A 49,089-nucleotide genomic window follows, 5' to 3' on the forward strand; every position below is an offset into this window, starting at 1 on the left:
CAGAATCCTCTAATACTAAAATCCCTTTCACCTCTGGAGCACCTGGAATTGCTAGTTCCCGTGCAGAGCAAAGCATACCAAACGAATCTTCTCCACGTAAATTGCCCTCTTTAATTAATAATCCTGAAGGCATAACTGCACCAACTTTTGCTACTACTACTTTTTGGCCAGCTTCAACATTTGGTGCACCACATACGATTTGTAATGTCTCGTCACCTACATTTACTTTACACACACTTAATTTATCAGCATTTGGGTGTTTTTCTTTCGCTTCTACATAACCTACAACGAATTTAGGGGAGAAATCTACATCCAAAGAAATTTCTGCACCATTAGTCGTTAAGGCTGCCTCTATTTTTTGAACTAATTCAGGAGTAACTTCCACATTGCCTGCTACATCCAATTCTAAATATTTGCTAGCATTAAAAAGATTGAATGCTTTTATTTCTCCAGTTGATTCTTCTTTTAATATGGCTACGTCACCAGCACGTTCAACCTCTGTTTTTACAATGGATTCTGTTGCTAACTGAACTAATAGGACATCTCCTACATGTGCTTTGTTGTATGCTACTTTCATTTTTCGTCTTGCTCCTTTTTCACTTTGTTTTTTGCTAAAATAAATATTGGTTCTAAATGACCGTTTTCATATACAAATGACAAGCTCGTAATCGGAACCGCGCCAACTGTAAAGAAATGCATTGTCATCTGCGCTAATACATCATACCCTACTTCATTTCGAATATCACCAATAATTAATACATCCTGGTGTGGTACAGATACTGTCATTTCTCCTTCAATTTGACTTTCCATTTCCTTTAAAAAGCTTTCGTTTAATATACGGCTCGCATCATACCCATCATTCTGATTTAAAAAATAATAGATATTGCCTGAAACTTCATCACGTTTAACAGAAGTCGGTAATTTTTTTACAGAAAAACGGGCAGCTTCGCGGATCTGCTCCTCTGTAACACTTAATTTTGGCAACATCGATTCATCAATTAAACGATAAGTTGTCCCTAAATCAAGCGCATAATAAATACGAGTTTCTGCAGTGTGGCTCGTCATTACAAAGGCATGACCATCATTTGATTTTTTTGGGAAGGATGTGGAACGAATTATTGGATATACAGAAGCCAATCCTCCAAATCCTTGTTCCTCTTCTCGTTCCATTGCTAAAAAAGTTTGTTCAATTGTATAAACAACTTCCTCAATTGCCTGATGTTTCTTCGTTTTGTACTTCGTCACAATTTCTGGTAAAAAAATATCCATCCCTTTACCGATTTTTTTGTGATCCAGACGCAATTTATCATGCTTCTCATCGAATGTGAATGTAAAGTTAGCCTCACCCAATTTAGTTTTCAGTTCAGCCACTAATTGTTTCGAATCCATTCAACCACTCCTTTATCTAATCAAAAACGGCCCACAAATGTGAACCGTTTCATCTACTTCACTATTGTAGCAAAAAAGCAATACGAATACTTTGCTCAATGCTTCAGTTATTCAATAACGTTGACCGTCTTTACAATTTCCATCATTTCTTGAATTTTGATATCCAACTTTTTGTCTTCGGAAATCGTAGATAATTTAACGCCGCCTAAATTTGCAATGAGTTCATATTTCTCTTCAGATTGCTCTACAACTCCCGCAAAGCCAAATAGACCCTCTGATTGAAATGTTTTTTCCTGTACAATTTCACCTGTGCTCTCACTCTTGAAAATATCATAATGCAACTGACTATCACTTGTTTCATTTTCGTTTACAAATAAAATATAAGAATCTTTACCATTTAGAATTGTATAATTTAAATCATCAATTCCTTTTTCAATACTATATCCTGCCGGTAAGTACAGCTCTATATGTCCAATCGATTTATTCACTTCTTTTGGTTCACTACCAAACACCGTTTCGGCATTCTCCATTCCAGCTAAAGCTTGTTCCTCAGCTGATTGTGAACACGCAGTTAATACAGCAACTATTGCGATAAGTATAGCTGCCTGTATCCATTTACGACTCATAGTTTCCCCTCACTTTCATACTTTCTAACGTATCATAATAATTTTCCAACTTGCAAAGCAACGAAAATGATTTACATTTCTTCTTTCTGTTCTTTGCTCATTTTGAATAATACTTGTCCAACCAATAGCTTTACGATATGTTCAAACATTGCTTTACGATCGATTAAATTATGTGTAAAGATGCCTACTGCACCTTGATGTTGACGAATATTTTCGATATTAGTATAGACGTCCATGACAGGTCCAAGTTCCATCCCTACCCGAAGCTCCCGTGCGATTTCTTCAGGCAATGCAAATTGTGCACCAGAGCTGGCAATGACCGTTCCGTCCTTTAAATTTACAGCTCCCCAGTTACAGCAATACATTGTCCCTTCTATCTCATCAACCCCGCCTTCAAGACCAAATGTTATATCGGCATTTGTTTTCATCATTGCATTGCGTGCGCGATTAATGGCACCTTGCCTCGTTTCTTCGTTTGAAAAAGGTTGAACTGATACATCAGAAGGTACATCTATACTTTCCACTGTAGCTTCTGGGAAGAACTGTTTGACAATTGCTTCGACAGCGCCGACTTTCGCTTTATTTTTCGTTCCGACTGCTACTTTCATCTTTTCATCTCCAAGTTGATCAATTTAGGAAAAAGTTCTTAAAACCCGTTTCCTTATGTAGATTGCCTATCCCGTTTATTTTCACAAAAAAACAAGGATGCAATTATTTCACATCCTTGTATTATAATATATTCTTCTATTTTTTTATACGTTTGCACGTATTGAATCAATTGTGGAACGGTCTGCCGATTGAACTAACTTAACAAGCAACTCTTTTGCCGCTGCATAATCATCCACATGAATAATGGAAGCAGATGTATGAATATAGCGGGAACAAATTCCAATTACAGCAGAAGGGATACCATCATTTTGCGTATGCACTCGACCTGCATCCGTACCACCTGGAGATACGAAATATTGGTAAGGAATTTTATTTGTTTCGGCTGTATCCAATACAAACTCGCGCATCCCGCGGTGAGTCACCATTGAACGGTCAAAAATGCGTAATAACGGACCGTTACCCAATTGTCCGAACTCATTTTTATCACCGGATGTATCATTTGCTGGCGATGCATCTAATGCAAAGAAAAAGTCCGGCTTAATCATATTTGCAGAAACTGCCGCTCCGCGTAAACCTACTTCTTCCATGACATTTGCACCCGAATAGATATGGCTGTTCACTTCTGTTCCATGAAGCTCCTTTAAAAGCTCGATTGCCAATCCACAGCCGTAACGATTATCCCAAGCTTTTGCCATAATTTTTTTGGGGTTTGCCATCGGTGTAAATGGACATACAGGAATAATTGATTGACCTGGACGTACACCTAATTTTATCGCATCTTCTTTTGAATCTGCTCCGATATCAATCAACATATTTTTAATATCCATTGGTTTTGAACGCTCCGCATCTGTTAATAAATGTGGAGGAATTGATGCAATGACCCCTGGAATTTCACGTTCTTTAGTATAGACTGTCACACGTTGTGCCAACATTACCTGGTTCCACCAGCCACCAAGAGTTTGGAAGCGAATCATTCCATTGTCAGTGATGGAAGTAACCATGAACGCTACTTCATCCATATGCCCCGCTACTAAAATTTTCGGTGCATTTTCGTCCTTTGCTTGACGTACGCCAAAAATGCCCCCTAAATTGTCCTGAATAATTTCATCGGAATACTTTTCTAATTCTGAACGCATAAAATTACGAACAGCACGTTCATTACCTGGTGCTCCAGGAAGTTCTGTTAACGTTTTAAATAGGGCCAGTGTGTCTTGATTCATTATGTAACACCTCTATAAGTAGATTTGCACTTATTATAACACAAAATTAATTGAGTATTTCGACTTTCGAACCTTCTATTTTTTTTACACTATTTTCAGAGTGTGTTAAAGTAAATATAGTGAATATTTTGAGGAGGTTTTTGGGATGAACTTAAAAGATTTTACAATAGGTCTTGTAACAGGGGTGGCAGCAGCTGTCATCGTAAAGGAAATGAGCAATCGCGTTGCGCCATATGCAAATCCTGATCATATTTTAACAAACATTAAAGATGAATTTAAAAAGCAGGCACCGATTGATGGTTCTTGGATTTATATGAAAACTGAAAACTTCAGTAATGGCTTTACAGAAACACCTGTATATCGTGGTGGTATTTCCCGTACGATGAATGGGGAGTTAGAGAATTACGAATTTGCAGCAGATGCCCGTTCTGGTGCAATTGTAGATATTAAACAAGTTTAGAAATATAAATGCGATGACGAAATATGTCATCGTATTTTTTTTGAACAAAAAGTAAATTTTATTAGTCAAGTTGACAAATATACTTGTCAACTTGACTTTTTTACTTTACACTTCATTTAAGAGGTGAGGAAATGAAAACTCGGCTAAAGGAGTTACGGGCAAGGTATCAGTTAAACCAAACCGAATTGGCAAAGCGGGCAAAAGTATCGAGACAGACAATCAGCTTAATAGAACGAGAAGAACTCGTCCCTTCGCTATTAATTGCCGTCAGAATATCAAAAATTTTAAATGAGCCTATTGATGAGATTTTTATTTTTGAGGAGGATGAGTTGGAATGAAAAAAACGTTAATACAGCTTTTAGGTGGAGCGGCTATAGGTGCACCTATTGGATTTTTCACCGTAAGCGGTAATTTTGCACTACCGATATATGAAATCGCTACTGAAATGACCCTTGTGTTTTTAGGCATTGCATTTCTTTTATTAGTTGGAAGCTTGCTGAAATTAGCTCAGTTAAAACAAAAATCTGCACAGCAATTTTCAGGAGATGAAGAAGATTTACATGAACAATATTTATATACATTGTATAGCGATGTTTCTTTAGCAAGTAATATTGCTCTAATTTTAAGTATTGTAGCAATGTGTATTGGAGTAATTACCGAACAATCTATTGTCATTTTAATATTATCAATTTTCGTTGTTTTACTTTCAATTTTATCAACTATCTTAGTAGGAACATCTTTGAAATATGCGTATCCTAATCGGGAATTTCCTTCCTTTAATGATAATCAATATTCAAAAAAACTATTAGAAATGTCAGATGAAGGTGAACGCCATGTTATGCTTCAAGGATTTTATTCTGCCTTCAATACGGCTAATATTTTATTGCTCGCATCATTATTATTATTGATGTTCTATTCAATCGCTTCGGGAGAATCCCAGCTATTCGCGATTCTAATTATTTCTCTTATATTAATAATCGTGAACACACAATATATGTTAAAAGTACGTAATCGATAAAAAAAGCGCCTGCATGAATTGAAAAAATCATGCTGGCGCTTTTTTACTTACTTAATTAAAGCCTCTTTCGAACGTTCCAAGCTGTCCGTTATTACTTTTCCTGTTGTATCCCATTGAATCATACGGTAATACGCATCATGGTAGAAAATAAACCGGTAGTTATTTTCGAGTGCTTCTTTCAGTAATTTTTCCTTTGCATATACGCTTGTCATCGGGTAATCATCATACGCCAATACCCAAAGTGGATTTTGGTGAGCATGCGTTGGCATAATATCCGCCATATGTAGCGCCACTTCACCATTTTGCTCCAGGCGAATAATCGCATGTCCTTCACTATGGCCACCCGTATGAATCATTTTTAAACCTGGTGCTACTTCAAATTCGCCTTCAAATGTAGAAACTAAATGTTCTACTGGCTCCCAATTTTCTTTCCAGTACGTATTTTTCGAGCGAATATTCGGGTTACGCATTTCATCCCACTCGATTTGTGTTGTGTAAATTACAGCATTCGGGAAGACAGGAACTAGCTTGTCACCTTCCCATTTTGTTAAGCCACCTGCATGATCGAAATGTAGATGCGTCATTAATATTGCATCAATATCACTCGGCTGTAATCCAGCTTCAGCTAAGCTTTTTTCAATTGTTGATTCTTCTGAAACACCGAAATTACGAAGTTGCTTTTCATTTAATTTTCCAGCACCAACACCAGAATCTACTAAATAATTTTTCCCCTCATATTGAATTAAGATTGGTTCACATGCTAATTCAATTTGGTTCAGTTCATTTACTGGATATTTACGAGACCACAGTGCTTTTGGCACTACCCCAAACATAGCCCCGCCATCCAGTGCTGTAACACCCCCATGTAACCATGTTAGTGTCATGTTGTGAAATTCAAATCGATCCATTTCTCCATCCCCCTAAATCATAAATTATTTAGTTTTGAATTGACATTCTAGTCGATAAATTGGTTGACCGAGCTTCGAGAATCTCTCCTCGTACTCTGTCATAATATTATCTTCCGGCATATTCGCATGTAAATCTAACGATACATATTTTAATGCCATGCCGTACTCATTCATACTTACTAGCGAATATTCAAAAAGACCACGGTTATCCGTTTTGAAGTGGATTTCCCCGTTATCGACTAAAACATTTTCATAAATTTTCAAGAAGCCGCCATGTGTTAATCGTCGTTTCGCATGGCGAACTTTAGGCCATGGATCCGAAAAGTTTAAATATACACGACTAACATCACCTTTGCCAAAGAACTCTTCTAACTTCTCGCCATTTACTTTCAATAATCGTAAATTTGCAGGCTTATTTGCTGCTACGATTTTTTCCAAGGCACATACTATAACACTATCAAATAATTCAATTCCAATATAGTTAATATCAGGGTTTTGAAGAGCCATCCCTAATACAAATTGTCCTTTGCCTGTACCCACTTCAATATGAATTGGGTTGTCATTACCAAATACTTCATTCCATTTCCCTTTATAATGCTCAGGGTTTGGGATAATCACATCCGGATGTTCCTGAATATAATCTGCTGCCCATGGTTTATGCTTTAATCTCACTTACTTATCCTCATTTCTGTTGTTTGCATGTCTCATATTATAGCTTATATAATCTATTTTTGCTTTTATTTTGCTAAACTCCATGCTTTTTGATGAACCGATATTTCAATAGTATTCATATGTTGCTGTAATTTTTGTTTTTCCCCATCTGCATGTGCCATAATAGGTTCCTCAAAAAACAACTGTATGCTGTGCATTGAAAACTGGTGTACTTCTCTCATGCCTGTATGTTTAGCAAAAAATACACTCCCGAAAACAAATAATAATTTCCACTTCGATAAATTGGATACAACTGTAACTTCCAATGTTCCGTCACAAGTGTTGGAAGCGGGAGATAACTTCATCCCACCCCCAAAATACGGCTGGTTGCTGACGGTTGTGAACCACACATTTTCAAATCGTTGTTCTTTCCCGTCCAGAAGGATCGTTAAATGAAACGGCTTATATGTAAATAAGGCAGAAATTACATAATACGGATAACTGAGCTTCCCTAGCTTCCATCTATTCAGAGATTTTTTCAGTTTGGATTCGTTTGCCTTCATTGCAACAAATGCATCAAAACCGACACCAAAATTATTAATAAAATATTTTGATGTACCATTAAATAGTGCACTTCCATAATCATGTAGGGAACGAGTTGGGTATTTAATAAACTGTTCGAGCTGTTTGCCTGTTTTAAATGTTTCGAAGCCACGGGCAAAATCATTACCAGAACCCGCTGCAATTACGCCAATATATACATGTTCAAAATGTACGACACCGTTCAAAACTTCATGAACTGTTCCGTCTCCCCCTACCGCTATTAAACAGACCGGATTTTGTTTTGTAGCGCGCTCGGTAATTTCTTTTACGATCAATAACGTATGGCCTGCATATTGTGTCCAATGGGTAGTATACGGCAAAGTTAAATCCTGTTTAAATTGCTCCCAACGCTTTATCCCTCGTCCATTACCGGCATTAGAATTAATAATAAAATGTAATTCCATTTGTTAATCTTCCTTATTGCCATCTGTATTCCAAATATCACGGTTAAACGAAGTCGTTTGAACCGTATTCAAAATAGCCTGTGCGCCGCGTATTTGCATATGCTTCATTGGTGAAACAGAGTGCTTCAAGGAATTCATCCAATCCGGAAATTTTCGTTTATCAACAAATGAAATGCCATACATCGTCCCTGGATAATCAATATAGCCATTTCTTGTCAGTAACACTTTACGAATCGGTAGTTCAATATTGTTCTGAGCAAAGATTTGTTCGATTATTTTTTCCATACGGTTTAATTGAATTAGAGGACTTAAAAGCTTTTTCTCATTTTTCCCGACCTTTTTAGTCCAGAAACGCTCGCTATTTGCAATAAATACAGCCTGCTCCTCTTGTTCTAATAATGTAATACATAAGCATTCTGTTGGCGTTAAAATAATAATGTCCAATTCAATTGGTGCTTTTTTCACCCTTAATATTGGGAAGTAAAATATTAAATAATTATCTGGTAATGTTTGTAGCATTGAACGCAGCAATGTATCCCGCATAAATTTTGGATCTACATACGATTTTTGACGTAATGTCGAGCTTGCCCATTTCATTTGAAAGTGGAAGAACTGATCTATAAACATTTTCTTTAACTCTTCAAGAGTTTGTGGTGTATAGACGATATTCGGTTCAAATAATAACGTTGTTTCCTCTTCTAGAACTTCGTCATTTTCTACTGCCCAATCATTTGAAATCGTTATTTTTTCAATATCTTCTTGTTCTTCATTTTCTTCACTGAGTTTATCTTTTTTAAATGGGAAGATTTTTTGGAACAGTGAAGTTTTCTTCTCCTCCTGAACATTTTCTTCCTCTATGTGTTCCCAACGCTCAATCATTTCACCCGTTTGCCATTGATACTTTACCCGATCCCACTGATTTTGCTTTAAGCGTATAAATTGTGTTGGATAACGAGCTAAATCAATTTCATAACGTGAAATATAATCCTGAAGTTTTACTAACTGAGCCATTTTATCTTCTCCCTAAGTTCATTGCTAATCTTTAATACTTATATTTTACAGGTTATTGTGCAAAAAAAATAGCGCATTGCCAATAAGCAACGCGCTAAATTATTTAATTCTTTACTTGGAGTATAAGGTTATGCATTAATCCCTTTAGGAATTTTGGTTTCGAATTGAGCCTGTAATTTACGCGTCCATTCACCTGGAGTACCATTACTAATAACCGTACCATCTATTTCAATAATCGGCGTTATTTCTGATGTTGTTGATGATACGATTACTTCGTCCATTGCAAGTAGCTGCTCTTTCGTCATCGCCTGTTCGTTTACAGGTAAACCAATTTCTGCAGCACATTTAAGGATCACCTGACGTGTAATCCCATTTAAAATTAAATTGTTAGCTGGGTGTGTATAAAGGACACCGTCTTTAATTCCGTAAATGTTAGAAGAAGAGCCTTCTGTAACAGTTTCTTCGCGATGTAATATCGCTTCATAGCAGCCTTTTTCATATGCTTCCTGCTTTGCCAACACTGCACCAAGAAGATTTAATGATTTAATATCACAGCGCAGCCAGCGAATATCTTCAACAAATGTCGCTTTTACACCTTTTTCAAAGTTATCTAATGGGCGTGGATTTTCTTTCGCGTTTCCTGTTAATACCGGCTTCACGTCATCACCAGGGAAAATATGATTACGTGGACCTGCACCACGTGTAATTTGGAAGTAAACATGACCCGTATCAATATTGTTCGCTTCTACAAGCTGATGCAATAATTGGTGTAATTTATCCTTCGTATATGGAATAGTAATACGGATTTTTTCCGCACTGTCATAAAAACGATTAATGTGCTCAGTCGCTGTAAACAGTTCTCCATTATATACTTTCACAACTTCATAAACTCCATCACCAAATTGGTAACCGCGATCTTCCTTATCCACTAACACTTCTTCATTTTTTACAATTTGATCATTCCATAAACTAAAGCTCATCTCAAATACCACCTTTATTATTAGTTAGTTGCCAATTTTACAATCGCTTCTGCATAAATAGCAGTTGCTTTTATTAATTTTTCAATATCTACAAATTCATCTGCCTGGTGTGCAACATCTGGCTCACCAGGGAATAGCATCCCGAATGCCACCCCTTTTTTCATAACGCGTGCATAGGTGCCTCCACCAGTTGAAAGTGGCTTCGAGTAATCATCACTGTATTTACGATACACTTGCAACAATGTTTGGATTAATTCATCTTCCTCGCTAACATAATGTGGGTTTGAGTTACTCACAACATCTAATGTAAACACTTCACCCTGTAACAATAATTGTGCTCTTGTTATTTTCTCTTCAAAAGGGTAAGAAACTGAATAACGCATGCTCACTTCAATTGATGCCCCGTGCTTATCAAATTTTACAATTCCAGGATTGAATGTAGTTGGACCTGACATTGCATCTTCAAAGTTTAAATCCAATGCAGTTCCAAAATGATCCTTATCAAAAACACGAACGATAAAATCGACAAATGACTTACTTTGTTCTGTCGTCAGAACATTTTGTAAAAATTTCGCTAAATAAACCGCTGCATTACGCCCTTTTTCCGGTTCCATCGCATGGGCTGATTTCCCTTTAACAACAATTATAATCCCATTATCTGTTTCTGTTAAAGTACCTTCAACCTGATTTTCTTTTAAATATTTCTGAAAATTCTCACTTGTGCTGTTTTCGGCATATTTTAAAGTAGCGGTTGCTTCGTCTGGTACCATATTTGTTCTTTTTCCTGCATAGAATGTTAGTAGTTGTTCATCGCTTGATGGTTTTTCTTTACTTGTAAACGTTAAATGGGCAATACCCTTTTCAGCATTGATTAGCGGGAAATCTGCATCCGGAGCAAAACCAATTGTCGGCATTTCTTCTTTTTCGAAATAACGTGTCACACATTGGAATCCGCTTTCTTCATCGGTGCCGATAATCATGCGAACACGTTTATTTAAAGGGATTTTGGCATCATGTATAAGTTTCATCGCCATCCAAGCAGCCATTGTCGGACCTTTATCGTCGATTGCTCCGCGACCAAATAATTTCCCGTCTGCTACTTGCCCAGTGAAAGGGGGATATGTCCAACTTGCAACATCACCGGCAGGTACAACATCGACATGACAAAGCACACCGATAAGCTCTTCACCTTGTCCCATTTCAATATGACCTGCCATATTGTCAATGTTTTTTGTAGTCATTCCTTGCTCTATACCTTTTTGCAGCATAAAATCCAATGCCGCTTTAGGTCCAGCACCAAAAGGTATTATATCAGAAAAATTATTTTCATCTTTTACACTTTCAATTTGAATTAACTGTTGTAATTCTTGAATGAGCTCTTGTTTTCTTGCTTTTGCCATCTGTAACCAATCCATTAACTGCACCTCATTTTTATAATATTGTTATTGTACTCTTTCTAAACAAAATTACAATAATCATTCATTATTTTTACAAAGAACTATATTTCTATTAATATTAAAAATATGAATTTTCTGTAAAAATATCAAAAATTGCAACTCAATTCTGGAATTTTATTTGATTTTCCGCTATAATGTGTGTGTCGGAACTTCTATTCTGACCAAACTTTCAGAAAAGGGGATGTCTAAGGCAAACAACTAAAGCCTAAGTGCACTCCGCACACATTTTGTCGTCCGCTAGTCTTATGCCATGAGAATTTAAGATCGAAGGAGTGGTTTTTAGAAATGAAACCAACTACTGATAGAATGCTTAATCGTATTAAAGACGTGTATATGTTTATCCTCAATAAAGGAGAAGTGACTACACAGGATTTAGTCGAAGAGTTTAACATCACTCCTCGCACCATTCAAAGAGATTTGAATGTGTTAGCCTTCAATGACTTGGTAATGAGTCCAAGTCGGGGTAAATGGACAACGACGAAGAAAAAAGTAAAAATGACATCTTAGAATTCTTGAAAGCGGCTGATTCTTTATTTTGTGAGAAAGGACTTATTTTGTCCCAACATAACGTAAGGTGTCGATCAGTTACACAATGAAATATTAGGAACGTTTATTCTTAGTAAACGTTTATCAGTTCTTGATTGAGAGAACTAAAAAGCGAATGCCTTTTCGTCGGGGCATTCGCTTTTACTTTTTATTTATTTGCTGTTAACAGATTAAGTTCCTGTTCTGTCAGCTCACGATATTCACCTAGTGCCAGTTGCTCATCCAGTTGCAATGGTCCCATCGATAAACGTTTTAAGTACGTAACTGTTTTACCAACCGCCTCAAACATACGTTTTACTTGATGGAATTTCCCTTCCTGAATCATGAGTTCAATTTCCGATTGCTCACCTGAGTGTAGTATTTTTAACTCCCCTGGCTTTGTATGATACCCATCGTCCAATGTAACTCCTTGTGCAAAAGCTTTAATATCCTCTTCCGTTACAACTCCGTCAATTTTCGCATAATACCATTTGGGTACATGCTTTTTTGGAGATAATAAGTTATGCGCTAAGTTCCCGTCATTCGTAATAAGCAGAAACCCTTCCGTATCTTTATCCAGACGCCCTACAGGAAAAGGCTCGAAATGCTGGAAATCCGGATCCAACAGATCAATAACTGTTTGATCATATCGGTCTTCTGTTGCAGAAATAATACCAGGCGGTTTATTCATCATTAAGTATATAAACTCTACATATTCTACACGTTCTCCTAACACCGAAACATCCTGCTTTTCAGGATTTACATGCATCGCCGAATCCTTCACGGTAATGCCGTCTACGGTTACAGCTTTTTGCTTTAACAGTTGCTTTACTTCTTTTCGTGAGCCGTAGCCCATATTTGCCAATAATTTATCTAAACGCATAAAGTCCTCCATGTAAAAAGGGGACGCCTTTATTAGAGACGTCCACATTTTTATTTTACTAATCTTAATTTACGTGCGATTTTTGTTAGCTTATCACCTAATAAAAGCTGTGCTAACCCTAATTTATAGGATATTGTACCATAAACAATGACACCAACAGCCGCACAAACAATTGCATAAAGCAATGCTAATAGTTTTGATGTTGCAGGTGCAATTGATGATAATGCCGCATGAGTTAATGAAACAGCTAATGCCATTAAAATAGTTAAAATAATAATTAATAATATTCGGCGTACTACAACTTTCGCATTGTAGTTTGTCACTTTGTTTATAACAAAAATATTAATAACTATCGTAACACCATAACCAAGCGCTGTAGCTAAAATCGCCCCATCAACAGACATCAAGTGAATAAGTGGCGTATTTAATACCGTCTTTACGAGTAAGCCCACTAATAAACTGAAAATAACCCATTTTTGATAATTGACCCCTTGCAGTATCGCGGCTGTTACAGTGAATAGTGCAAATAAAATGGCCACAGGTGCATAATGACTTAACACTTGTGTTCCCATCTCACTGTAGGAATAGAAGAAATGATATAAATCTTCCGCTAAAATTGAGATTCCGATCGCGGCCGGTACTGTAATAAACAGTAGCACTTGATATGTTTTATCCATAGCAGAATGTACTTGCCGCAAATTGCCTTCTGTATAAAACTTCGTGACCGTTGGAATAATTGCCATTGAAAACCCTGTCGCCAATACGACTGGAATCATAACAATTTTTTGTGTTAACAAATTCAGCATCGTAAAGTAGGCTTCGCTGATGTCTCCTGCTATTCCACTGGCGTTCATTGCACGGATGAATGTGAGCAGGTCCACAAGTTGGAATAAAGAGCTCCCTAAACCAACGAATACAACAGGAATCGAATATTTGAAAATCTCTTTATACATATCTGAATAAGGAAGTCTTCGCTCTTTCGGTGCAACAACTTGAACCGCCTTAATATCAGGGCGAAGTTTTTTCCAAAAATAAAACAGCGTCACAAGCCCGCCAAGCGCACCAATAAATGCAGCAAATACGGAGAAATTGATTGCTGTTATTTCATCGCCACCCATAACATTGACAACGATAAAAGCACCGCCTAGTAAAAAGACGATACGCACAATTTGCTCAACTAATTGTGAAACAGATGTCGGCAAATAATGCCCATAACCTTGCAAATAACCCCGTACTAAACTCATGAATGGTACAACAATTAATGCATAACTTACCCATTGAATAACATTCGCAACTTGCTCAACACTAAACGTTTGATCTTCACTATCAATCACTATATTGGCAAGCGGTGTTGCAAGTAAATTCATTAAAATAAATGCTATGATCCCTGTTAATGTCATCAGGAGAGCTCCTGTTTTAACTAAACGACGACCAGCATCAAAATCACCTAATGCATTATATTTCGAAACAAATTTTGATACTGCAATTGGTAAACCCGCAATAGCAATACTTAACATAATGTTATAAGGAATGTAGGCGTAGTTGTACAAGACAATGTTTTCTTCACCTACAATGGCATAAAACGGGAAAATATAAATTAATCCTAAAAGCTTTGATAGAAACAAACCGATAGTTAATATGGCTGTTCCTTTCATTAATGAAGACATGAAATGACCTACCGTTCTATATAAAAATTCTCTTAATATACCTTTATTTAATCGTTATATTCATTTGCGAAGTCCAATTTTATTCTCGAAAGACAAAGACGGATTGTGCTTCGCTATAGTTCCCGAACATTTCCTTTTACAAGTTTACATGTGAAAGTCCATTTACTCAAATAGTTTCTTCAATTCATGTATAATAAGTAGAAGTAAAATCGTTTAAGAAAATTTGTATAAAAGAGAGTGAGAAATAATATATGTATGATGTGATTGTAATTGGTGGCGGACCATCTGGATTAATGGCAGCTATAGCCGCAGCCGAAAAAAATAGAAAAGTACTCCTACTTGAAAAAGGTTCGAAACTTGGGAAAAAACTCGCAATTTCAGGAGGAGGACGCTGTAACGTAACAAATCGTTTATCAGCAGAAGAAATTATTAAACATATTCCTGGCAATGGTCGCTTTTTATACAGTCCTTTTACAGTTTATAATAATGAAGACATAATTGCATTTTTTGAAGGGCTTGGCGTCCCTTTAAAAGAAGAAGATCACGGTCGCATGTTCCCGGTTTCCGATCGTGCACAGGATGTTGTCGATGCACTCGTAAATGAAATGAAGCGTCTAAAAGTGGAAGTGCGCCTGCATACAGCGGTTAATAAACTTTTAATGGATGAGGAAAAAATTTATGGTGTTCGTTTGGAAAGTGGCGATGAAATCCGCGCAAATGCTGTAGTTGTAGCTGTTGGAGGGAAAGCAGTTCCACAAACGGGATCAACCGGTGATGGCTATCCTTGGGCAGAACGTGCGGGTCATACTGTTACGACTTTATACCCGACAGAAGTACCGGTTACATCAAAGGAGCCATTTATCCAATCCCGTGATTTACAAGGATTAGCATTACGAAATGCTGCTGTTTCAGTGCTTAATAAAAAAGGGAAAGTTCTCGTTACCCATCAAATGGATATGTTATTTACACACTTTGGATTAAGTGGTCCAGCAATATTACGTTGCAGTCAGTTTATTGTAAAGGAGCAGCTGAAAACAGGTAGCGCTCCTGTGCAAGTACGTATTCAGTCATTAACAGATTATAATGAAGAAACCTGTTTCCAAATGTTAAATAAGACGATTAAAGACGAACCGAAAAAAGCTGTCAAAAATTTATGGAAGTCACTAGTACCCGAACGTTGGCTATTATTTTTAATGGAGCGAGCTGACATTGACGCTACGTTAACAGGCATTGAATTATCACAAGAGAAAATTCGCAATCTCGCACGTGAACTTGTTGCATTTACGATGAATGTTCATGGCACCCAGCCAATCGAAAAGGCATTCGTCACAGGCGGCGGGATTTCTGTAAAGGAAATTGAACCTAAAACGATGGCTTCCAAGAAAAAGCCGGGGTTATTTTTCTGTGGGGAAATTTTAGATATTCATGGCTATACAGGCGGCTATAATATTACCTCAGCACTTGTAACTGGAAGAATAGCAGGAATGAGTGCTGGTGAAATCAAACATTTATAATTTTTATCACAAAAATACTAGTACTCCTAATAATTCCCTAGTATCATAAAAGGTATGTACACTCAGGAGGATATGATGCGATGCATAATTCCGAAACAAAACAAACAATGCTCTTTTTAGCATCAGACGAGCTTATGCAAACTCATTTGACTTGCAAAAAAATTAGCGACAGTAATAAAGATGAATTTACTTTTTCTATAAAGGCTTTTTGCTATATCGAAAATAATGAATCCTATGCCAAAAACGTACCGTTAAAATTGACTCTCGGTTTAAATAAAAAAGGCCTAGGGATGTCACTGGCTATCGATTTAGCAAATATCCCAAATGTTTTTCCAATGCAATTAAAAAAAATAATCGAACACATTCAAAAAAGCCCGACGCTCTTACAAAGTGTATGTCAACACCTTGATAAAATTGCTGTTTCATCATCAATTGAAGAAGCTGTCCAAGCTAAACTTGCCAAACATTTTCTAATCGAAAATGCACCGCAAGGAATTACGAGCTATACAACGAATCGGCAAGCGAACCAACTCTATTGGCTTATGGACAAGAACCAAATAATTTCCAGTATAAGTCCTTTTAAAATAGATGGTGAAGGTGGACATATAGCATTTACAGTTCAGATTGGCTTTAAGCATGAATTTATCATGCAATGTTATGAAGTGGAATGCATGATGCATTTATTTAATGAAGAGGACAAACTAGGCTATTATTTCGAACTGTATTTGGATCAGGAAAACTATCATCATCAGCTTTTGTATGATGCATTGCCTGATCAATTTATGGACAACAAAGTGTTTTTAAATCAAGTATTGGAAGAAATGAAAAAACGAAATGAAGAACAATATAACGATTACTTACAGGACTTAATCGAAAAGTTTACAGCCAGCATCTAAAAAGAGTCAATCCGGAAAGTCGGATTGACTCTTTTTTTATACATATAAGTAAACGGCTAAAAACATTGCCACACTGCCCCCCATGACAAATAAATGCCAAATTGCATGGTTATATGGAATACGGTTATTTTTGTAGAAATACGTACCGATTGTATAGGATAAACCACCGATTAATAAAGTAGTAAAACCAGCTATTCCTATATGCGCAAATAAAGGCTTCGCAACAAAAATGACGATCCAGCCCATTCCGATATAAACAAACAGCGACAATACTTTAAATCGGTGAACGAAAAACTGTTTTAGTACTATACCAACTGTCGCCAAAATCCATTGAATGGCAAAAATTGTCCATCCTAATTTACCACCAATTGCAACTAATGCAATGGGTGTGTATGTCCCGGCAATTAGTAAGAAAATCGAACTGTGATCAAGCTTTTTTAGAAATGTTTTATGTGACGGCCATGAATGATACATTGTTGATGCAAAATATAGGCAGAACATTGATATTCCAAAAATAACATAGCTAATTAACTCGATAGTCGAGCCTTGATTTTGTGCTTTATTAATAAGCATCAATGTAGCAGGGATTGTCATAACAGCTGCTATTCCATGTGTAAGACCATTCCAAAATTCTTCCTTCGTACTATACTTACTTTGTTCAAACATGATTTGTGTCATAAAGCCACCTCTTCCTTCTTTCCAGTATAAAAAATAACAAGTACCTGTTATAGAGGTAGTTGTCATTAGTTCCATATGATAGTTATCATAATAAATAAAAGTTTTTATAAAGGGCTATCCATAAAAGATATACCCACTTCAATACAAATAAAAAACTCACTGGAACTAATTTTCCTAGTGAGTTGATTTTTTAAGCTTGAATGTATCGAGCAATTTTTTCAGTTAGACGAGTTGTCACTTTAGGTAACAATACTTTTATAGCTGGATTTAATACTGCACCAGAAAGTCCGCCTGCTGTAACTTCTACCTTACATGTCATATATGTACCACCATCTCTAGGCTCCGCTGTAAATTCACCGCCGCCTTTAAAATTATCTGAAAGACCTTTAATTTCAAATTTAATTTGAGATGGCTCGTTCATTTCTATAATTTTTATTTCCAGCTCTACTTTTTTCGTTAACCCTTTAAAATTCCCTTCGAATGTCCAGTGAGAAGTTTGTGAATCCACTTCCTTATGCTCTTTATAAGCAGGTACCAACACTGCCCATTTCTCAATTTTACTAACGAAAGCCCATACTGTTTCTTGGCTCACTGGAATTTGTACGGAATGCTCGGCTTGTGCCATATTGCTACACTTCTTTCTTCATAAATCGTTAAATGATGTCATTTACTATTCTAGTATTACATAGAAAATGTTTTGGCAACATAGTTATTTTTGCCCTTCATGCAACAATAGAGCTGCCTCTTTCAGTTCTTCGGCAGATACATCTTCTGAATATCTCGTTGCTTCCTCACTAAATGAAACATTGCCGATGTTTAAAGTCATAAGAGGTACACCTTCCAACTTCACTTCCAGTTGTGAAAAAGACTGTGGAATTCCCTCTAATTCAGCTTTCGTTGCTCTTACATGAATTTTCATCGCATAATATACTAAATCTTCTATTTCAAAACGTTCCCCAATTACTAAACTTGCTTTAGGTAGTTTGAAATTATTTCCAATCGTTTCAAATGTAATATACGATTCGTTTCTCTTTAGAAAAGCCGCCTGTTCATAAGTAGTAACAAAATTAATTTTGAACTCATTGCTCGAAGGATAAGTTTTTAGCGTAATATTATTCGGAACCTCTTGGACAAGGCGCTCATTAAAAGGATAATCTTTTTCCACAGGATAAGGCTCCTTTGCACTCATATCTGCACTGCACCCGACAAGAAACAAAATAAGTGCCATCCATATTAACTGTTTCATTTGATTCCCTCCTTAACCGAATGTGATGACTATCCATAAAAATACAGCCAATAACCCCATCCCAATCCATTCATAAATTTGTTGATTTTTCGGCTTTACCGACTTGTTAAATTCATAAGATCCAACCAGTAATCCACTTGCTAATATAAAAAACAGAATACTTTTATGCATTAAATACTCATTTTCTCGCAAATAATGAGCAGATAACTGTAGTGGAATAACAATTGCTAAGAAAATCACCGTCCCTTTCCAGCTTCGCTTCTCATCTCGTTTTTGCTTTGGGATTTTTAATACAAATTTTAAAATATAGGCTATTGCGACCATTACTCCACCCAGTATCACGATCTCCATAAAACTAAGGCCTGCATCATCCATTTTTTTATCCCACACAGAGTAATTTACTGCTGATGTATCTTCTAGTTTATAAAAAAGTTTTGTATGCACATCTTCAACGACATACCATCCGTCATTCTTAGAAATTTTCAGTTTCAACTGCTCACCATTGGACATCACAACGAGCACATCTTTTCCTAAACCAAAACTGTAAGGTCGTTCGATTAGCTTCATATCATGTAAAAGTATATTCATATTTTGCACATCAATATCTTTTTTGAATGCATGAACTTGTGTATAATAGCTTGAATCCCGCGCAAAAAATTGATCTCTTTGGCTATATTTCGAGCTTATAAAGAACTCTTCCACCGTAGCTTCTTCTATCAGCTGTTCAAACGGTGTAGCACTTTGAACAGGGGGCTCCACTTGACTAGGGCCTGCTAGCAGAAGAATTAATACAACAGCACAAAACGAAACTGATGTAAACGCATAGCGCCAGTTAAATAATCTTTTCGATGCTTTACGCAATATTCTATTTTTCATTTCGGGAGTAAATTTTTGCTCCTCTCCAATGTAGCGGTCTATTTCACCCTTCCATTTCGTCATTTAGCAGCACCTCCCATTCAATATTTACTAATAACGGCTTTAACTTTTCACGACCGCGTACAAGCCTCGTTTTAACCGTATTCTCACTCAGTTGTAAAAGCTCCGATATTTCTTTGATTTTATAATCATCATAATAATATAAAATAAGTACCTCTCTATATTTAACAGGGAGTTGCAGTAATGCCGCTACAAGTTCGGATTGTTCCTCTTCTTGAATTTTCACCTGTTCAATGGAGGGAGTAGCAAGTCTTTTTGGGAGAACATGTGCCATCTTGCGTTTCCAACTTCTTAAATAGTCATGACTTTTATGTATCGTAATTTTCACTAAATAGGTTTTTAGCAAGGAACGACCTTCAAACCGCTCTTGCTGTTTGTAATATGCTAAAAACGTATCTTGTACGACTTCCTCTGCGGCTGCCCAATCTTTCACATATAAATAGGCAACACGTATGCAATATTCCCCATAGGCATCCATTACTTCTTCTAAATGTTCTGACACTGCCCCACCCCTTTCTCTTTTTCTTTATAGTCGTATTTTTTTTGGAATAAGTTTCAAATTTCTAAAATTCATTTAACGATATTGTAATTAATCCATTTCTACTGTGAATACGTTATAAACCTTTTATACTACGTTTCTGCCATGTTTTTAAAAAATATCAAGTACTTATTTATTAAATTTTTAAAAATATTCAATAAATAAATATCCAAAAATTCAGAACTTTACCATATAATAATAATTATATTGTATAAATTAGATTACTTATAGGAGGTGTAACGAATGCCAAGTATTAAAAAGCTCTTAATCCAGGATGTCGAGCCTGGCGATGTTCTTGCAGAAGATGTTTTTATTAATCGTACATTATTCATGAAAAAAGACAGTATTTTAACAACAAAAGCTTTGGAATTACTAAAAAAGAAAAGCATAAAATACCTTTCCATTTATTATAAAGAAAAATCTGCAAATCCCTTTGACTTCCCAGTATCATTAGAAGATACACACATTAATTTTTCCGATAGCTCTTTAAGCGGGAACGGGGATGAATTTAACTTTTACGCTATTTTAGCAGAACTCGATATTGAAATCCGATACGGTCAACTTTTAAAAGATGAAGGAAATATTGATTATTTACAAATAATTTTTGAAGATATTTTATCTAACTCTGCAAATAAATACTGCTTGTCTCAATTGAAAAAATGGGATTATCATTCCTATTTACACAGTATCGATGTTTTTATTATTGGAACGCTATTTGCTCGCCACTTAAAAATTGAACATGTAGAAAAGCTAGCTCTGGGGTACTTGTTGCATGATATCGGAAAGTTAAAGATACCACAGCAACTCCTTCAAAAACCTGGTCGTCTTACTGCAAAGGAATTTGACCTGATGAAAAAACATACTTTATATGGCGAGGCAATTCTTAAACAAATAGGTCTATCTGATTTTTCCTATTTGGCTAAATCCCATCATGAACGTAGAAATGGTGAAGGCTATCCGGAGAGTATGCAAATAAATTTCAAGGCAGAGCTCGAACTTTTGCAAATAATCGACGTGTATTCAGCGATTACAATGAAACGTCCATACCGTGATGCAATGCGTGCTGCAGATGCATTTAGTTTACTTTATAGAGATGAAGAAAAGTATAATAGTATACTGTTAACTGAATTTGTGGATTTTATTGGCATTTACCCTGAGAATTCGATTGTATTATTATCAAATGGCCATAATGCACTTGTCCAAAAGGCAAATCCACAGTTCCCCACTTCACCAAGAGTTAAATGTATGGAAACGAACATTTCATTTCATATTTCTATAAACAACGATATTACGATTTTGAAAATGGTTGCTTATCAAACAGAGGATAAAATCGAATTATTAAATCTATTTTATAATGAGTTAGTGAGTGCAAATGTTGAAAATGCAAAAAAAACTTATTTAAAAATTGTAGATAATTTTATTATAGAAGAATATTTCACTAAAATATTTATACCTGTTTATCAGATTTTAAATTTACTGAAGATGCAAAAAGCTATTACTAATACGAAATATGAGCAAGTTGTAGAGTATATGGAACAATTAATGCAGCAAAAAGTCGATGAACTGATTGAAAACGATTCATATCATGATCATGTTTTAATTCTAATTGATGACCATGTTCAAAATGATTATTTTTTCAAAGTATTTATAGGCTTAATTCATAATAATCGGATATCGCCTCATGTTATGCCGGTGCATTCCAGTCTGGAAATGATCTTAACAAAGCTTGATACACAAAACTTTTCTAAAACCTGTTTCATTACGAACGGCAATACAGATACGCTATTATTGTCATATTTACCAAATATGTATGAAATGCCGCAAAGCAAAATTGAAAAGTATTTAATTGATTTAATAGGTGACAATAAAGACAATTTTGATTTTCATTATCTTTTGGAAAGATTCGGTGTTCTATCATCAACTATAATCCATTAAAAAAGTCTGCTCAAAATGCGAGCAGACTTTTTCATTTTAATATTTATTTAATTACGATATTGACTAATTTCCCTGGAATAACAATAACTTTAACAACTGTTTTTCCTTCAATGAATTCTTGTACTTTGCTATCGGCTAAAGCCACTTTTTCCAAGTCTTCTTTTGAGATATCTTTTGCTACCGTTACTTTCGCACGTACTTTACCTAATACTTGAACAACTACTTCGATTTCGTCATCTACTAGTTTTGCTTCGTCATATGTTGGCCATGTAGCATACGTGATTGTGTCTTCATGTCCTAAAATTGTCCAAAGTTCTTCCGCGATATGTGGTGCGATTGGTGATAATAGTTTGACGAACCCTTTTGCATATTCAACAGGAATTACTTCCGCTTTGTAGCAATCATTAATGAATACCATCATTTGTGAAATAGCTGTGTTGAAGCGAATGCCTTCATAGTCATCCGTCACTTTTTTCACAGTTTGGTGATATACTTTTTCCAATGTTGTGTCATTAGATTCTTGAATTTTAGCTGCAAGTTTTCCTTCTTCTGTTACAAATAGACGCCAAATGCGATCTAAGAAACGACGGGCACCATCAAGACCGTTTGTGCTCCATGCTACAGATGCTTCTAATGGACCCATGAACATTTCGTATAAACGTAATGTATCTGCACCATGTGACTCAATAATATCGTCCGGATTTACAACATTCCCTTTTGATTTCGACATCTTTTCGTTACCTTCACCTAAAATCATCCCTTGGTTGAATAATTTTTGGAATGGCTCCTTCGTATGCACTACACCTAAATCGTAAAGAACTTTATGCCAGAAGCGCGCGTACAGTAAGTGAAGTACAGCATGCTCTGCACCACCGATATAAATATCAACTGGTAACCAGCGCTTTAGTAATTCAGGATCTGCAAGTGCCTGATCGTTTTTCGGATCGATATAGCGTAAGAAGTACCATGAAGAACCTGCCCATTGAGGCATTGTATTCGTTTCACGGCGACCTTTTTTACCTGTTACAGGATCAACTACATTTACCCATTCTTCAATATTTGCCAGTGGTGATTCCCCTGTACCTGAAGGGCGGATATTTGTTGTTTTCGGTAATTCTAGTGGCAGCTCTTCTACAGGAATTGTTGTCATTGTGCCATCTTCCCAATGAATTACTGGGATTGGCTCTCCCCAATAACGTTGGCGGCTAAATAACCAGTCACGAAGGCGGTAAGTGATTTTCTTTTCCCCTACGCCATTTTCCACTAACCAATCAATCGCTGCCTTAATGCCATCTTCTTTATTTAAGCCATCTAGGAATTCAGAGTTAATATGTGCACCATCACCGACGAATGCTTCTTTTTCGATATCTCCACCTTCAAGAACTTGGACGATTTCTAAATCAAACTCTTTAGCGAATTCGTAGTCACGCTCATCGTGTGCTGGTACCGCCATAATTGCACCCGTACCGTATGTTGATAATACATAATCCGCAATCCAGATTGGCACTTCTTTGCCGTTGATTGGATTTACTGCATAAGCACCAGTGAATACACCTGTTTTTTCTTTTGCTAAATCAGTACGCTCAAGGTCAGATTTTAATGATACTTTTTCTAAGTACGCTTCTACCGCTACACGTTGCTCTGGAGTAGTTATTTCAGCTACTAGTTTATGCTCTGGTGCCAATACACAATAAGTAGCACCGAATAAAGTATCAGGGCGTGTAGTAAATACTTCGAATCCTTTGTCTGAACCAGCCACTGTGAATTTCACTTGAGCTCCTTCAGAACGACCAATCCAGTTACGTTGCATTTCTTTAATCGATTCTGGCCAATCAACATCGACTAAATCATCAACTAGACGGTCTGCGTATTTCGTAATGCGCAGTACCCATTGTCGCATCGGACGACGTACTACTGGGTGACCACCGCGCTCAGAAAGTCCGTCGATTACTTCTTCGTTTGCAAGAACTGTACCTAAAGCTTCACACCAATTCACGGCAACTTCATCAACATACGCTAAATCCATTTCCACTAATTTTGTGAAAATCCATTGTGTCCATTTGTAATAAGATGGATCTGTTGTATTAATTTCACGGTCCCAGTCATAAGAGAAACCTAGTTCATTAATTTGACGTTTAAATGTTGCAATGTTTTTTGCCGTAAATTCAGCAGGGTCATTCCCCGTATCTAATGCGTATTGCTCTGCTGGTAAACCAAATGCATCCCAACCCATTGGATGAAGAACATTATAACCTTGCATACGTTTAAAACGAGATAAAATATCTGTCGCTGTATAACCCTCAGGGTGTCCTACGTGTAGACCGGCACCTGATGGATATGGGAACATATCCAAAGCATAAAATTTTGGTTTATCCACTTCATTTTCCGTTTTGAATGTTTTATTTTCTTCCCAAAACGCTTGCCACTTTTTCTCAATCTGTTGATGATTAAAACTCACAATAACTCCTCCTTTAAACTCATTCTTGCTGTGGTTTATGTATTGTAGGCGTATTATCCATGATTTAACAGAATATTTAAAAAATAAAAAAATCCCGTCCCATCTTATGATAAGAAGGGACGAGAGGTAATTTTTACTCCCGCGGTACCACCCAAATTAGTGACACAGCACTCAGCTTCATTTCTTAACGCGAATACACGGCCTTAGCTACTACAATTTCACTAAAGCAAACTCCGAGGCGAGTTCAATTTGACACTTACTAGCTTCCACCACCCGCTAGCTCTCTATAAAGTGAGACCATCTACTATTCCTCATCACAGTCAAAATATTATTTCATTCATTTTAACTAATTCTACACAAAAGTACAAGTGGCTGTTTTATGATTGTACTTTTCTTAATGCTCGATCATATAGCAGACACGGAATAATAGCTAAAAGAATAAGAATCGATAAAATCATCATTAACATTTGCATACCATATACGTCGACCATTAAACCACCAAATACAGGTCCAATCATTCGTCCGATTGTCGTTGCACTGTTTACTAGCCCTTGATAAAATCCTTCTTGCCCTTGTGGTGCCAACTTGTTGGCAATCATCGGGATGATCGGTGTAAAGAATACTTCACCGAATGTTAAAATAACCATAGCCGCAGCAAACATTTTAAAATCCTGCGCAAAATAAACGACACCAAATGAGATCGATATAAGTACTAAACCTAGTGTTAATTGATGTTTTATTTTATTTTCCCATCGAGTGACAAGCGGTTTAATAATTGGTTGGATTGCTACAATCATAAAGCCGTTGATTGTCCATAGTAAGCTATATTGAGACAGGCTCATTCCCAATCCTTGCGTATAAGAAGAAATCGTTGCACTCCATTGTGAATAGCTTAACCAACATACTACTAGAGATATACTTAAAATCCCGATTGCGATAATAGGTGCTTTACTTCTTTGTTTACCCTCATCACTCGATATGGACTTAGTTATGATTCTATTATCATCAAAACGCTTATACGTAGTTATGACAAGTACGAAAAATAACGCATAGAAAAATAGATTCGCACTAAATACATAATCAAATTTTATATCTGCGACTAGACCTGCTAATGCTGGTCCAATGGCAACTCCAACGTTATTTGCCAAGAAGATCGCATTAAAAGCTTTGCGACCACCTTCAGGCCAGGCACTTCCTGCGATAGCGTAAATAGCCGGATACACTATTCCCCCACTAAAGCCCATCATCGCCAAAAATATAATGTATTGTGGCCAATCATGCCAAATAGTGAGAAGCGAAATTGAAAATAAATTAAGTACTACCCCTATCAAAATTGCTTTATAGCCACCTAATCTATCGAATAAATATCCACCTACTAGATTACCAAAAACACCCGCCAATGAATTGAGCATCAGAACAATGCCCGCTGTAGTCAATGATTTCCCTAAATGATCATGAATATATATGCTATTTAAAGGCCATAAAAATGAATTCCCGACCGTATTTACGAATGTGCCTATAATTAAAAACCAGACTTGTTTCGGCACTGAATTTCCTCCTTCAACATTTGCTCAAATAACAAGTGTATTCTTTCGCATAAAAATGTACAAGAAAAAAATTTTCTATTAGGATCTGTCCATGTTAGAATAATACGTTAGAGGAGTGAACAACGAATGACTGAAACAAATTTTCCTTTCCCGTCAGACGGGAAACGTTATTATACATGGAATCGCTATTTACGAAATGAATTTGGAAAGAAAGTATATAAAGTCGCATTAGATGCTGGCTTCGATTGCCCAAACCGTGACGGTACGGTCGCTTTTGGTGGCTGTACGTTTTGTTCTGCTGCAGGTTCAGGTGACTTTGCAGGTAGTAAAGTAGATCCAATCCCTGTACAATTCGAAAAAATCAAAGCTAAAATGGAGAACAAATGGAAAGACGGCTTAACGATGGCTTACTTCCAAGCTTATACAAATACTCATGCACCACTCGAAGTTTTAAAAGAGAAATTCGAAGCAGCACTCGCTTGTGAAGGAGTTATGGGTCTTTCTATCGCAACACGTCCAGATTGCCTACCGGATGATGTCGTAGAATATTTAGCTGAATTAAATGAGCGCACTTATTTATGGGTAGAATTGGGATTACAGACAGTCCATGAAAAAACAGCCAACTTAATTAACCGCGCACATGATTATGCGACATATGTAGAAGGTCTTAATAAACTGCGCAAGCACGGCATACGTGTTGTAACACATATTATTAACGGATTACCTTTAGAGGATTACGATATGATGATGGAAACAGCTCGTGAAGTGGCAAAACTGGATGTACAAGGTATCAAAATCCATTTACTCCATCTTTTAAAAGGGACACCTCTTGTGAAGCAATACGAAAAAGGTATGCTGGAGTTTATGGAAAAAGATGCATATGTTCAGCTTGTAGCAGATCAGCTTGAAATTCTTCCACCTGAAATGATTGTCCACCGTATAACAGGCGATGGTCCGATTGATTTAATGATTGGTCCAATGTGGTCTGTAAACAAATGGGAAGTACTTAATGGAATAGATGCAGAGTTGGAAAGACGTGGCTCGTATCAAGGAAAGTACTATAAGGCGGAAATTGCAAAATGATATTAGAACGTGTTATTCAATATGCTCAAACTTTATTGAAAAAATCGGTCTCAGAAGGTGAAATTGCCGTAGACGCAACAGCAGGCAATGGACATGACACACTTTTTTTAGCAAACCTTGTAGGGGACAATGGCTATGTGTATGCGTTTGATGTGCAAAAGGAAGCGGTTGATGCCACACTACACCGTCTACTCGACAACGCACTTGAACACCGGGCAATTGTATTAAAGGACGGGCATGAAAATGTAGCCAAATATATAAATAAACCTGTTGCTGCAGCCATCTTTAATCTAGGCTACTTACCTGGCAGTAATCATGAAATTATTACCCGGCCTAATACAACAATTCAGGCAATCGAAAGTCTTCTAACATTATTAAAAATTGGTGGAGTTATTGTATTAGTTGTATATTATGGACATGAAGGCGGCAAAGATGAACGTAACGAAGTAATTGAATTTGTTAGTAATTTACCTCAAAAGCATGTACATGTTTTGCGCTATGAATTTATGAACCAAAAAAATGACCCACCATTTATTATTGCATTGGAAAAAGTAAAAGAATTTCCGAAAGAGGGCTAAGTTTTCTTAGCTCTTTTTTATCTAGTAATGAGGTGAATATTATGCGTTTATGGCACACCGAGCTTATCCCATTTATCCCGAAAAGCCAGTTGCTTGCCCAATGGCGGGAATTAAATAGTATCTTTGCTAAGGAAGATAACCATATATTAATTAATTATGTATATGATTACCCGAAAGAGGATTTGTTTATTTACACACAAATTGTACTGAAAGAAATGCAGGCACGTAATATTACAATTCGTACTATGGATAAAATGGAGCGCTATTTTGCAGGCATTACAGTTCCCCAGCATTACACACCTTTCAAAAACCATCATAACGATGAGTATTTAACAATTTGTTATTACAATTTATATGAAAAATATATACGTGGACAAAAGGATTTTTCAGCAGAACAATTTGATGCATTACAACTTTATTTTTGCGCGAAAAAAAGAGAGTTTAAATAATCATTTGTTCACTTAATTAGTTTTTCATATATAAAAGAGCCTGGGACAAAACGAAAAACATCTATTTTTTCAAAGAAAAAATAGATGTTTTTCTGCTTCTGCCAGAATTGATTTCCGTTACGGGGACGCTTTCCGGGGGCACGGCCTGAGCCTGTAGTCTCAGGCGTCGTGCTGTTCCCCCAGGAGTCGCCCCTTCACTCCAATCAATCCAAATAATAGCAATTTCTTAATAAGACTATTTTCCTTTTACAAAGAAAATTCTACTTATGTCCCAGCCTGTTTTTCTATTTATCTTCCTTCTTATATGTCTCCCAGAAATCTGCATTTTTAATACCGAGTTTTATTGGGTCAAACACCGGGTCTTTTCCTTCTTTTTTCTGTTGCTCATAGTCTTTCAATGCAATGAGCGCTGGTTTCATGATGAATAGTAGTAAAATAACATTAATCCAAACTGTTAAACCAAGTCCTACGTCACCAAATGCCCAAGCTAAATCAGATGTTTTAACTGTGCCGTAAAATGCTGAAGCCAATAATACGAACTTCATTAGGAAAATCCCTATCCTTCTGGCATTTCCGTTCAGCATATACGAAACATTTGTTTCCGCAATGTAGTAGTAAGCCATTAGTGTAGTGAAGGCGAAGAAGAATAATGAAACTGCTACAAACCCAGAACCAAAGTTATTTAATGCTGGGAACGCCTCATTTACCGCTGCTTGGGTAAAGCCTGAATAAGTAATCGTCTCATCCATTTTCGCTTCGATTAATGGACCGTCTTGGCTACCATCATGTACGTTATATGTACCCATGAATAAAATCATCAATGCTGTTGCAGAACATACTAGTAATGTATCGATATAAACTGATGCTGCCTGTACTAAACCTTGTTTTGCCGGATGTGATACTTCTGCTGCTGCAGCCGGATGTGGCCCTGTACCTTGACCAGCTTCGTTTGAGTAGATTGCTCGTTTAACACCCCAGAAAATCGCACTCCCGATCATACCGCCAAATACAGCATCTGTTGCAAAGGCACTGCGGAAAATTAAAGCTAATACTTCAGGCACAGCTGTAATATTCATAATAATAATAATACCCGCTACTAACAAATAAGCTAATGCCATGAATGGTACTAAAATTTGCGCAGCACTTGCAATACGCTTAACACCACCGAAGATAATAACCGCTAATAAAATAATTGTAACTAAACCAGTGATCCAAGGTTCAATTCCAAATGCATTATCTACCGCACCTGAAATGGCATTTGCCTGAACACCCGGCATTAAAAATGCAACAGAAGCAATCATAGCAATCGCAAAAATAACCCCTAAGGCACGAATACCTGTTGTCTTCTCAATGTAAAAGGCCGGACCACCACGATACTGTCCATCTTTCTTTTCTTTATAGATTTGCGCCAATGTCGATTCCATATAGGCTGTAGATGCTCCAATAAATGCTGTAACCCACATCCAGAACACCGCACCGGGACCACCAAAAGCAATAGCTGTAGCTGTACCCACAATATTACCTGTACCGACACGCCCCGATAAAGCAATGGCCAATGCTTGGAAGGAAGAAACACCTGCCTCTGACTTTTGTCCTTTAAACATTAACTTGAACATGTCTCCAATTAACCGGACTTGTGCAAATTTTGTAAGGATTGAAAAGAACAAGCCTACAATTAAAATACCGTAAATCATTACTGGACCCCATAGAATATTATTGGCCCATCCTACAAAATCATTAATAAAATCCATATTTTACCCCCTTGTTGAACTATTGTATTAATTAGAAATTTAGTATATTACAAATATTCTAAAATTTCGATATATTTTTTACTGAAATTTTAAAAAAAACCTAACAAAAGTCGAATTTTGTTAGGTTTTTCATTATTCTACTATATAACCAAGGTCTCTTAAGACATTATTAATAAAATCAATTGTGTATCGGAAAACATCCTCACGTTCCACTTCAAAAAACAAACTATGCAGGCATCCATTCCATTGTTTATAGTGGAATTCTGAAAGAGTTTGTTCCATCAGCCACCTTTTAGAAGTACTAATATCCGTTATTTTATCATTTTCCCCGGTCATTAGTAACAGTGGAATATCAGGGAATTTATTTTCAGGATCACGGATTGTTCGCGTCATATGTTGCCAATCCCGATACCATTTAACAGTCACCATACTATTTAACGGTAACTGCTCCTTTAACTCCATTAATACATCCGTATTACGTGTGAAATATTGTATGCTCAATTCATGTTTTAATTTCACATTCGATGTTATTGCACTAAAGCTTGATAATGCATTGGATAATTTTCCCGGTGCTAATTTAAAATGAAGCCACGGCGATGTTAGGACTACACCTGCGCATTCTATTTTATTTTTCTGAAGTACGTATGTTGCTATAGATGCACCTAATCCATTGCCTACAATAAATAGAGGCAAATTATATTCTAGGGCAACTTTTAATAACACTTTTGTATAATTATAGTATTCTTCAAAATTTTCATCATGATATCTTGCATACTTTCCTTGTTCACCATGCCCAGGTAAATCCCCCATTACTACATGAAAGCGAGCACTTCTGAATTTTTCGATTAACCATGCGTACCACCGATGCTGTTCATATGCACTATGAAGAATAACGACTACGGCTTTTGGCTGCTGCTCTGTTTCCCATTTCCACATGGTCAATCCTCCTTACTTAAAACAGTCTGCTATAATTTATTATATAAAGTTAAAAGATGTTAATTGAAAATTAATAGTGATTTGATACGATTACAATAGCTCTTATACATTCTATAAAAGAAATGAGGAATTGAACATGATATACCCTTATAAAGATAAATCACCAACTATTCACCCAACTGCCTACATTGCTGATTATGCAACAATTACAGGCGATGTGACAATAGGGGAAAATACTTCCATTTGGTTTAATACAGTCATACGCGGCGATGTGAATAAAACAATCATTGGAGATCGTGTTAGTATTCAGGATTTAAGTTGTCTTCACCAAAGCCCTGCAGCTCCACTCATTATTGAAGATGAAGTTACAGTAGGTCATCAAGTAACATTACATAGCTGTACAATAAGAAAACGTGCTTTAATCGGCATGGGTTCCATCATTTTGGATGGTGCAGAAATAGGCGAAGGAGCATTTATTGGTGCAGGTAGTCTCGTACCACCTGGAAAAGTAATTCCTCCCAATTCACTTGCTATGGGGCGCCCAGCAAAAGTTGTACGTGAAGTAAATGCAGAGGACCGGGCAGATATGGATCGCATAATTAATGAATACGTAGCGAAGGGACAATACTACAAATCATTACAGAAATAACATTTCGCTATCAATCCAATTATTTACAATATAAAGGAAGGAAGTATATTATTCTCCATAATAACAGAAAAGGAGCCGTCCATTTGACTGAACGCTCCTTCCTTCTTTAAATTCCGGCTTTTTCTTTAAGTTCTGCCGCTTTATCTGTATTTTCCCATGGTACATTGATGTCAGTACGACCGAAGTGTCCATATGCTGCTGTTTGTTTATAGATTGGACGGCGTAAATCCAACATTTTAATAATTCCTGCTGGGCGTAAATCAAATAGCTCTCGAACCCATTCTACGATTTTGGAAGATTCTACTTTACCAGTTCCGAATGTATCTACCGCAATTGATACTGGTTGTGCAACACCGATTGCATAAGCCAATTGAACTTCAGCACGATCCGCTAAGCCTGCAGCAACGATGTTTTTTGCAACATAACGAGCTGCATATGCTGCTGAACGGTCCACTTTCGTTGCATCCTTACCAGAGAATGCACCACCACCGTGACGTGCGTAACCACCGTACGTATCTACGATAATTTTACGACCTGTTAGACCAGCATCTCCTTTTGGACCACCAATTACAAAACGACCTGTTGGATTAATAAAATATTTAGTTGCTTCATCTAATAACTCAGAAGGAACTACTGGTTTAATAACATGTTCTTTAATATCCGTTTGAATTTGCTCCAATGTCGCTTCTTCATCATGCTGTGTTGAAATAACGATTGTATCCACACGAACAGGCTCATTGTTTTCATCATATTCGATTGTTACTTGTGTTTTACCATCCGGACGTAAATATTCCAATTCTCCTGATTTACGTACTTCTGTTAAACGACGAGCTAATTTGTGAGCTAAAGAAATAGGCATCGGCATAAGTTCCGGTGTTTCGTTACATGCGTAGCCGAACATTAAACCTTGGTCTCCAGCACCGATTGATTCTAATTGATCTTCTGTCATTGAACCTTCGCGCGCTTCTAACGCCTGATCTACACCTTGTGCAATATCCGGTGATTGTTCACCAACTGCAACAAGTACAGCTAAGTTTTCTGCGTCAAAACCATATTTTCCGCGCGTATAGCCAATCTCTGCTACCGTATCACGGATAATACCTTTCATATCTACATAAGTAGAAGTTGTAATTTCACCAGATACTAATACTAAGCCTGTTGTTACCGTAGTTTCACAAGCTACACGTGCATTTGGATCTGCTGCTAAAATTGCGTCTAAAATGGCATCCGAAATTTGATCGCAAATTTTATCTGGATGTCCTTCCGTTACACTTTCTGATGTAAACAGTCGACGATTTTTCATGTCATTTCCTCCTAATTCACTTTGGCAATTGTTTTTATTGATACGGTACTCATTACCCATGTCCGTTATATTGCGTCTTACACCGTGGCATAATAGCATTATTAACGTCAAGCTTTATTTGCTTTAACACGAGGGTCTGAAAGGCTGTAACTATATAATTTTCGCTCAATACGAAATTGTAAATTCAAATAAAAAAATCCTTTCACTCATAACCGTGTTCATCACACGTGAGGAAAGGATATTACGTTTCGTTACCTTTCACTCTTATCGTTCAAGGGAAATTTTGCCCTTGCATCAGGTTGGCACCAACACGTATAAAATATACGCAGGTTGCCGGGTTTCATAGGGCCTGCCCCTCCACCAGCTCGGGATAAGAGTATCCGTTCAATTACACATCCTACATAAAAAAATTAGTGCTGTCAATAAATTTTGTCTGATTTTAAACAGTTAAAAATTCCACAAAAAAATAATTCATAATTAGTATAGATTATATCCTTCAATGTGTTATACTATTTTTGAATTAATAACAACTCCCCTACTATAAGGGAATACTATAAAAAAGGATGGTATTTAATAGATGAATTCGGTAGAAATTGCTAACGAGCTGAAAGAACTTTTAAACGGGGAAAACATCAAAACTCAATTATCTGTTCCACAATTAGTTGAAAAAGCTACATCACGTGGAGAAGCAATGTTAACTGTTGATGGCGCATTACGTGCTGAAACAGGTAAATATACTGGTCGATCACCTAAAGATAAATATATCGTTGAAGAGGAAAACTCTAAAGATAAAATTGATTGGGGTAAAGTTAACCGTCCTATCTCTTCAGAAGTATTTGATAAGCTTTATGTCAAAGTTGTAAACTACCTAAAAGAACGCGATGAATTATTTGTATTCAACGGTTTTGCGGGTGCTGACAAAGACTCTCAATTATCGATTAAAGTAATTAACGAATATGCTTGGCATAACCTATTCTGTCATCAATTATTCATCCGTCCTACAGCAGAAGAATTAGCTGCACATGTTGCTGACTTTACAATTGTTTCTGCTCCAAACTTTAAAGCAGATCCTGAAGTAGATGGAACTGGTTCGGAAACATTTATTATAACATCAATTGAAAAGAAAATCATCTTAATCGGTGGTACTGAATATGCTGGCGAAATGAAAAAATCAATTTTCGGGATTATGAACTATTTGTTGCCTGAACAAGGTATTTTCCCAATGCACTGCTCAGCTAACGTTGGCGAAAAAGGCGACGTTGCCCTGTTCTTCGGTTTATCAGGAACTGGTAAAACAACTTTATCAGCGGATTGCGACCGCAAATTAATCGGGGATGATGAACACGGTTGGTCTGATAATGGTGTTTTCAACATTGAGGGTGGATGCTACGCAAAAACAATTAACCTCTCTGCTGAAAATGAGCCGGAAATTTACAATGCAATCCGCTTCGGTTCTGTATTGGAAAATGTAGCGGTTGATTCAGAATCACGCATTTGTGACTACGACGATGGATCTTTGACAGAAAATACTCGTGTTGCATATCCAATCGATTATATTGATAACATTGTATTACCATCAGTAGCAGGTCACCCAAACACAATTGTCTTCTTAACAGCGGACGCGTTTGGCGTACTACCTCCTATTTCAAAATTAACGAAGGAGCAAGCGATGTACCACTTCCTAAGTGGCTTCACTTCAAAATTAGCAGGTACAGAGCGTGGTGTCACTGAGCCAGAGCCAGTGTTCTCTACATGCTTCGGTTCACCATTCCTTCCACTTCCTGCAACAGTCTATGCAGATCAATTAGGTAAGAAAATTGACGAGCATGGTTCACAAGTGTTCTTAGTGAACACAGGTTGGACAGGAGGAGAATACGGTGTAGGTAGCCGTATGAAACTTGCTTATACTCGTACAATGGTACGCGCTGCCATTAACGGTGAATTAGACAATGTTGAAACGACACAAGATGGAGTATTTGGTTTAAATATTCCTGTAGCTATTGAAGGAGTACCTTCTAGCGTATTAAATCCACGTGCTGCATGGGCTGATACTGCTGCATACGATAAAAAGGCTACTGAACTTGCAGAGCTATTTAAAAACAACTTCACAAAATTCGCTGATGTTGATGAAGCTATCGTGAAAAAAGGCGGTCCATTAGTATAATCTACTAATGATGAGCTCGACATATTGTTTGACGATATAGTCCGCACTAATACTACGACGTCAAACTTAAAAATATATCATAGTAAAAGGGATGCAGAGTATTTTCACACTGCATCCCTTTTTTAATTTATTGTTGTTTCATCCATTCGCTAATTTTTTTTACTGTTTCTCTATTCAGATTTGGCGGGTAATGATGTTTCAGCCTAGATGAATACCATGTCTCAACTTGTTTGCCTTTATCTTTCATATAACGCTCCAATTGATAGGCATGTTCAATATTAACATGTTGATCTTCTGCCCCATGTATAATTAATACTGGTGATTGAACGTTTTCAATATTGTATAAAGGCGTACGGCTTTCATAGTTTTCTGGTACTTTATTAGGAGTACCTCCCACTATTCTTTTTAATCCACGACGCATGTCGATTCGATCCCAATAGGTCGCTGTTGCATCTGAGACACCAGCCCATGTTACGACAGATTTTACATCATCACGTAATATTGCTGTCCACAACGCCATTAAGCCTCCTCGAGAAAAACCAAACAAATTTACTTTTTTAACAGGGGTAAATTGTTTCAGTACTTCTACACCAAAAACTGCATCATACCGGTCTTGCCCCGCAAATTCGTCTTTTCCTTCTCCCCCACGATTTCCACGATAATAGGGTGCAAACACGATAAATCCATGCATTGCAAACTGGGCGATACGGGCAGGTCTAACCATACCGATTGATTGTAGTCCACCACGTAAATATAAAAGGGCTTCATACTGCCCCTGTACTTTAGGACGCGCCAGCAACCCCTTTACACGCAATCCTTGAGACCAATATGTCACTTCATCTAAACGGATATGCGGATTCGGAGAGGGATATTGATGCATTGATAAAATTTCACCATTTGCGTTCATAATTATTCACTTCCTGCAGCATCTTTTTCATACCTGCATCTCGCATATAAAAGCTTAAATTGGGCTGTTGCCAAAGTTCCTCTTCCGTTAACCATAAAATGCCTTCTGTTTCAAAGTCTCCTACAAAGGGTTCGATATCTTTTACTTTTGCTGTAAAAACTGCCTTACAAAATGGAATAGTATCATGAACAATATAGTAGGCGAACCATTTAACATCATCTATTATTACATTGGCTTCCTCATATACTTCTCGGATAGCTGCCTGCACTAATGTTTCACCGGACTCCTGCTTTCCTCCAGGAAACTCTACGCCACGTCGATGATGTATTGTGCACAACCATTTCCCCTCGTATTGTACAAGAGCCAGGACATGCTTAGGCTCTATTTCAAAAGGACCTTCATCAAATCTTAAATCTACCGGTAATCCATTCTCATCAATAAATCTAAACATTTTCGCTCAACTCCTATTACTAGTTTAGCGAACAGATGTCTCTCATTCAATAAAAGCGAGTAGTTAATGATTAAAATACGGCAATTGCTCTACAAATTTTTTCGCATCTTCATCTCCAAATTCATGTATAAGTGCATAGACCTTTTTTAAACGATGGTCTATTTCATGATTCAATCTATCTAAATGATAAGGGATGAAGGGCATATGCGCTCGAAAGGCATTCGAAGCTTCGAGTGACTGCATTTGATCGAAGAGCTTTGCAAATACACGTGCTTTATGCGGATCCATTTTCAATACAAATTCATAGGATGATCCCGGATGCAAATTACATGTTAAATTAGCGACAGATACATATACATTATTTTTTTCCAATTTACTCACCTCATACTTAAGGTGAGCTATAGGAAAATGATTTATACATAAAAACGACCCCAATATTGGAGTCGCTTCATCAAAACTAGTTACCTAAATATGCATTTAACATCCAAGTATGCTTCTCTAAGCTTTGGTATTGCGCATTCAGCATATCTTCTGTACGGTCATCGCCTTCTTCAGATGCTGCTTCCATCGCTTTTTCCAGTGCATCCATAATCGTGTTAAAGTCCTCGATTAAAATAGATACCATTTCCTGCGTTTCTTCTTTACCAGATGCTTCTTTAATTAAAGAGATATCTAAATGCTCTTTTAATGTTGCCACAGGCTTGCCGCCCTTTGTTAAAATACGTTCGGCAATTTCATCTAGATTAAGTGTTACTTCATTGTATAATTCTTCAAATTTTGTGTGTAATGTAAAGAAAGACGGTCCATTTACATACCAGTGGTAGTTATGTAACTTTGTGTACATTACCGACCATGTTGCTACTAAATCGTTTAAATGTGTGTTTAATTGTTTCTTCGCCATAAACCTTCACCTCATAATTTTATATTTAAAACTTCAAAATGAAGTTTTAATCCTGAATTATAGTGAAAAGATAAAGATTTTCCACTTCTAATTATATTATAACCGTTCCTCCACTTGTTAAAACCTTATAAATTCGACGATTATTCAAATTTAGCCGCGCTTTTTCATGTACAATAGTAAGGAATGAACCGGTTAGGGTGTAAATTTACTGTGCCGGTTAAATTAGTTGAGGTGAAAAAATGAGCTTACCAATCGTATTAATTATCATCATTACCATTATGGGGATTTTTGCGTTCTCCATAATTTTACTTGCTCGAAAAAACAAAGTATCATTAAAGCAAACGATTGATGCAAAACCAACCAATACCTTTAAAAATGGAGAGCAAAAATAGTTATGAAAAGGATATTTATTGGGCTAATACGAGTTTATCAAAAATATATTTCTCCTATGAAACCCCCATCGTGCCGATTCCATCCGACTTGTTCGAGCTATGGTATTGAAGCAGTTCAGAAACATGGCGCTTTTAAAGGACTAATCATGACCATAATACGTATTTTAAAATGTCAGCCACTTCATCCGGGAGGTTTTGATCCGGTACCTGAAAAATGGCCTTCGAAAAGAAAATAATATTCGAAGGCTTTTTATATTGTTTTTTTTCTTTTAGTATTGTATGATTGAAAATGTTCAAAAACACAAATCGTAATTGTTACTATTTAAGGAGATTTACTATAATGAAAAAATGGCTTTCTATTATTTCAATGCTTACATTTATTCTGTTATTAACTGCCTGCAGCAAAGATAATGAATCACCTGCCGAAACAGACAATACTCAATCGAATAATGATACTCTATCCATCTATACGACAGTTTATCCATTGCAATACTTCACAGAACGTATTGGCGGCGAATTTGTAGATGTGGCTTCTATTTATCCTGCAGGTGCAAACGAGCACTCATTTGAACCAACGCAAAAGGATATGATGGCTTTAGCGGATTCTGATTTATTTTTCTTTATCGGACTTGGGCTAGAGGGCTTTGTTGAAAAAGCCAAAAAGACATTGGAAAATGAAGATGTTAAATTAGTTGCAACTGCTGATGGTGTAACAGAAGAGCAATTGCATATTTCGACTGGTCATACACATGCGGAAGCTACTACAGAACACGATGATCACGGTCATAATCACGATCATGATGAAGAGGCTGAAGGTGATAAAGATCATGCTCATACCGATCATGATGCACATGTTTGGCTATCCCCTATTATTTCGCAACAGTTAGCCTTAACGATTAAAGAAGAGTTAACTAAGGCTTTACCTGAACATGAAGCAACTTTCAATGAAAACTACGAACAATTAGTAGCAGATTTAGATACACTGCATTCTGAATTTGAAGAAATGGCTAGTGCTACTACTAAAAAAACGTTCTTCGTTTCACATGCAGCGTTTGGCTATATTGCCGGACATTATGGATTTAATCAAGTACCTGTAGCAGGTTTAAATTCGCAAAGTGAACCATCACAAAAAGAATTGACGACAATTGTGGACTTAGCTAATAAAGAAGGCATTGAATACATTTTCTTTGAGCAAAATGTTTCCTCAAACTTAACTGAAGTGATTCAAAAAGAAGTGAACGCAAAAACGTTAACTTTGCATAATTTGAGCGTGCTAACAAAAGAAGATGTTCAAAATAACGAAGATTACTTCTCATTAATGCGAAAGAATATTGAAGTATTAAAACAAGCATTATCAAAATAATATAACTGGGGTGGGACGTAACCCCAAAATGCCATTATTCTCCTTGAGAAAAATGGCGTTTTTTCTGGCATAAAAAATTGATTTCCATTCCGGGACGCTTTCCGCGGGCACGGCCTGAGCCTGTAGTCTCAGGCGTCGCGCTGTTCCCGCTGGAGTCGCCCTTCATTCCAATCAATTTTAAAGTAGCCGTTTTTTAATAAGGGTCTTTTCCTTATCCAATAAAAATTCTAATTCTATCCCAGCCCCCATGAAATGCATCATAAATCATCCAGTAAGCGAAGCAAATTTCTTCTTAATAGCTTGTTGGATCCGCTTCGAGGTAAGTTAGCAACAAAATGAACTTCTTTAGGTACTTTATAACTTGCTAAATTCCTCTCGCAAAAATCTATTATATTCTGTTCAGATATGTTTTCTTTCAATACGATAAATGCTACAGGCACCTGTCCCCATATGTCATGATCCATCCCGCAAACCCCTGCTTCCTTTACGTTAGGATGTGCGAGTAAAACATTTTCGATTTCGGCAGGATATATATTTTCGCCACCTGAGATAATCAAATCACTTCGACGGTCCACTACATACAAATAGCCTTCTTCATCCAAATAGCCAACATCCCCTGTATGTAGCCAGCCATCAATTGTTGTTGGTTTATGTTTAAACTGACCAATATATTTTGGCGTGACATGTGGTCCGCGTATTAGTATTTCTCCAACTCGCTCTCCATCTTTAGCATCAATTTTTATGTCATTAAAAAACAATGGTTTTCCTGCAGAACCGATATGTGTCATAGCATCTTCATTTGCTAATGTAGCAGTTTGGGACGCGGTTTCCGTCATACCGTATGTTTGTGCTACACGCAAATTTAATTTTTCTGCTCGTTGTAAATAACCGATTGGCACCGGACCACCACCTGCTAACATCGTAGAAAATACGGGATGAGCTTTTTGACCAATGCGTTCCATTTCAGACAATATATTTTCCAACATAACTGCTACGACTGACATTTTCGTCACTGTACCTTTAATAATTTCCTGTGCACATTTTTTAGCATCGAATTTTTCATATAAACGTATTTTCATCCCGTATAGTAATGACCGGACTAAAATTGAAAAACCACTTATATGAAAAATCGGAACAGTACAAAGCCATGTATCCTTCTCTGAAATACCTATATTTAGTGCAGAACTAATTGCGCTTGAACTATGATTTGAAACCGTTTGACAGACTCCTTTCGGAAAGCCTGTTGTACCAGATGTATACATGATTGTGAGGGCGAAATCTTCATCCCAATGTGCTGAAATGTTATATTCTGATTCAGACGTTTGATAAAGCTTAGAAAATGTAATGATACGGGTATCTTCAGGAAGTTTAGCAAGGTCCTCATTGGCAACTAGAATCGCATCAACTTCTGCATCCTCTATTTGATATGCAAGTTCTTTCTTCGCTAATCTGCCGTTTAGTAAAACCACTTCACACTGTGCCTGCATACAAGCATATAGCAGTTCAACTAAATCCGGTGTAGATGGAGCTAAAATGGCTACCCGTTTTCCATTTGTTAAATGAAGTGTATTCAATTTATAAGCTAACTGAACAGACTGTAGATAGAGCTCATTAAAGGTCCATTCTTGATCACCATAGCTAAGTGCAACGCGATTTGGTGTTAAATAGGCACGTTGCTTGATCCAGTTTGGCTGCATCCATTTTTCCTCCTATCGTAAAGAAAAGGGATGTCCATTTTCGGACATCCCTTTTGAATTATTATATGAACAAATCAAGGGAAACGAGGGAATTGACCGAAGTCTGGTTTACGTTTCTCTTTAAATGCATCGCGACCTTCTTTAGCTTCCTCAGTAGTATAGTAAAGAAGTGTAGCGTCACCAGCAAGTTGCTGGATACCAGCTAAACCGTCTGTATCTGCATTCATGGCAGCTTTTAAGAAGCGTAATGCTGTTGGAGACATTTCAAGCATCTCTTCACACCATTTAACCGTTTCATCTTCTAACTGCTCATATGGCACAACAGTGTTTACTAAGCCCATATCAAGTGCTTCTTGTGCATCGTACTGACGGCATAAGTACCAAATTTCACGAGCTTTTTTATGTCCTACGATACGCGCTAAGTAACCTGAACCGTAGCCAGCATCGAATGAGCCGACTTTAGGACCTGTTTGTCCGAATCGTGCATTTTCAGCAGCAATTGTTAAATCACATACTACATGTAATACGTGACCGCCACCAATTGCATAACCAGCAACCATTGCTACAACTGGTTTAGGAATTTTACGAATTAATGTTTGTAAATCCAAAACATTTAAGCGAGGTATATTATCATCACCTACATAACCACCGTGGCCGCGTACTTTTTGGTCACCGCCTGAGCAGAATGCATGCTCTCCTTCACCTGTTAGGATGATTACGCCAACTTTTTCGTTATCGCGTGCACGTGTAAATGCGTCAATTAGTTCCGCTGTAGTTTTTGGACGGAATGCATTACGAACTTCCGGACGGTTAATCGTAATTTTTGCGATACCGTTATAGAATTCATACTTAATATCTTCATAAGTATGTAAAGATGTCCATAGACGTTGCTTTGTCATATATATTGCCTCCTAAATTGATTATGAAATCGTTTCCTTTACTATTGTAGCAAACTTTGTTGGATTTTCCACATGAATTGCGTGTCCAACTGCTGGAATTATGATGTGATTAGCTTTTACAATTTGTTTTTGCATTTCGTTGTTTAAATGTACAAATTTTTCATCTAAAGCGCCTGTTATTAAAGTAACAGGTATCGGTAATGTAGCGAGAGGCTTTCCCCAAAGTTCGGGCATTACTCCTGTTCCCATACCGCGCAAACTATTTGCAAGCCCAATCTCACGCTGTTGTACTCGCTCTTTTCTTATCTCCTGCTGCACCTCCGCAGGCAAAAGCTTTTGCGAGGCAAAAAGAGGAATGTCTTCCCACTTATTTACGAAAGATTCAACCCCGTTTGCTACAATTTTCTCTGCAAGCTGTTCGTCAGCAATTTTCCGCATTTTCCGCTGCTGTTCCCCCACTAAACCAGGAGAAGCACTTTCCAATATTAGACGAGTCAATTGGGAAGGAAACCGGACTGCATAACTTAAAGCCACACGTCCTCCCATCGAATAACCTAATAACACGAAATTTTTAAGATTCAAAATACGAAATAATTCGTGCAGTAGCTCGATCTGAAATGTCATGGAATATTGCTTTTCTGTTAATGGCGCAGCTGTCTGTCCATGGCCGATTAAATCTACCGCAATACAGCGAATGTTTGTCGGCAACTTTGCTATCACTCTATGCCATGTTTTCGTACTCCCGGTAAAACCATGCAATAAGACGATTGTTTGTTTCGCATCCTCATTCCATTGTTCCACATACACATCTAAACCTTTTACAGCGAATCGAGCCACTGTTCAATCACCTCGTTTATACGTGTCCACAATAGACGATGCTGCGTTACATTTTCTTCGCGATCAGTAAACACCTCAATTAATTTTAAAGAGGCTTGTTTATTTGTTGCCAATGTATTGATAAGTTCAGCTTTTGTATTTGCTTTTTCGTATTCCATATTGTACATACTAGCAACCTGCTCGAATGTTAACTCAGTCGGTGTACCGAATAAATCCTCATAGTGTGCCTCTACTTTTGACTGTGGTAAATATGAGAATATTCCACCGCCATCATTATTCATTACGATGACTGTGAGATCACAGTTCTGATAACGGCTTGCAATGAATGCATTTGTATCGTGCAGGAACGCTAAATCTCCAATCAGTAAATAGGTTTTACGCATTTTACGACCATTGCTAAAGCCAAGTGCAGTAGATGTCACCCCATCAATTCCATTGGCCCCTCGGTTTGCGAAAATTTGAACTGATCGATTAGTTGAAAGTAAAAAAGTATCTATATCACGAATTGGCATACTGCTGCTTACGAATATGTCAGCTTCTTCCTCAAAATTTGCAAGCAGTGATTGTACCATTGCCCCTTCGTCGTCAGCATAATCACTATATTTTTCTATGACATCCGATGCGAGTAAATCGGCCATTTTCCAAAACTGAACATATTCGATTTCAGCTACAGAATGTTGTAGCTCAATTTCACTTAGCCACTCCCCTGGAAGCGCATGGATAAAGTGCGTGGACATATGTGTAGAGTCTCTATACATTGGGTCCTCATCGATAATAATGTAGCTTTGCGGATTTGCTTGGACGATAAATTGCATTAGGAATTTCGATACTGGCTGTGCTCCGAAACGAATAACCGTTTGCGGACGGACATTTTGTTTGAAACGCTCATTTTTCATCAAGGCATCATATGTAGAAATTGCATACACTTGGCAATCTTCAGGTACTTCTGTGCGTAGATTCGATAAGCTTTCAATCATTACCGGCCACTTTACCTCACGAATAAAGTTCCATACATGATTGGTATCTGTTCCTAATGGCAATTCACCTATAATTATCATTCCATTTGTTGTTCGTTCCAAAATATGTGTGAACTCAGCGATCGCTTGCTTTGAAGGTGTAAGCTCGTTTGTATAGCTTTTTATATAGCTGGACTTCGGCAGTTCTTCTTTAAAATCGATCATTAATGGTTCACGAAATGGAATATTCAAATGTACCGGTCCAAATGGAGCAGTTGTTGCAATATTTACTGCGCGGACAGTATGACGCTCAATAAATGGCAACGTTTGCGGCGCATTGTCTGGAATTGGGAATTCAGCTGACCACTTTACGTTTTCACCGTAAAGTCGTACTTGATTGATCGTTTGTGGTGCACCCACTTCTCTTAATTCATGTGGACGATCAGCTGTTAAAATGATTAAAGGCACCCTTGCATATTTCGCTTCCACAATTGCCGGGTAGTAGTTTGCAGCTGCCGTACCTGATGTACATAATAATACAACAGGTTTTGCCGTAGCTTTAGCTAAACCAAGTGCATAAAAAGCAGCTGCGCGCTCATCCACTTGTCGATGCATCTCGAGCTCCTTTGTTGAAGCAAATGCATATGCAAGCGGAGTAGAGCGAGAGCCTGGACTAATAACGACTTTCTCTACACCAGAGGCTACTAAAGCCGATACAATTTGATATACATAATTTGATAATATTTCACGCTCATTCATGTAATTTACCTCCAAGCGCCCGTAGCATCGGACGGAATTTCACGAGCGTCTCTTCATATTCCGATTGCGCTTCTGAATCTGCTACAATCCCACCGCCGGCATATAAGTATGCCTTGTCCTGTACTAAAGCAGCAGAACGAATTGCTACAGCGAATTCCCCATTTCCATCTGCATCAATCCAACCAATAGGTGCTGCATAAAGCCCTCGATTCATCGGCTCATACGCGCGGATCATTTTCATCGCCTGTTCACGAGGCACACCACCTAATGCTGGAGTTGGATGTAAATGTTTCACCAATTGTAAAATCGTTGCGTCTTTATTTAAATTTCCTTCAACAGGAGTATATAAATGCTGAATATCTCTGATTTTCAAAAGCTTCGGTCCATGAGGCACTTTAACATCAGTACAATTTTTTTCAAATGTGTCAGTAATCATTTCAACGACATAATGATGTTCACCAAGGTTTTTCAAATCATTTAGTAGGCTTTGTCCCAACTCTTCATCAGCTTCTGCTGTTGATCCACGCTTTATTGAACCCGCAACACAAGAAGAATAAGCTCGTCCATTTTCGACTTTTACTAAACGTTCTGGAGATGCACCATAAAATAATAAATCACCGTGCTCTAAGCCAAATAGATAACTTTCCGGTTGCTCATGAACAACATGCGATAAAATTTGCGGCGATGTAATCGCTTCCTTAAATTGCAATGCTAAAGAACGCGCAATTACTACCTTCTGCGCTTCGTTATCTTTTATTAAACTTGTCACTTTGTGAATGGAATTTAAATAGTCTTCCTTAAATGGCTCCATATAGCTGGTCATCGTCGGCTTTGCATATGTTTTAACTTCCTTTACTTGTGCCGCATGAATTAGCTCATCACGCTCTTTACGCAATGCCTCAAAAGTCTTGGCGCTATTTGCTTCATCTGTAATATAGTTAATTGTTACATACGCTTTATCATTTCGAATGACTAACTGATGGGTTGCTACTGTAAAATAGCTTTGCGGGAAGTTTGTCCATTCTGCTGATACTTCATTTTGTGGGTCAAATGTGAAACCACCAAAAAGAATAGGCTGTAGGTGCTGATCTTCTTGCACAATTTGACTAGTTAGCTTTTTCCAATGTTGCTCAACTAAATCAAAACGGGAGTCGGATGCATTATTTTCTATTGTGTATGCATGACCTAAACCGACCAACGTGAAAGTTTTTTCACGATTTTGCCAGTAATTGCGTTTTCCTTTATATTTCTTTTCACCCGCTGCAAAAAACGCTAAAGCGGATAAACGACTTACTTCGATTGTTTCTATATAAAAAATTTGTTTTGAATTTAAGCCTACTTCGATTTCAGTGGCGTTGTACCACTTGTGTTGCATGAAATTTCCCTCCGTCATGTTGCAAATTCACTAAGTATGATGCAATTACCACGTTTTTTAATACGTGCTAAAATTTTTATAATTTGCTCAATTTATTTGCGTTCGTTCTTTAAATAATACCTCTCCTATCATACCATTTTTCAAGCAATCGTTACATGTATTCATGCTTCACTCTGTTCTTTTTGTTGTAATTGCTTTACAATAGTTTAGATAATTGTATTTAGTAAGGAGCGTTTTTTTATGACAAAAGTCGTTGAAGCGGACAAAGGGTTTAAAGTTTGGTGGCATTTAACGCGTCCCCATACATTAACAGCTTCATTTGTACCAGTATTACTAGGTACTTCAATGGCACTTGCAATAGACCATGAAACAATTCATTTTGGATTGTTTTTTGCAATGCTTATCGCTAGTATGCTCATTCAGGCAGCTACAAATATGTTCAATGAATATTATGATTATAAGCTTGGACTGGATAATGAAAATTCAGTCGGCATTGGGGGTACAATTGTCCGGCACGGTGTAGCACCAAAGACAATTATGATGATTGCGCTAAGCTTTTATGGAGTGGCAATGCTTCTAGGCATATACATATGTGCGATGACTTCGTGGTGGTTAGTAGCTGTTGGTCTTGTTTGCATGCTTATTGGCTACTTGTATACAGGTGGTCCATATCCGATTGCATATTCACCTTTTGGGGAGTTAGTTTCCGGAGCTGTGATGGGGATGGGTATTATTTTAATCGCCTTCTATATTCAAACAGGGGAAGTAACACTCGATGCAGTGTTAATCTCAGTTCCTAGTATGATTTTAGTGGGGGCGATTATGCTTTCCAATAACATCCGTGACATAGTAGGAGATACCGAAGGCGGTCGCAAAACGATGGCTATATTGGTCGGCCGTCATAACGCCGTAACGATACTTGCTGCATTTTTTGTTGTATCTTATATTTGGATAGTAGGTCTCGTTTTTCTTGGTCATTTAACACCATGGGCTTTACTTGTATTATTAAGTGCGAAAAAGCCAATCGATTCCATTAAACTATTCCGTGCTAAAGAAAAGCCTTTAGAAGTAATGCCTGCTATGAAGTTTACTGCACAAACGAACACTATTTTTGGTTTCCTTTTGGCGATTGGTTTACTGCTTTCATATTTTCTTTAAATGTAAGAGAGGCATGTTGTCACCAACATGCCTCTTTTATTATTCCACATTTTCTTTTTCTGCATGATCAACACATGTTAAAGCTGTAGGAATCGCTTCTAAACGTTCAAATGGAATGTTTTCACCACATACAGCGCATTTTCCATATGTACCCTCATCCATTGCAGTTAATGCGGTTTTAATTCTCTCGATTTCTTCTTCCTTCAATTCATTTAACGTAAGTTCCGTTATAACTGTTGTCAAATCCGTAGCTGCATCAGCTGGATGATTATCAATCGCGGATAACTCTGTTTCTTCAACAGGCAGTTCTTCATTGATAAACTGCTCTAATGTCGCAAGCTCATCCTCTAATGTGTGACGTAATTGTTGTAATTGATCGCTATTCATATTAAATCCCCCTTTTATCTGGTAATTAAATATTACCTAAATGAGGATTTCTAAAACATTCTCGGTTTATTTAATCGCTGTATATGCACTAATTGCATCATGCAAAAATAGAGTAGCACCTTTACCTACCTGTTGATCATAATAGGAAATAAAGCGCTCATCGTATATATACATTTGTGCTAATCCTAGATGCGCTTCTTTCGTATATTTTGCCCAAGAAAAGCTTAACCAACGTTTATGAAGCTCTGCAACCTCCATAGCAATTGCTGAAGTAGTATCTCCTTGTTCCATCGCTTCTTTTAAGCGTTCAAACAACTGCTTCTCTAATTGCTGCATAGCTTCGTATTGTTCTTCTGACATATTTTTCAGTTTGCCGTAGCTTGCTTCAACTTGTTCCTCACCATATTTTTTACGAATTTCCTGCCCGTAGTTTTGTTCGTTTTCTTCCACTAATTTATTTTTGAACACTTTAAACTTCTCTTCATTTGTCATTTTAATATCCCCTTCCAACATATTGATTGTTTGATTTATTGTCTCAAGTAAATTATCGAGATAATTTCTCTTTTTTTGTAAAAGCCCGTATTGTTTTTTTAACACTTCTTTTACTTCAAAATTTGGATCGTTTAATAAATTTTTAATCTCCTCTAGCTTAAAATCTAGCTCCCGATAAAACAGAATTTGTTGAAGTCGATCAATATCAGATTGATTATATTTTCTATAACCATTTTGCTCGACCACTGAAGGCTTTAACAAATCAATTTCATCATAGTACCTTAATGTTCGTGCACTTACACCTGATAACTTTGCCAACTCATTTATTAGCATGCCATCACCTCTTATTAAGTACTATAAAGGATGACGTAACGTAAAGGTCAATGAAAATTTGTTATAAATTGAATTTTTATTTTAAATATAATTGTGAAAGGATGATTTTTGAAAACAAAATATATCAATCGATATTACACTAAAAAAAAGAAGCATTCCTAATCATTTAGGATGCTTCCAAAAAATTTTTTAATCTTGAAATTAACTCACTCAAGTACATTTGCGGTAATGTAGACATTTGTTTTAAATTAATACTTTTCATTTCAAAAAATTTAACATCATTTTCATAGCGAAATCCTATCACTTCAATCTCCTTCACTTCTCCTTGAGCCAATTGCATAAAATGTTCCCATTTAGCACGATACATTCCATCAACTTCTTCACGTTGAATGGAAAACTGCTCAAACCCTCCTATCAACTCAAAAACAAAAATATTGGCAAACTCATTATCTTTTATTAATTCATTTTCGATACTATATGGAATTACTCCCAATGATTTTAATTGGGGAAACTTAGCGTTAATACCTATTTCCTCTTCAAGTTCTCGCACTCCATCTTCAACAGTTTCTGTAGAAAGTAAATGACCTGCAGCAGTAATATCGTATTGGCCTGGGTAATCTTTTTTATATTTACTTCTCAGTTGAAAGTAAATATGCCACTCTGCGTTAATTTTTTCAATAACCCAACAATGGAATACTTCATGCCAATATCCTCTTTCATGAATTATTTCACGGTGTTTAAAACCTATTTCTTTATAATTTTTATCAAATATTTTTAAAAGCTCTGTCAAATCATCATCCCCTTATATACAAAAAAGCTAAGTACGTGTAACAGTACTTAGCTTTTTTCTCTTCTTATGTATGACCCGTACGGGATTCGAACCCGTGTTACCGCCGTGAAAGGGCGGTGTCTTAACCACTTGACCAACGGGCCGATGGCGGAGACAGAGGGATTTGAACCCTCGCGCCGCTTACGCGACCTACACCCTTAGCAGGGGCGCCTCTTCAGCCTCTTGAGTATGTCCCCATAATATAAAATGGCTCCGAAGGCAGGACTCGAACCTGCGACCTGCCGGTTAACAGCCGGATGCTCTACCAACTGAGCTACTTC

51 protein-coding genes, 2 tRNA genes, 1 riboswitch and 1 other annotated feature (1 of these 55 running past the window's edge) are annotated in these 49,089 nt (G+C 37.1%); of the genes, 16 read left to right on the forward strand and 37 right to left on the reverse strand.

The genetic code is table 11. The features are described 5' to 3' along the window. The 5 genes from ytpR to H9635_RS12410 form a co-directional block, all read right to left on the reverse strand. Positions 1-577, reverse strand: partial view of a YtpR family tRNA-binding protein gene (ytpR, locus tag H9635_RS12390; protein WP_191700616.1) — the 5' portion only. Its footprint begins 38 nt before the window's first position; the window shows 577 of its 615 coding nt (coding positions 1-577); it begins with the start codon at positions 575-577; its stop codon lies off the left edge, out of view. Continuing rightward, positions 574-1,389: a DUF1444 domain-containing protein gene (locus H9635_RS12395; protein WP_191700617.1), complete on the reverse strand. Its 816-nt coding sequence runs from the start codon at positions 1,387-1,389 to the stop codon at positions 574-576. Before H9635_RS12395 ends, ytpR begins: the two co-directional genes overlap by 4 nt. Positions 1,390-1,496: 107 nt before the next feature. Then, positions 1,497-2,015: a hypothetical protein gene (locus H9635_RS12400; RefSeq protein WP_191700618.1), complete on the reverse strand. Its 519-nt coding sequence runs from the start codon at positions 2,013-2,015 to the stop codon at positions 1,497-1,499. Between the two features lie 71 nt (positions 2,016-2,086). After that, positions 2,087-2,623 (reverse strand): DUF84 family protein, encoded by a 537-nt coding sequence (locus H9635_RS12405; protein WP_191700619.1) that lies wholly within the window; start codon positions 2,621-2,623, stop codon positions 2,087-2,089. A 144-nt stretch (positions 2,624-2,767) separates the two neighbouring features. After that, positions 2,768-3,844 carry a M42 family metallopeptidase gene (locus H9635_RS12410; protein ID WP_191700620.1) on the reverse strand — a complete coding sequence of 359 codons (1,077 nt, stop codon included), beginning with the start codon at positions 3,842-3,844 and terminating at the stop codon, positions 2,768-2,770. Between the two features lie 145 nt (positions 3,845-3,989). On the opposite strand from H9635_RS12410, the gene H9635_RS12415 reads away from it, so the two are divergent. The 3 genes from H9635_RS12415 to H9635_RS12425 all read left to right on the forward strand — a co-directional run bounded on the left by H9635_RS12415 (position 3,990) and on the right by H9635_RS12425 (position 5,322). Then, complete coding sequence (locus H9635_RS12415) at positions 3,990-4,304, forward strand: hypothetical protein (RefSeq protein ID WP_191700621.1); 315 nt, start codon at positions 3,990-3,992, stop codon at positions 4,302-4,304. A gap of 131 nt (positions 4,305-4,435) precedes the next feature. Beyond that, positions 4,436-4,642, forward strand: a complete 207-nt coding sequence (locus H9635_RS12420) for a helix-turn-helix transcriptional regulator (RefSeq protein WP_191700622.1) — start codon at positions 4,436-4,438, stop codon at positions 4,640-4,642. Continuing rightward, positions 4,639-5,322 (forward strand): DUF3169 family protein, encoded by a 684-nt coding sequence (locus H9635_RS12425; protein WP_191700623.1) that lies wholly within the window; start codon positions 4,639-4,641, stop codon positions 5,320-5,322. The genes H9635_RS12420 and H9635_RS12425 overlap by 4 nt, the downstream gene beginning before the upstream one ends. A 47-nt stretch (positions 5,323-5,369) precedes the next feature. Here the strand turns inward: H9635_RS12425 and H9635_RS12430 are convergent, their stop codons facing one another. From H9635_RS12430 to pepV, 6 genes are all read right to left on the reverse strand, one after another. Then, positions 5,370-6,230: a YtnP family quorum-quenching lactonase gene (locus H9635_RS12430; RefSeq protein ID WP_191700624.1), complete on the reverse strand. Its 861-nt coding sequence runs from the start codon at positions 6,228-6,230 to the stop codon at positions 5,370-5,372. Positions 6,231-6,254: 24 nt separating this feature from the next. Further along, complete coding sequence (trmB, locus tag H9635_RS12435) at positions 6,255-6,902, reverse strand: tRNA (guanosine(46)-N7)-methyltransferase TrmB (RefSeq protein WP_191700625.1); 648 nt, start codon at positions 6,900-6,902, stop codon at positions 6,255-6,257. 65 nt (positions 6,903-6,967) lie between these two features. Next, positions 6,968-7,888, reverse strand: a complete 921-nt coding sequence (locus H9635_RS12440) for a diacylglycerol/lipid kinase family protein (RefSeq protein WP_191700626.1) — start codon at positions 7,886-7,888, stop codon at positions 6,968-6,970. Between the two features lie 3 nt (positions 7,889-7,891). After that, on the reverse strand, positions 7,892-8,899 hold the full coding sequence (locus H9635_RS12445) for a nuclease-related domain-containing protein (RefSeq protein ID WP_191700627.1): 1,008 nt from the start codon (positions 8,897-8,899) through the stop codon (positions 7,892-7,894). A 128-nt stretch (positions 8,900-9,027) separates the two neighbouring features. Then, a complete protein-coding gene (dat, locus tag H9635_RS12450; RefSeq protein WP_191700628.1) occupies positions 9,028-9,879 on the reverse strand; it encodes a D-amino-acid transaminase in 852 nt (283 codons plus the stop codon). 20 nt (positions 9,880-9,899) lie between these two features. Next, entirely contained in the window at positions 9,900-11,294 is a 1,395-nt protein-coding gene (pepV, locus tag H9635_RS12455) for a dipeptidase PepV (protein WP_191700629.1), read from the reverse strand. Between the two features lie 327 nt (positions 11,295-11,621). On the opposite strand from pepV, the gene H9635_RS12460 reads away from it, so the two are divergent. Continuing rightward, entirely contained in the window at positions 11,622-11,843 is a 222-nt protein-coding gene (locus tag H9635_RS12460) for a DeoR family transcriptional regulator (protein WP_008408196.1), read from the forward strand. Positions 11,844-12,030: 187 nt separating this feature from the next. Here H9635_RS12460 and H9635_RS12465 read toward each other — a convergent pair whose 3' ends face one another. Together H9635_RS12465 and H9635_RS12470 are read right to left on the reverse strand one after the other, a co-directional pair. Beyond that, entirely contained in the window at positions 12,031-12,744 is a 714-nt protein-coding gene (locus tag H9635_RS12465; RefSeq protein ID WP_191700630.1) for a pseudouridine synthase, read from the reverse strand. 50 nt (positions 12,745-12,794) lie between these two features. Further along, positions 12,795-14,411, reverse strand: a complete 1,617-nt coding sequence (locus H9635_RS12470; RefSeq protein WP_191700631.1) for a putative polysaccharide biosynthesis protein — start codon at positions 14,409-14,411, stop codon at positions 12,795-12,797. A 251-nt stretch (positions 14,412-14,662) separates the two neighbouring features. On the opposite strand from H9635_RS12470, the gene H9635_RS12475 reads away from it, so the two are divergent. Beyond that, positions 14,663-15,925, forward strand: coding sequence for a BaiN/RdsA family NAD(P)/FAD-dependent oxidoreductase (locus tag H9635_RS12475; RefSeq protein WP_191700632.1), 1,263 nt, complete (start codon positions 14,663-14,665; stop codon positions 15,923-15,925). Positions 15,926-16,005: 80 nt separating this feature from the next. Next, on the forward strand, positions 16,006-16,821 hold the full coding sequence (locus H9635_RS12480) for a cysteine methyltransferase (protein WP_191700633.1): 816 nt from the start codon (positions 16,006-16,008) through the stop codon (positions 16,819-16,821). A 36-nt stretch (positions 16,822-16,857) separates the two neighbouring features. Here the strand turns inward: H9635_RS12480 and trhA are convergent, their stop codons facing one another. The 5 genes from trhA to H9635_RS12505 form a co-directional block, all read right to left on the reverse strand. Continuing rightward, the gene (gene trhA, locus H9635_RS12485; RefSeq protein WP_191700634.1) at positions 16,858-17,499 is read right to left on the reverse strand and encodes a PAQR family membrane homeostasis protein TrhA; all 642 of its coding nucleotides are present in this window, start codon (positions 17,497-17,499) and stop codon (positions 16,858-16,860) included. Between the two features lie 190 nt (positions 17,500-17,689). After that, a complete protein-coding gene (locus H9635_RS12490; protein WP_191700635.1) occupies positions 17,690-18,124 on the reverse strand; it encodes a CoxG family protein in 435 nt (144 codons plus the stop codon). An 84-nt stretch (positions 18,125-18,208) separates the two neighbouring features. After that, positions 18,209-18,745, reverse strand: coding sequence for a hypothetical protein (locus H9635_RS12495; RefSeq protein WP_191700636.1), 537 nt, complete (start codon positions 18,743-18,745; stop codon positions 18,209-18,211). Between the two features lie 12 nt (positions 18,746-18,757). Next, positions 18,758-19,684, reverse strand: coding sequence for a hypothetical protein (locus tag H9635_RS12500; RefSeq protein WP_191700637.1), 927 nt, complete (start codon positions 19,682-19,684; stop codon positions 18,758-18,760). After that, the gene (locus tag H9635_RS12505) at positions 19,665-20,183 is read right to left on the reverse strand and encodes a sigma-70 family RNA polymerase sigma factor (RefSeq protein ID WP_191700638.1); all 519 of its coding nucleotides are present in this window, start codon (positions 20,181-20,183) and stop codon (positions 19,665-19,667) included. The genes H9635_RS12500 and H9635_RS12505 overlap by 20 nt, the downstream gene beginning before the upstream one ends. A gap of 279 nt (positions 20,184-20,462) precedes the next feature. On the opposite strand from H9635_RS12505, the gene H9635_RS12510 reads away from it, so the two are divergent. Beyond that, positions 20,463-22,154, forward strand: coding sequence for an HD-GYP domain-containing protein (locus H9635_RS12510; protein ID WP_191700639.1), 1,692 nt, complete (start codon positions 20,463-20,465; stop codon positions 22,152-22,154). Between the two features lie 43 nt (positions 22,155-22,197). On the opposite strand, the gene leuS is transcribed toward H9635_RS12510, so the two are convergent. Both leuS and H9635_RS12520 read right to left on the reverse strand, forming a co-directional pair. Further along, positions 22,198-24,612: a leucine--tRNA ligase gene (gene leuS, locus H9635_RS12515; protein ID WP_191700640.1), complete on the reverse strand. Its 2,415-nt coding sequence runs from the start codon at positions 24,610-24,612 to the stop codon at positions 22,198-22,200. Between the two features lie 112 nt (positions 24,613-24,724). Continuing rightward, positions 24,725-24,939, reverse strand: a binding site (T-box leader). Between the two features lie 50 nt (positions 24,940-24,989). Then, positions 24,990-26,159: an MDR family MFS transporter gene (locus H9635_RS12520; RefSeq protein ID WP_191700641.1), complete on the reverse strand. Its 1,170-nt coding sequence runs from the start codon at positions 26,157-26,159 to the stop codon at positions 24,990-24,992. 126 nt (positions 26,160-26,285) lie between these two features. Between H9635_RS12520 and H9635_RS12525 the strand changes: the two genes are divergently transcribed. Genes H9635_RS12525 through H9635_RS12535 form a run of 3 tightly spaced genes read left to right on the forward strand, consistent with a single transcriptional unit; the run spans position 26,286 to position 28,269 of the window. Then, the gene (locus tag H9635_RS12525; RefSeq protein WP_191700642.1) at positions 26,286-27,242 is read left to right on the forward strand and encodes a TIGR01212 family radical SAM protein; all 957 of its coding nucleotides are present in this window, start codon (positions 26,286-26,288) and stop codon (positions 27,240-27,242) included. Then, positions 27,239-27,820 carry a tRNA (mnm(5)s(2)U34)-methyltransferase gene (locus H9635_RS12530; protein ID WP_191700643.1) on the forward strand — a complete coding sequence of 194 codons (582 nt, stop codon included), beginning with the start codon at positions 27,239-27,241 and terminating at the stop codon, positions 27,818-27,820. Before H9635_RS12525 ends, H9635_RS12530 begins: the two co-directional genes overlap by 4 nt. A 41-nt stretch (positions 27,821-27,861) precedes the next feature. After that, positions 27,862-28,269 (forward strand): pyrimidine dimer DNA glycosylase/endonuclease V, encoded by a 408-nt coding sequence (locus tag H9635_RS12535; protein ID WP_191700644.1) that lies wholly within the window; start codon positions 27,862-27,864, stop codon positions 28,267-28,269. Positions 28,270-28,553: 284 nt separating this feature from the next. On the opposite strand, the gene H9635_RS12540 is transcribed toward H9635_RS12535, so the two are convergent. After that, positions 28,554-30,020 carry an alanine/glycine:cation symporter family protein gene (locus H9635_RS12540; RefSeq protein WP_191700645.1) on the reverse strand — a complete coding sequence of 489 codons (1,467 nt, stop codon included), beginning with the start codon at positions 30,018-30,020 and terminating at the stop codon, positions 28,554-28,556. A 132-nt stretch (positions 30,021-30,152) separates the two neighbouring features. Continuing rightward, entirely contained in the window at positions 30,153-30,956 is an 804-nt protein-coding gene (locus tag H9635_RS12545) for an alpha/beta hydrolase (RefSeq protein ID WP_191700646.1), read from the reverse strand. A gap of 136 nt (positions 30,957-31,092) precedes the next feature. Between H9635_RS12545 and H9635_RS12550 the strand changes: the two genes are divergently transcribed. After that, the gene (locus H9635_RS12550; protein ID WP_191700647.1) at positions 31,093-31,605 is read left to right on the forward strand and encodes a gamma carbonic anhydrase; all 513 of its coding nucleotides are present in this window, start codon (positions 31,093-31,095) and stop codon (positions 31,603-31,605) included. A 106-nt stretch (positions 31,606-31,711) separates the two neighbouring features. Here the strand turns inward: H9635_RS12550 and metK are convergent, their stop codons facing one another. Next, a complete protein-coding gene (gene metK, locus H9635_RS12555; RefSeq protein ID WP_191700648.1) occupies positions 31,712-32,908 on the reverse strand; it encodes a methionine adenosyltransferase in 1,197 nt (398 codons plus the stop codon). A gap of 261 nt (positions 32,909-33,169) precedes the next feature. After that, positions 33,170-33,285, reverse strand: a riboswitch (SAM riboswitch). 200 nt (positions 33,286-33,485) lie between these two features. Between metK and pckA the strand changes: the two genes are divergently transcribed. Further along, entirely contained in the window at positions 33,486-35,072 is a 1,587-nt protein-coding gene (gene pckA / locus H9635_RS12560) for a phosphoenolpyruvate carboxykinase (ATP) (protein WP_191700649.1), read from the forward strand. A gap of 127 nt (positions 35,073-35,199) precedes the next feature. Here the strand turns inward: pckA and H9635_RS12565 are convergent, their stop codons facing one another. The 4 genes from H9635_RS12565 to H9635_RS12580 form a co-directional block, all read right to left on the reverse strand. Beyond that, positions 35,200-35,979 carry an alpha/beta hydrolase family protein gene (locus tag H9635_RS12565; protein WP_191700650.1) on the reverse strand — a complete coding sequence of 260 codons (780 nt, stop codon included), beginning with the start codon at positions 35,977-35,979 and terminating at the stop codon, positions 35,200-35,202. Continuing rightward, positions 35,963-36,430, reverse strand: a complete 468-nt coding sequence (locus H9635_RS12570) for an NUDIX hydrolase (protein ID WP_191700651.1) — start codon at positions 36,428-36,430, stop codon at positions 35,963-35,965. Before H9635_RS12570 ends, H9635_RS12565 begins: the two co-directional genes overlap by 17 nt. 63 nt (positions 36,431-36,493) lie before the next feature. Next, entirely contained in the window at positions 36,494-36,811 is a 318-nt protein-coding gene (locus tag H9635_RS12575) for a transposase (protein WP_318245216.1), read from the reverse strand. A 76-nt stretch (positions 36,812-36,887) separates the two neighbouring features. Further along, on the reverse strand, positions 36,888-37,331 hold the full coding sequence (locus H9635_RS12580; RefSeq protein ID WP_191700653.1) for a Dps family protein: 444 nt from the start codon (positions 37,329-37,331) through the stop codon (positions 36,888-36,890). Between the two features lie 239 nt (positions 37,332-37,570). On the opposite strand from H9635_RS12580, the gene H9635_RS12585 reads away from it, so the two are divergent. The 3 genes from H9635_RS12585 (at position 37,571) to H9635_RS12595 (ending at position 39,086) form a co-directional block, all read left to right on the forward strand. Next, on the forward strand, positions 37,571-37,723 hold the full coding sequence (locus tag H9635_RS12585; protein ID WP_191700654.1) for a hypothetical protein: 153 nt from the start codon (positions 37,571-37,573) through the stop codon (positions 37,721-37,723). A gap of 2 nt (positions 37,724-37,725) precedes the next feature. Next, complete coding sequence (gene yidD, locus H9635_RS12590; protein ID WP_191700655.1) at positions 37,726-37,959, forward strand: membrane protein insertion efficiency factor YidD; 234 nt, start codon at positions 37,726-37,728, stop codon at positions 37,957-37,959. Positions 37,960-38,063: 104 nt separating this feature from the next. Then, on the forward strand, positions 38,064-39,086 hold the full coding sequence (locus H9635_RS12595; protein ID WP_191700656.1) for a metal ABC transporter solute-binding protein, Zn/Mn family: 1,023 nt from the start codon (positions 38,064-38,066) through the stop codon (positions 39,084-39,086). A 257-nt stretch (positions 39,087-39,343) separates the two neighbouring features. On the opposite strand, the gene H9635_RS12600 is transcribed toward H9635_RS12595, so the two are convergent. The 5 genes from H9635_RS12600 to H9635_RS12620 all read right to left on the reverse strand — a co-directional run bounded on the left by H9635_RS12600 (position 39,344) and on the right by H9635_RS12620 (position 45,609). Further along, positions 39,344-40,783 carry an o-succinylbenzoate--CoA ligase gene (locus tag H9635_RS12600; protein ID WP_191700657.1) on the reverse strand — a complete coding sequence of 480 codons (1,440 nt, stop codon included), beginning with the start codon at positions 40,781-40,783 and terminating at the stop codon, positions 39,344-39,346. Positions 40,784-40,857: 74 nt separating this feature from the next. After that, positions 40,858-41,682, reverse strand: a complete 825-nt coding sequence (gene menB / locus H9635_RS12605) for a 1,4-dihydroxy-2-naphthoyl-CoA synthase (RefSeq protein WP_191700658.1) — start codon at positions 41,680-41,682, stop codon at positions 40,858-40,860. 21 nt (positions 41,683-41,703) lie between these two features. Beyond that, positions 41,704-42,519 (reverse strand): 2-succinyl-6-hydroxy-2,4-cyclohexadiene-1-carboxylate synthase, encoded by an 816-nt coding sequence (menH, locus tag H9635_RS12610; protein WP_191700659.1) that lies wholly within the window; start codon positions 42,517-42,519, stop codon positions 41,704-41,706. Next, positions 42,501-44,234: a 2-succinyl-5-enolpyruvyl-6-hydroxy-3-cyclohexene-1-carboxylic-acid synthase gene (menD, locus tag H9635_RS12615; protein WP_191700660.1), complete on the reverse strand. Its 1,734-nt coding sequence runs from the start codon at positions 44,232-44,234 to the stop codon at positions 42,501-42,503. The genes menH and menD overlap by 19 nt, the downstream gene beginning before the upstream one ends. Continuing rightward, positions 44,227-45,609, reverse strand: coding sequence for an isochorismate synthase (locus H9635_RS12620; protein ID WP_191700661.1), 1,383 nt, complete (start codon positions 45,607-45,609; stop codon positions 44,227-44,229). The genes menD and H9635_RS12620 overlap by 8 nt, the downstream gene beginning before the upstream one ends. A gap of 240 nt (positions 45,610-45,849) precedes the next feature. Here H9635_RS12620 and H9635_RS12625 point away from each other — a divergent pair, with 240 nt between their 5' ends. Further along, positions 45,850-46,767 (forward strand): 1,4-dihydroxy-2-naphthoate polyprenyltransferase, encoded by a 918-nt coding sequence (locus tag H9635_RS12625; RefSeq protein WP_191700662.1) that lies wholly within the window; start codon positions 45,850-45,852, stop codon positions 46,765-46,767. Between the two features lie 39 nt (positions 46,768-46,806). Here H9635_RS12625 and H9635_RS12630 read toward each other — a convergent pair whose 3' ends face one another. From H9635_RS12630 to H9635_RS12650, 5 genes are all read right to left on the reverse strand, one after another. Next, positions 46,807-47,154: a TraR/DksA C4-type zinc finger protein gene (locus tag H9635_RS12630; protein WP_191700663.1), complete on the reverse strand. Its 348-nt coding sequence runs from the start codon at positions 47,152-47,154 to the stop codon at positions 46,807-46,809. Positions 47,155-47,220: 66 nt separating this feature from the next. After that, entirely contained in the window at positions 47,221-47,979 is a 759-nt protein-coding gene (locus tag H9635_RS12635; RefSeq protein ID WP_191700664.1) for a MerR family transcriptional regulator, read from the reverse strand. 166 nt (positions 47,980-48,145) lie between these two features. After that, positions 48,146-48,769: an NUDIX hydrolase gene (locus H9635_RS12640; RefSeq protein WP_191700665.1), complete on the reverse strand. Its 624-nt coding sequence runs from the start codon at positions 48,767-48,769 to the stop codon at positions 48,146-48,148. 71 nt (positions 48,770-48,840) lie between these two features. Further along, positions 48,841-48,912, reverse strand: a tRNA-Glu gene (locus tag H9635_RS12645). A gap of 2 nt (positions 48,913-48,914) precedes the next feature. After that, positions 48,915-49,005: transfer RNA gene (locus H9635_RS12650), tRNA-Ser, on the reverse strand. Positions 49,006-49,089: the final 84 nt, after the last annotated feature.

The organism is Solibacillus faecavium (assembly GCF_014836905.1).
Taxonomy (GTDB): Bacteria; Bacillota; Bacilli; order Bacillales_A; family Planococcaceae; genus Solibacillus; species Solibacillus faecavium.

What these genes read in the sequence shown, in the direction of transcription:
- H9635_RS12620 (WP_191700661.1), bottom strand. Translation starts at nt 45,609, where the DNA reads ATGCAACACAAGTGGTACAACGCCACTGAAATCGAAGTAGGCTTAAAT.
- pepV (WP_191700629.1), bottom strand. Translation starts at nt 11,294, where the DNA reads ATGGATTGGTTACAGATGGCAAAAGCAAGAAAACAAGAGCTCATTCAA.
- H9635_RS12530 (WP_191700643.1), top strand. Translation starts at nt 27,239, where the DNA reads ATGATATTAGAACGTGTTATTCAATATGCTCAAACTTTATTGAAAAAA.
- H9635_RS12465 (WP_191700630.1), bottom strand. Translation starts at nt 12,744, where the DNA reads ATGCGTTTAGATAAATTATTGGCAAATATGGGCTACGGCTCACGAAAA.
- H9635_RS12440 (WP_191700626.1), bottom strand. Translation starts at nt 7,888, where the DNA reads ATGGAATTACATTTTATTATTAATTCTAATGCCGGTAATGGACGAGGG.
- dat (WP_191700628.1), bottom strand. Translation starts at nt 9,879, where the DNA reads ATGAGCTTTAGTTTATGGAATGATCAAATTGTAAAAAATGAAGAAGTG.
- H9635_RS12420 (WP_191700622.1), top strand. Translation starts at nt 4,436, where the DNA reads ATGAAAACTCGGCTAAAGGAGTTACGGGCAAGGTATCAGTTAAACCAA.
- pckA (WP_191700649.1), top strand. Translation starts at nt 33,486, where the DNA reads ATGAATTCGGTAGAAATTGCTAACGAGCTGAAAGAACTTTTAAACGGG.
- H9635_RS12630 (WP_191700663.1), bottom strand. Translation starts at nt 47,154, where the DNA reads ATGAATAGCGATCAATTACAACAATTACGTCACACATTAGAGGATGAG.
- H9635_RS12480 (WP_191700633.1), top strand. Translation starts at nt 16,006, where the DNA reads ATGCATAATTCCGAAACAAAACAAACAATGCTCTTTTTAGCATCAGAC.
- H9635_RS12540 (WP_191700645.1), bottom strand. Translation starts at nt 30,020, where the DNA reads ATGGATTTTATTAATGATTTTGTAGGATGGGCCAATAATATTCTATGG.
- H9635_RS12410 (WP_191700620.1), bottom strand. Translation starts at nt 3,844, where the DNA reads ATGAATCAAGACACACTGGCCCTATTTAAAACGTTAACAGAACTTCCT.
- H9635_RS12430 (WP_191700624.1), bottom strand. Translation starts at nt 6,230, where the DNA reads ATGGATCGATTTGAATTTCACAACATGACACTAACATGGTTACATGGG.
- H9635_RS12570 (WP_191700651.1), bottom strand. Translation starts at nt 36,430, where the DNA reads ATGTTTAGATTTATTGATGAGAATGGATTACCGGTAGATTTAAGATTT.
- H9635_RS12475 (WP_191700632.1), top strand. Translation starts at nt 14,663, where the DNA reads ATGTATGATGTGATTGTAATTGGTGGCGGACCATCTGGATTAATGGCA.
- trhA (WP_191700634.1), bottom strand. Translation starts at nt 17,499, where the DNA reads ATGACACAAATCATGTTTGAACAAAGTAAGTATAGTACGAAGGAAGAA.
- H9635_RS12415 (WP_191700621.1), top strand. Translation starts at nt 3,990, where the DNA reads ATGAACTTAAAAGATTTTACAATAGGTCTTGTAACAGGGGTGGCAGCA.
- H9635_RS12495 (WP_191700636.1), bottom strand. Translation starts at nt 18,745, where the DNA reads ATGAAACAGTTAATATGGATGGCACTTATTTTGTTTCTTGTCGGGTGC.
- H9635_RS12395 (WP_191700617.1), bottom strand. Translation starts at nt 1,389, where the DNA reads ATGGATTCGAAACAATTAGTGGCTGAACTGAAAACTAAATTGGGTGAG.
- H9635_RS12500 (WP_191700637.1), bottom strand. Translation starts at nt 19,684, where the DNA reads ATGACGAAATGGAAGGGTGAAATAGACCGCTACATTGGAGAGGAGCAA.
- H9635_RS12545 (WP_191700646.1), bottom strand. Translation starts at nt 30,956, where the DNA reads ATGTGGAAATGGGAAACAGAGCAGCAGCCAAAAGCCGTAGTCGTTATT.
- H9635_RS12425 (WP_191700623.1), top strand. Translation starts at nt 4,639, where the DNA reads ATGAAAAAAACGTTAATACAGCTTTTAGGTGGAGCGGCTATAGGTGCA.
- H9635_RS12460 (WP_008408196.1), top strand. Translation starts at nt 11,622, where the DNA reads ATGAAACCAACTACTGATAGAATGCTTAATCGTATTAAAGACGTGTAT.
- H9635_RS12635 (WP_191700664.1), bottom strand. Translation starts at nt 47,979, where the DNA reads ATGCTAATAAATGAGTTGGCAAAGTTATCAGGTGTAAGTGCACGAACA.
- H9635_RS12550 (WP_191700647.1), top strand. Translation starts at nt 31,093, where the DNA reads ATGATATACCCTTATAAAGATAAATCACCAACTATTCACCCAACTGCC.
- H9635_RS12510 (WP_191700639.1), top strand. Translation starts at nt 20,463, where the DNA reads ATGCCAAGTATTAAAAAGCTCTTAATCCAGGATGTCGAGCCTGGCGAT.
- H9635_RS12470 (WP_191700631.1), bottom strand. Translation starts at nt 14,411, where the DNA reads ATGTCTTCATTAATGAAAGGAACAGCCATATTAACTATCGGTTTGTTT.
- H9635_RS12445 (WP_191700627.1), bottom strand. Translation starts at nt 8,899, where the DNA reads ATGGCTCAGTTAGTAAAACTTCAGGATTATATTTCACGTTATGAAATT.
- H9635_RS12595 (WP_191700656.1), top strand. Translation starts at nt 38,064, where the DNA reads ATGAAAAAATGGCTTTCTATTATTTCAATGCTTACATTTATTCTGTTA.
- metK (WP_191700648.1), bottom strand. Translation starts at nt 32,908, where the DNA reads ATGAAAAATCGTCGACTGTTTACATCAGAAAGTGTAACGGAAGGACAT.
- menD (WP_191700660.1), bottom strand. Translation starts at nt 44,234, where the DNA reads ATGAATGAGCGTGAAATATTATCAAATTATGTATATCAAATTGTATCG.
- H9635_RS12535 (WP_191700644.1), top strand. Translation starts at nt 27,862, where the DNA reads ATGCGTTTATGGCACACCGAGCTTATCCCATTTATCCCGAAAAGCCAG.
- yidD (WP_191700655.1), top strand. Translation starts at nt 37,726, where the DNA reads ATGAAAAGGATATTTATTGGGCTAATACGAGTTTATCAAAAATATATT.
- H9635_RS12565 (WP_191700650.1), bottom strand. Translation starts at nt 35,979, where the DNA reads ATGAACGCAAATGGTGAAATTTTATCAATGCATCAATATCCCTCTCCG.
- H9635_RS12600 (WP_191700657.1), bottom strand. Translation starts at nt 40,783, where the DNA reads ATGCAGCCAAACTGGATCAAGCAACGTGCCTATTTAACACCAAATCGC.
- H9635_RS12625 (WP_191700662.1), top strand. Translation starts at nt 45,850, where the DNA reads ATGACAAAAGTCGTTGAAGCGGACAAAGGGTTTAAAGTTTGGTGGCAT.
- H9635_RS12405 (WP_191700619.1), bottom strand. Translation starts at nt 2,623, where the DNA reads ATGAAAGTAGCAGTCGGAACGAAAAATAAAGCGAAAGTCGGCGCTGTC.
- menB (WP_191700658.1), bottom strand. Translation starts at nt 41,682, where the DNA reads ATGACAAAGCAACGTCTATGGACATCTTTACATACTTATGAAGATATT.
- H9635_RS12400 (WP_191700618.1), bottom strand. Translation starts at nt 2,015, where the DNA reads ATGAGTCGTAAATGGATACAGGCAGCTATACTTATCGCAATAGTTGCT.
- H9635_RS12525 (WP_191700642.1), top strand. Translation starts at nt 26,286, where the DNA reads ATGACTGAAACAAATTTTCCTTTCCCGTCAGACGGGAAACGTTATTAT.
- H9635_RS12490 (WP_191700635.1), bottom strand. Translation starts at nt 18,124, where the DNA reads ATGGCACAAGCCGAGCATTCCGTACAAATTCCAGTGAGCCAAGAAACA.
- H9635_RS12580 (WP_191700653.1), bottom strand. Translation starts at nt 37,331, where the DNA reads ATGGCGAAGAAACAATTAAACACACATTTAAACGATTTAGTAGCAACA.
- H9635_RS12585 (WP_191700654.1), top strand. Translation starts at nt 37,571, where the DNA reads ATGAGCTTACCAATCGTATTAATTATCATCATTACCATTATGGGGATT.